Source organism: Providencia sp. PROV119 (assembly GCF_028482435.1).
In the GTDB taxonomy this organism is placed as follows: Bacteria; Pseudomonadota; Gammaproteobacteria; order Enterobacterales; family Enterobacteriaceae; genus Providencia; species Providencia stuartii.
Window position 1 is genome coordinate 1 of record NZ_JAMPQL010000029.1, and the last position, 54954, is coordinate 54954.

Genomic DNA, 54954 nt, shown 5'->3' on the forward strand with positions numbered 1-54954 from the left:
TTGATATGGAAATTTTATTAGCGTGGCCGTTTGAATACCAAGCCGTCAAAAATTTCCGTGCCCGCCATGATTTGACAACACCCATCATTGATCATCCGCTATTAAAAACCCCCATGGCAATAGACCACCGCCCAGATATGGTAGGCTGGAAGCAAAATATGCCCGCTATTTATCACCAAATGATTGATGACTTGATTTCGATTAATCCCGAGCTTCAAGTGATTCACAAGTTATTTTAATCACGATTAATAGGCAGTAATTTACTGACTGTGAATATAGATAATGTCATGACGCTGACGGCAAAAAGCAAAAAAATTATTCAAAGTAGCGAACGTCAAGCGTTTTTTTATTTGGAAAATGAATATCAACCGGTATTAGCACACTATAAGATTAAACGAATAATATTCTTTAATTTGCTAAAGAGAAACTGCTTGCAATATTAAGCAGTAGCCGAATTACCTGAGAATATTATTCCGCATGATTGAAATTTCTCTAACATTTAAATTTATTGATTTCGGTGATCGTTTGAACGACCACCTTTTATAAATAGGTAAATATATAGAATTATTTACAGGGCCTAGAACTCATCGCCCCAGCACTCTTCGATAGATATTTAAATACGCCTCCGCCGACTTTTGCCAACTCACATCTTTTGCCATTGCATTTTTTTGGACCTGTTGCCATTGTGCTGGAGAATCCCACAAAGCTAACGCGCGGTCGATTGCGGATTTAAGATCGGCGGCATGACTCTCATTAAACACAAAGCCTGTTGCCTCTTTGCGTTTTATCGCCTCCAATGAACAATCTGTCACGGTATCGGCTAGGCCACCAGTGTTGCGCACGAGTGGTAACGTGCCATAACGTAGCGCGTAGAGCTGTGTCAGGCCACATGGCTCAAAACGACTTGGCACCATTAATACGTCTGCACCTGCAATGACTTGGTGGGATAATGGCTCATCATAACCAATAATCGCGCGTACCTGATCTGGATATTGTGATTGAGCATGGCGATAGGCATTTTCGAGGTCGTGATCGCCGCTGCCAAGTAAAACAAACTGACTACCAGAACTCAGTAGATCCGGTAAGATTTCTAAGATCAGATCCAAACCTTTTTGGCGGGTCATTCGGCTAACAACAGCAAAGAGCGGTTTATCCGTTTGTTGCGCAAGGCCGAGGGATTGTTGCAAAGCCAGTTTGTTTTTTACCTTATTTTTTACACTACGCTCACTGTATTTTTGCGCAATTAAGGCATCACTTGAAGGTGACCAGACTTCAGTATCTATGCCATTTAAAATACCACTTAAGCGCTGCTCGTGGTTGAGCAGATTTAAAAGCCCATCGAGGCCATAAGCATAATGCGGATTTAAGATCTCTTTGGCATAGGTCGGGCTAACGGCGTTAGTATGATCGGCGTAAAATAGCCCTGCTTTCATAAATGAGAGTTGACCAAAAAACTCCATTCCATCAACGTTGTAAAACTCAGGGGGCAACCACAGTTCATGAATATGATGGGGTGAAAATAGCCCTTGGTAAGCGATATTATGGATGGTGAACATACAGCGGGCAGGGTAGCCATAGGCTGCAAGGTAGGCACAGGCTAGGGCAGCATGCCAATCATGAGCATGTACAATGTCGGCTTGCCATAGTGGGTCACAGCCTCTGGCGAGTTCAGCGGCGATAAAACCTAATAATCCAAAGCGGCGATAGTTATCTTGATAGGCATTGTTATAACCATCGTGATAGGGGCTACCTTCTCGTTGGTAAAGGTGCGGTGCTTCAATAAGATATAATGGCGTATCGTTATATAGACAATAAAATAAGGTCACTTCCCCTGCGAATGTGTTAAGGGTCGTGACTTTTTGTTTATCAGCAAGTTGATTGATAATAGCAGGAAAACCCGGCACTAAGACTCTCGCATCTGCACCATGTTGCCGCTGAGCGGGCGGGAGTGCCGCAACAACGTCAGCCAGTCCACCTGTTTTTAATAAAGGAAAAAACTCGGCACAAACATGTAATACTTTCATTTTTTACTCCTTATTTTTCTTTGTGGCTGGCTTTATGGTCAGATATAGCGTTGATAACGGTGGCAGCGTCAATGCAATAGAATACTGGCAACCATGTGCCTTGATTGGCTGGCTGGAAATAGGAGCAACAGGATGCTTATCGCTGCCCCCATAGCGTGAATCATTTGTGTTTAATAAGACTTGATATTGACCGTGTAGCCTGACACCAATGCGGTAATCTGCTCGCGTTACTGGAGTGAAATGGCTGATTACAAGCAGCGGGTCGCCATTTTCGGCGTAGCGAATAAATGCAAAAACCGAATTATCGTGATCGTCGACGATCACCCATTCAAAACTACTTTCATTGTGATCGTTATCGTACAGGGCGGGTGTACTGCGATAAGTAACGTTGAGATCTCTGATCAGACGTTGAACACCAGCATGCGGGCTGGTAGGAATATCCACCAGATGCCAATCTAACTCCCCATCATGATCCCATTCACGCCATTGTGCGATTTCTCCCCCCATAAACAGCAGCTTTTTACCTGGGTGCGCCCACATAAACCCATAATAGGCACGTAGCGTGGCAAATTTTTGGTCAGGTGAGCCTGACATTTTGCGCAATAAGGAACCTTTACCGTGAACAACTTCATCGTGAGATAGAGGCAATATGTAGTTTTCACTCCACGCATACATCACGCTGAATGTCATTTTATTATGGTGGTATTTACGGGCGATAGGGTCTAGCTGTAAATAGCTTAACGTGTCATGCATCCACCCCATATTCCATTTGTAGTTAAATCCAAGTCCGCCAAGGGATGGTGGCAATGTCACCCCAGAGAAGTCTGTCGACTCTTCTGCGGCCATTAATACATTAGGCTGGATACGGTGAAGTAATTCGTTGGTATGCTGTAAGAAACTGACGGCCTCAAGGTTAATATTGCCACCATACTCGTTTGCAATCCATTCGCCGTCAGGGCGGCTATAATCGCGATAAATCATCGATGCAACAGCATCAACGCGTAAGCCATCGAAGCCAAATCGATCTACCCAATAGACGGCATTATCGGATAAAAACTGGCGTACCTCGTGACTGCGGTAGTCGTAGATCAGAGTATCCCAGTCGCGGTGCTTACCTTCTTTTGGGTCAGCATACTCATAGAGTGGCGTACCATCAAAATTGGCTAACCCACTATTATCCGAAGGAAAATGGCCGGGCACCCAATCTAGGATCACATTAATACCTAATCGATGTGCTTCATCAACAAAGTCAATCAAATCTTGCGGCGACCCAAAACGGCTGGTAGGGGAGTAGATACCTAATGGCTGATAGCCCCATGAGCCATCAAAAGGGTGTTCGCTAATAGGCAATATTTCTAAATGGGTGAACCCTATCTCTTTAACATAGGGAAGTAATGTTTCTGCCAGTTCTCGGTAAGTGAGCCAACTATGGTTATTGGCTGAGCGCCGCCATGAACCAAGGTGAACCTCATAAATAGAGATAGGGGCATTGCGTTGGTTCGATTGGATTTGCTGTGCTGTGGGGTGGCGCTGTTTTGGAAGCAGGGAAACAATTGATGTCGTATCTGGTCGTAATTGGCTGCGAAAGGCATAAGGATCGGATTTTAATTGTATTTCGCCTTTTGCATCTAATATTTCATATTGATAGTGAGTACCTGCCTGAATCGCGGGAAGAAAGATTTCCCAAAGGCCATTTTCGGGATGATGGCGCATTGGGTATCGGCGACCGTCCCAAAAGTTAAAAGCGCCCACGACAGAGACTCGTTGGGCATTCGGTGCCCAAACACAAAAATGCGTACCTGTAATATCACCCACTTGGCGTACATGCGCACCGAGTGTTTCAAATGAGAAAGTACGCTGGAGGCCTTTGGTATCTGCATCGTGTAGTAATGTGCCGAAACGGTACGGATCTTCAATAACCTGTTGTGAATTGCCCCAGTTAACCTGCAAAATATAAGTGAAATTAGCGTCTAAGTCTGTTGCATCGCCTGAAAAAAAGCCGCGTTCATCAAGGCGTGATAGTTGCACAACGGGGGCTGCGGTCAACCTATCCAGTACGGTGACCTCTTGAGCATTTGGGAGTAAGACTCGAAAATAGGTGACTTTTCCTTGTTGATGCATACCAAGGAAAGCAAAAGGGTCACGATAATGTCCGGCAAATAATTGATCGATGATCAGTTGTTGCTCTGATGGTTTTTCTCTCTCTTTCATCACCTCTCCTGAATGAAATCAGTCGCAGCTAGCCGCCTTATATTATCGTTTTCATGATTAACTTTTAGATGCTAAAGGTAGCGTTAAAACGAGCGCTATTTGTTATTATTTATCTTTTCAATGATACAAAATAATAGTCCACAATTTCATTTGATAAAAATATTGAGATAAGTCAATAACTATCAAATTAGGAATGTTTTATATTTTAATATAGCGATAAAACAATAAAGCTGCTTGGTGTTGAAGTAAAGTCATCAAAAATAGATGAATTGGAAATGGTTTTGTTTCTTATGATAATAAGTCTAGGTGCTAAAAAGTCAACATCTATAACTAGTTGAATCTATGCGTTTAAATGCTTTTCAATTTCGGATGCTCTTGATTAAATATTACTGTCATTTATTGATGTGAAATATAAAACATTAATTAATGACAAAACTAAAAATTAATATTGTTAAATGGAATTCTCTATTGCTTTATTAGCATTAGTCCGTAAATATAAGGGTAGTGATTAATAAAGTGTGAGACCCAGAGAGTTATTATGGATCAACCAACGAGTTCAACCGAAACTAATCAAAAAACGAAGAATGAAAAACGTAGAAAAGTCTGGATGGTAATTGCTTCAATTATTATTGTTCTACTGTTTGTTGCTTATGGTGCTTATTGGTTTTTGGTATTACGTTTTCAAGAATATACTGATGATGCTTATGTCTCCGGTGTGCAAGTACCTATTGTTGCGCAGACTACAGGTAATGTGACTCAGGTTAATTTTGAAAATACCGATTTGGTTAAAGCGGGTGATGTGCTGGTGGTTCTGGATAAAACCAATGCACGGCTAGCCTACGAGCAGGCAAAACATGACCTCGCAACCACGGTGCGCAAAACCAAAGAGCTGTACATTAATGGTGATGAATACCAAGCGCAAATCCAAAAAAATCGTATCTCACTTGCGCAAGCACAGAAAGATTATCAACGCCGCGCCGCTTTAGGACGAAGTGGGACTATCTCTAAAGAAGATTTACAACACTCCCAAGAAGCGGTGCAGTTGGCGCAAGCGGCCTTAGATATTTCCATTCAGCAATATAATGCGAACCAAGCACTATTGCGCAATACCGAGTTGAGAAAACAACCGGCAATCCAACAAGCCGCAGATAATGTGCGCAACGCATGGATTACTTTGCAACGTACAGAGGTGAAAAGCCCTATCACAGGTTATGTTTCGCGTCGTAATGTGCAAGTCGGTTCACAAGTCGGTCCGCAAGGCTCTTTGATGGCTATTGTGCCAGCTCAACCCGTTTGGGTGGATGCGAACTTTAAGGAAACACAATTAGAAAAGGTGCGCATAGGGCAGCCAGTAACACTCACCAGTGATTTTTATGGTGATGATATTGTGTATACCGGTAAGGTGGCTGGTTTGGATATGGGAACGGGGAGTGCTTTCTCTTTATTACCTGCACAGAATGCAACAGGTAACTGGATTAAAGTGGTACAACGTTTGCCTGTCCGTGTAGAGCTAGACCCTGAACAGGTTGCCAAATATCCGTTGCGTATTGGGTTATCAATGAATGCAACGATTGATATTAAAGATCAAAATGGCCCTGTGTTAGCAGAGGTTCAGCGTGACACGCCAGCATTTGAAAGTGATGTGCTGGTGTTAAAGCTGGCGGATGTCGATTCGGTGATCGACACGATTATTAACGAAAACGCGGATTAGCCCGAAAGGAGTGGCTGTGGCAGATATTCAACCACTAAAGGGCTCAAAGCTGGTATGGGCAACGATTGCATTGTCACTTGCAACCTTTATGCAGGTGCTGGATTCGACAATCGCTAACGTTGCCATCCCAACCATTGCTGGTGATCTCGGTGTTTCAATGTCACAAGGAACATGGGTGATTACCTCATTTGGTGTTTCTAATGCCATTTCCATTGCGATCTCTGGGTTCCTTGCTAAACGGTTTGGTGAAGTCCGTGTTTTTATATGGGCAACCGCTTTATTTACCATCTTTTCATTACTTTGTGGCTTCTCTGATAGCCTTGGCATGTTAATTTTATTTCGTGTTTTACAAGGTGCTGTTGCGGGGCCGGTGATCCCCCTTTCACAAAGTCTGATCATGCGTTGCTACCCCCCTAAAATGCAAAATATGGCATTGGCATTTTGGTCAATGACGATCATTTTAGCCCCGGTGTTTGGCCCTATTTTTGGTGGTTATATTAGTGATAACTTCCATTGGGGGTGGATCTTCTTTATGAACGTTCCACTGGGTATTTTTGTGGTTATTGTGGGCTCTATTATCCTTAAAGGAATGGAATCGAAAGTAGTCAATGTCCCGTTTAATTTGATTGGCTTGGCATTATTGTCAGTGGGTGTTGGTTGCCTTCAGGTCCTGTTGGATAAGGGGAAAGAGTTAGGATGGTTAGCCTCTGATGAAATTGTCACATTAGCGGTAATTTCAGCGATAGCATTGGTTTTTTTGGTTATTTGGGAACTAACAGACAAAAACCCAGTTGTTGAGCTTGCACTATTTAAATCACGTAACTTCACGATAGGCACGATTTCCGTTAGCTTAGCCTATATGGCCTACTTTGGTGCTATCGTTCTTTTGCCCCAGTTATTGCAGGAGGTCTATGGGTATACGGCAACATGGGCGGGGTTAGCCCTTGCGCCGATAGGGTTATTGCCCGTCTTGTTCTCTGCCCCCGTCGCGAAATTGTCAGACTTCCTTGATATTCGCTGGATAGTGACATTTAGTTTTGTATTCTATGCGATTTGTTTCTTCTGGCGGGCATATACCTTTGAACCAAGTATGGGCTTTTCTGCCGTAGTTTGGCCTCAGTTAGTGCAAGGGATGGCTGTGGCTTGCTTCTTTATGCCACTGACGACGTTAACACTGTCAGGTTTACCCCCTGAAAAATTGGCGTCGGCGTCAAGTCTTGCAAACTTCTTCCGTACTCTTGCAGGCTCGATAGGAACATCAATCACAACCACGATGTGGAGTGATAGAGAGTCGCTCCATCATAGCCAGTTAACGGAATACATCACTGACTATAACCCTGAATCGCTAGAGATGTATAAAGAGATGGCGGCACATGGCTTAAGTCATGAGCAGACATCGGGCTTTATTGCGCAGGAGATCACTAGCCAAGGATTAATCATTGCGGCCAATGAAATCTTTTGGTTATGTGGATGGGTGTTTATTGGACTGATTATCACCGTCTGGTTTGCAAAACCGCCTTTTGGTAGTAAAGCGTAAGTTAAATACAATAAGAGCGCTAACGATTAGCGCTCTTATCTTTTGAAGCTTACGGGTAGACAATATTGAGTGTCGCCGTAGTTTTGAGGGTGCCTTGTGTTGCTCGCTGAGGATCCCATGCATAATAGTAAACAGCCATTGGAATACTAAAGTGCGGTTCCAGTTGGCCTCCTGCATTTACGTAAAACAGCGACGTTGCATTACCTCGGGAGTTTGGATTTTGTGAAATCACCACAGGGGTATTTGGCGCATTAGTTTTAACTAAGCGTAGCCCGATACCTTGTGCGGCATTGGCTGTTTTATCAATCAAGACCGTATTATCTGAGCTAAGCAGATTATTGCTAGATAAAAAGACATCGATCGCTCTTTCTGCCGTATTATTTGCGCCCCCAAGGTTCTCACAACGCATATTCAATGAAAACGGTGTATAGCCAGCTTGGTTTCCATTAATGACTTGATGGCGGCTTAATGTTGGTAATGTGACAACAAGCCCCGCATTTTGGAAAGCGCAGGTAGTTAATTTTGGTGCATATTTTAATATTAGTGGCTGACCGAACATATCACGGTCATCATAGGGCCAGTTAAAACCGTTAAATAACCATTGTAGGATTTTCAGAAGTTGTTTAACGGGCCATAGCACAATATCAAAAATTGACATTCCGCTTAAATCTGTGACGAAGAGAATATCATGTAAATGGACGGTATCACCGGCAATGAGCGTGCCTTGTTTTGGTTCAAGCGTAAATTTAATCGTCACTGGTGTATTTAACTCAGAAGCAGAGTGACGACCTGATTTATTCAGTTTCTTATTCGGAATATCATTAATGATTTGTGCCCTGACATGATATTTCCCATTCATAAAACTCAAAATGGTTGCATATTGGTTGTCAGTATTCAGGATTTTGGTATAACCAAATTCGCTTTGGCGGGTGGAACAATTAAAGCTACCTGAGTACTGTGTCGATATGGTCGTTGTCCACTCGGGGGTGGCGGGGGTGAGTTTATCCGACAAATCAATGCTAATTGGCGAAGCATAGCTTATGCCACTTTCATGGCAAATTGCCTGACTATAGCCGCTAAAGAGAATTAGGATTAAAAAAAGATAGGATCGCATCATGACATTCATCTCGTTATTGGCAAACGCCAGTGGGGCCGTCAAGGTTGTCTGGTAAGTTATGAATGGTGCAGTGACCCTCATTTAACCGAATAATGACCGACTTAGGAAAAGCTTCTGCTTTTAAATACAGCACACTGGCTTGCCCTACATAGCCAATCGCTTCTCCTTGAAGGTCAGTTACTTCTGCGCCGAAAGGTAATGCACTGCCATCTTGTCGTAATGCACGACTGAGCCAAGAGGTGCGCGTATCGGTTTTGAATTTCACTAAATTCACTGAACCTTCGATTGGTGCGCTATTTGCCATATTGCCGATAACTTCAGCGCCTTGTGTATTTTCTGTATTTGAAAGCATAATCGTATTTTTACGATATGGCGTTGCATAAGGTACTAATGCCAGTCCTTCTTTATTGGTCACGATACTTTGGTCGCCATTCACCATTAAGCCTTGTGCATGGGGCGCTTTGACGATGGTCATTGTATTGCCGATTTCGTTAGATGCGAGTATATCCCAAGGTATAGCGACTAAGCTGCCGCGTGCACTCAGCCCAGTTTGATGGTAGTCATTAGATTCACTGAGTGAACTACCAATAGTGGAAACATTTGAGCGATAAGCCACATTGGCGCTTGCCATGTTTTGGCCACCTTGCTGATTACTGCCGGAAAGTGAATAACTCAATCGGTTTGCTTCCAGAGCCGTACCACTTAAAGAAACGGTACTTTGTTGATAGTGAGAATCGGTAGCAGTAAGGCCTGTGCTGACCCATATATCATTATCAAATACAGACAGAGGTAAACTGATTGAAATATAGTAGCGATTTTCTTCTTCGCCTTTACCATCCCGTACTCGGCTAGCGGACAGGGAATAGCTGATATCTGAATACGCATTCGAGTAGCCTAGTTGGTACTCGCGGGTTGTTGGGGTAGTCGACCAATAGTCACGTTGGGAGCCGGAAACGTAGAAGGTTCCCCAGTTTTCAGGTAAGCGCTGATTTAAATTGATCGTGAAGGTATTTTTTGGACGAACCCCACGCATAGAATCCCACGTATTTATATCGAAAGCAGGTAATTCACGATGAGGTAGTGTCTCTGTGGCCTGTTTTTCTAAAGTTTCCTGATATAAACGATAACCTTCATGGGCATGAATCGAATCACTGAAACTATAATAGCCTTTGGTCGAATAGCGATAGGCGGCTAAGGTGAAGTTGGTAGCTGTCGTATTGAGAAACTTACTGTATGACACTCGCATACTTTGGCCTTTCTGCGTGTCATTAGGTAGTTGAGTATTGGCATGTGTGATATCGAGAGAAACAGCACCAATAGGTAAGTTCCAACCAGAGCCGACCAGATAAGCTTGATAATCTTCACTTGCAATCACCCCCGTGTAGCCAGTGATTAGGTTATTAAAACCATATTCGAAGGTGCCTTGGAGAAATTTGGGCTGATAGTGACCATTTTCTTGGTTCACCTTACCAGCGAGCAGGGCATAATTACTTACCCCCTCTTTTAACATCCCCGGTACGGCAGAAAATGGAACCGTAAAGGATTGTTCTTGCCCGTTGGCTTCTTTTACGATCACTAACAAATCGCCAGCCGACCCCGTTGGCTGAATATTATCGATGGTAAATTGCCCTGGTGGCACGTTTTCTTGGTAAATAATACTGCCGTTTTGTATGACTTTGACAAGGGCGTTAGTTTGAGCGACACCTCTAACAATCGGGGCAAAGCCTTGTTGTGAAGTGGGGCGCATATTAATGTCTGAGGCGAGAGAAACGCCACGAACTCGCACTGAATCAAATAGTGTTCCCTGGGAGTAAAAATCACCTGCAATAAAATTGGATTGATATAATGGTAAAGCTTTGCGTAGATAGCGTGTATTATTTTCCCATTTTAAGCTATCACCTGAATGTTTTCGGAGTGAGCTGCTATCGCGAAATTGCCAAGAGCTAAAATTGAGCCCCGATTCAAAACCCGCGTAGAGATCATCACTCGATGATTTATCACCATTTTTATTCTTTGTTTTATAGTAAGTCGCGTTATATGAAAGCATGGCTGCGGGGATACCCTCTTCCCAAAATTCGGGAGGAACATAGCCCACTTCGTTGCGCAAAAGAAAGCTTTGTGGAATAGACATTTTGATGCTTAATGTACTGATATCGACATTAAAGCTACCACCTTGCACCAATTGTTCTAATGTATATTCCTGCTCTTCATCCGATGTTTCAGGTAATTTGATCCCTAAAAGTCCAGCTTCGCGTTTGCTAAGAAAAATACGGTTGTGAGAGTCTGTAAATATAAAAGGATAACGGCCTTTCCAATCGCCATTAATAAAGACATCCATCTCTTGTGTACCCGCTGGCATGCTTTGCTCTTCATAAAAGCGAGACAGATCGGATTTCGCGGAATCACCAGCGAGTAAAGAGGTATCAAAACTCACCCCCCAGCTTTTTGATGTTCCAAGAATTAGGCAAACTGCTAATAGGCTCCTATGGCGGCCATGCAACTTCATTATTACAAGCTCTCTTATATTTTATTTTGCAATCACATCTTTATTTTTATAGGCGCCGAGATCATCGACATAGAGCAAACTGTATTTTTGACCAGCACTGACAGCGGTTTTAGTTGGTGCTAAAGCATGTGAAAACGGCGCTACCATGAGTGAATCGGTCAATATTTTTTTACCTTTTTTATCATCAACATTCGCAAGAGTGACGTAATAAGGACTATTGTTAGTGATACGGAATTGTTTGTTTTCCGCTTTCACTTCAATCTGTTCGAGTGCTTGTTCAACACCGGCTTGTAAGTGGTTCGGACGATAGAACAGTTTAATACGTGTTTTAATCGCCAACTGCATCGTGTTTTTCCCTTGCAGATGTTCTGGTGTTGGTGGGATATCTAATATATTTAAATAAAAAACAGATTCGCGATCGGTTGGCAGCGATGCGGGGAGTTTTTTAATGCGTAATTGTTGCCCATCATTCCCTGATACCTTAACAACAGGGGGAGAAAGCAAAAAAGGAACATTGGCTGTTTCTGGTGTTGAATTGATATCACCATCGTCAATCCATGATTGGACTAAGGCTGGATCATTTCCATTATTAATAAGTTGTACGATGGTTTCGTTATTTTTTTCTGGATAAATAACGCGTGTTCCATTAACAACAATATTAGCAAAGGCAGTATTAATACTAGCGAGTAAGGAAAATAAAATAAGTAGGCGCATAATAATAAACTCAGAAATAGCCAAGCTAATAAAATAGCCTGGCTATTTGGGTAAATAATTACAGATATGAAATGGTATAAGTGACGTTAGAGCTTAAGCTACCAACTCTTGCTGGCAGAGCATTCGTTTTATAGTAATAGATATCTAATGCTAAGGTTTCAGTGTTAGAGTCGTTGCCTTTGATATCAGTAACGAATGGTTGGTTTAATAACAGAGGAATTTGGTCTGTTGTTTTAGTAATGGCGAAACCAACGTTACGAGAAACGCTCGTGTCATTTTCATTAACTGTGGTATTTTGCAGATACTTACCATCAGTAGAAATATTATTTGCAGATGAGAAATAAATTTTCAGAGGGGTATCAGCAGCGCCGCTTGCAGAAGTACAGTTAGAGAAAGTGAGTGATACTGTTTTTTTATTTTTAGTAATAATGCCTTGAGTCGTGCCTGCATCTTCAACAGTGATTGGATTTAATGCAACAGTGAAATCTGCACTTTTACCGCCATTGATAGTACAAGTTGTATCAGTAATTGCGCCACTAAAGTTAATTACACCACCAGCTGCTTTTTCAGCAGCAAGTGCTGGTGTAGCAGAAAGAATTAATGCCGTTGCAACTGATAATGCAAATTTGTTATTCATTTTCTTCTCCGAGAAAAGCTGTATATATGTTAATAAAAGAGGAATGGCAAAGTTTGCGCCTTCTGTTATTTATAGAAATAGAAAGCCATCCTCAGCCAGTTTAAAAAAATTTATTAATTACGTTGAATTTAAAAAACAGAAATACGAAACGGCACTTTTTAACAAAGGCGCTTTATATTTCAGCCTCATTTAAATTTGAGGGTAATTTGATTTATATCAAATTTTATAGGGCGCTATTATACGTGTAATCATTTGTTTAAAAAGAGGGGGATTATTACTCATATTAGATTTAAAAATTAAATATCGAATTAGGCTCGGAAAAGATTGCTGATTACGTGTTAAAGGGCGTATTTTGAAAAGAGGGTGGTGTTTTATTTTTTAATTTCAGTTAATTCAGAGCTATATGTATTTTTTGGCTGCAAAAGTAGAGTTAAAAACTTGTTACCAAACGTTTCATTTTGTGGATTTGTATTTCTTTATTGATTTTAAATCAATATGTTAAGTCAGGTACTCCTTTGGTAGTAGTTGATAAATAGTCAAAATACATAAATTTTTTTGATGAAAATCATTTTAATAATTTTATTTTATTCAAATTTTTAATCTTAATAAATAAGTTTAGTCAAAATAAATATTTATATAAAAATGAAACTATTCTTAATATGTATTATTGTTAATAAATATATTCACCATGTGAAATATTTTTTTGATATAAACAATGACGTATCGATGAGTAAATATTAATCAATTTTAGGTTTTAACTATCATATTAATAGCTAATATCTATAAAATAACCGTATTAATAATAAGGTTTATTTTATATTGGCTCACTTCGAAAAAGGTCTGCCAGTTAAACTTAATTTATCGAAAAATGATTTATTCATTTCTACAGGTTTCATTATCGGCAAAAAACAAATTAACTTTATTATTAATTTACCTTTTCTTTTGCACATAGAAGAAAAGGCGGTGAATTTTTCAACATGGGTGGTATTTTGCACGATAAATACCCATAACGAATTGTTATTCTTTGTTATTGTGGGTTGAAAAACAGCCACTGCTTATTTTATTTCTAAGGGATTGTATTAAACACGGCGATATAAGCGAATCAGAATAGTATCAATTTAATGATGATTTATTGCCAATAATCAGTGACTTTACTTAATTATGGGTATAAAAGCACTCGAAGTGGAGTGCTTATTATTTTATTTGTGGGGTAACTATAGGGCTGATTTCGGAATGACACCTTCAAATGTCAGTTTCGGGCGATCTGGCTCTTCTTGTGTGAGTGGGGTAACTTCTTTGAAGCTTTGTTGGCAGCGGATAACAAGGTCTTGATAGTCAGCCGTACCTCGGCTTTTCCAAGCTATTTCTTTTTCAGACAGTGTTCTTTGTGCTTTAGCAGGCGTTCCTACGATCAACGTATTATCTGCAAATACCGCTTCTGCTTTCACAAAGGAGCAAGCGCCAACAATAGAATTCTCGCCAATCACGGCGCCATCCATAATGACACTGTTCATTCCAACCAAGGCATTACGCTTAATATGGCAGCCGTGCAAAATCGCACCGTGACCAATATGACCATTTTCTTCAATGATGGTATCGTATTGCGGGAAACCATGCATAACACAGTTATCCTGAACATTAGCCCCTTCTTTAATGATCAAACGCCCGAAGTCTCCACGTAAGCTCGCATTAGGACCAATATAAACATTTTTTCCGATAATCACGTCGCCAATGATCACAGCGGTTGGATGCACAAAACTTTCTGGACTAACAACTGGCGTGATGCCATCTATCTGATAAAAAGGCATATTGAGTTCCCCTTCTGTTTAAGTTACATCGGTATTTAAGAAGATTTATGCCGCGATCTCTTTTAATACACCGCCAAAACGTCGGAAATAGGTTGTAGTCGGTTGCGGCAGTTCCCCTACAGTTGTTTCGCATATTTCGCTGACGTAGCGTGTTGCTGCTACTTCAACACGCTGGTAAATATTGATACACAGATTCCTGGCTATTTGCCCCTCCCATTGTGCGGGAAGTAACTCATCGGGTAGCAGCGGATCTTTTAATACCACTCGGCGATAAAAGTGGATCAGTAATAAGCGTAGTTGAAAGCATTGCTCAGGTATTATTTGCTCATCCGATAACTCTTTTAATAAGAGTGCGAGTGGGCGAAATAACACGATAAATTGGTGATAATGTTCAGCCACCTGTTGTAACGACCAACTGTCTGACACCAACTCTTTTAGGTGCTTTTCGGAGCGGTTATAGGGGTAATCTGCTCGAAAGTAGATCACCTCTTCACTTGCATTAAGTTCATTAAGTAATGACGGAATATCGCTTTGAGCGCTACTTGGTGCTGCCATCAGTGAGGTGCTAAATTGACCAAATCCTAACCAGCTTAACTCTTTTTTGAGCCTTGCTTTTTCATCTTTGTCAGCGGCTTCAAGTAACAATAAATCCCACTTGCCATCCCAATTGGGTTGCTCACTTTGATAGATTTTACTTTCAGCGTGACGAAATTGGTTTTGACCACGTTCAGATATTCGGTAATAGCTACGACGACCGATTTTTTCAGCATCTAGCCAGCCTTCTTTTTGTAAGCGAAATACGGAAGTACGGACAAAGCGGTCGGTAAAGCCCATTGGTTCAAGTAAATTGGTTAAGCTACCAAGCCATACTTCACCCCCGCGGTGGTGTAGCGCATCGCCATAAAGAGAGATAATGAGTGATGTTCCACTAATTGGCTGGCTGGTTAGCGCATGCTGTATAAATTGGTTAAGTTTAGTTTCCATTTTGTCATTATCCGATGAATATCTGTATCAAAAATATGAATGAATAGTAGACAAAAACATCTTGCTTGTCTTCTATTTGCTACACAGGGCATTGTTATATTAGGAAACTAAAATTAAAGGCACCCCAACATTTATCCATTGTGAGGTACCTCGTAGAGAAGATTTATATGGCGATCCTTGTATCAATAACACGAGCCGCTTTGCCTTGTGAACGAGGGATATCACCGCAATTAACGATACTGATCTGTGTGCTCACGCCTACCATTGACTTAATTCGATGCTTAAGGTTATGGCAGATATTACAACGCTCATCATAGGTCAGAAGATCGGGTTTTTTCAGCTCGACGCGAATAGCTAAGCTATCCATATTCCCTTTACGGCTAATTTCTAGCTGGTAATGAGGGGAAAGCTCTTTGAACTGCATGATTTGCTCTTCTATCTGCGATGGGAAAACGTTGACTCCACGAATGATCATCATGTCATCAGAGCGGCCGGTAATTTTACCGATACGGCGCATATTACGATTAATCCCCGGCATTAAGTGGGTTAAATCGCGAGTGCGATAGCGGATAACAGGCATAGCCTCTTTTGTTAGGGTAGTGAATACTAACTCACCTTTATCACCGGGCGAGAGTGTTTTTAGGGTATCAGGTGAGATAATCTCCGGATAAAAATGATCTTCCCAGATTGTAGGCCCACTTTCTCCGGCATCGGCACACTCCATGGCCACACCTGGCCCCATGACTTCTGACAGGCCGTAGATATCAAGCGCTTTGATGCCTAAGCGAGTTTCAATTTCTGTTCTTAATGCCTCAGTCCATGGCTCTGCACCAAATACGCCTAGTCTTAGTGAGCACTTACTTGCGTCTCCGCCCATGATTTTCTCTAGCTCATCAATGATGCTTAGACAGTAAGAGGGGGTTACCATGATGACGTCAGGTTTGAAATCAGCAATTAATTGAGCCTGTTTTTCTGTCTGACCACCAGACATAGGAATAACGGCTGCACCAAGACGCTCAGCACCATAATGAGCGCCTAAGCCACCGGTAAATAGGCCGTAGCCGTAGGCAACGTGGATTTTATCTCCTTTCGTGGCTCCCGCAGAGCGTAGGCTACGAGCGATTAAATCAGCCCAATTATCAATATCTTGTTGGGTATAGCCGACAACAGTGGGGCGACCCGTCGTGCCCGAAGAGGCATGAATACGGATGATTTTATCCATGGGCACTGCAAAGGTATTAAATGGGTAATTCTCGCGTAGATCTTGCTTTGTGGTATACGGGAATTTTTCGATATCACTCAGTTGCTTGAAATCGTCAGGATGAACGCCGGCCGCATCGAATTTTTTGCGATACATCGGCACATTTTCATAAGCGTGAGTGAGTGTCCACTTCAGTCTTGAGAACTGCAATGCCTCGATTTCATCTCTCGATGCAAACTCAATTGGATCAATAGTGTGTTGTAGAGTGCTCATAATTGCTAGTCCTTATAATTATTGATATCCGCATGCTTTAAGCCTTTTTTGCGATATATTGCCGAGTCAGGGCGGGTATATATGCAATGGCGAAAAGCGAGTGCAGTATTGGCCTGAGCAGGTGTAGGGTTTCAGGCATTTTTATTTTTTACCCATCATTCATCTCATTAGAACGGTGTGATTTTGGGTAGGTTAATCGGTCTAAACTCGTTCAATAATCATGGCTATGCCTTGGCCCACACCAATACACATGGTGCATAAGGCATAGCGCCCTTGGCGACGATGTAATTCGTTCACGGCGGTAATCGCCAACCTTGCCCCACTCATACCAAGAGGGTGGCCTAAGGAAATGGCACCACCATTTGGATTCACTTGTGGCGCGTCGTCAGGTAAACCTAATCCTCTTAGTACAGCGAGTGCTTGAGCAGCAAAAGCTTCGTTTAGCTCAATCACATCCATTTGTTCGATTGTTAGCCCCGTCATTTTGAGGACTTTTTGGGTGGCGGGTAATGGTCCTATCCCCATAAACCGTGGTTCAACACCACAGGTTGCTGTTGCGATAATTCGTGCTTTAGGGGTTAACCCCTGAGCTTTAGCCGTTTCTTGGGAAGCGATAATCAAGGCGGCTGCACCATCATTCACCCCAGAAGCATTACCTGCTGTCACTGAGCCATTTTCACGAAACGGTGTTTTTAACTTTTGTAATTGTTCCAAGGTTGTTTCAGGTCTTGGGTGTTCGTCTTCTGTAACAATCGTCTCCCCTTTGCGATGTTTAATGGTGACGGGGATGATCTCTTGTGCGAAAACGCCTTGTTGACGAGCCTGTTCGGTGCGTTGTTGGCTACGTAGAGCAAAGGCATCTTGGTCAGCTCGATGAATGCGATACTCTTCTGCAACGTTCTCCGCCGTTTCTGGCATCGAATGTGTTGAGAACTGCTTTTCCATCAGTGGATTGACAAATCGCCAACCAATTGTGGTATCAAATATTTGTGCTTGCCTTGAAAAGGCCGATTCTGACTTACCCATAACAAAGGGTGCGCGGCTCATTGATTCGACACCGCCTGCAATCATAAAATTCGCTTCCCCCGCTTTGATACTTCTAGCCGCAAGTGCAATTGCATCAAGGCCTGAACCACAAAGACGATTCACGGTAGTGCCCGATACGGATAATGGAAGACCCGCTAATAAACACGCCATTCGTGCGACATTACGGTTATCTTCACCAGCCTGATTTGCGCAACCTAGGATAATGTCATCAGTTATTGACCAATCTAATTGAGGATGCCTTTCCATTAGAGCCTTTAAAGGTAAAACGGCGAGGTCATCAGGGCGTACAGAGGACAGTGCGCCTCCGTAGCGGCCAATTGGGGTTCTGATACCATCACAGATAAAGGCATCTCTCATCACTCTTCTCCTGTTAAACGGTGACCTAGGCGATGCGCTCGCCCGTAGAACCAAGCTAAGGTTTTGCCTTGTTGGTTGACAATTTCTACTTCATATAAGCCAGTACGTTTGCCCTGATGCTTAACGTTTGCGACTGCGGTCAATGTATCCCCTTCATATGCAGGGCGGATAAAATCAATGGAGCAGCTTGAGGCAACAGCGGCGAGTCCATGGCTATTGCAAGCGTAAGCAAACGCGGTGTCAGCTAGGCTGAATAGTTGACCGCCATGGCAGGTTTTATGGCCATTAAGCATGTGCGAAGTGACGGTCATGGAGAGTTGAGCGGCTCCCTCAGAAACTTGCTCTATCACCATCCCCATCGCTTTTGCGCAAGCATCGTCACGGTACATGATGTCTGCGGATTGTTGAGCCAATGTTATTGTGGTTTGTGAACTCATTGCAGCTCCTTAGCAGGTAATGACCGCACCCCAGCAACCAATTGGCGCAACAGGGGATTCGCCCGGTAGCGCCCGTCGGCATAAAACTGCGATAACTGATCGAGTGTATTAAGGATATGTTGCCAGCCAATTTCGGCGCCCCAAGCGAGCGGCCCTTTAGGGTAGTTCACGCCATAACGCATTGCGTTATCAGTATCTTTTGGGCTAGCGACATCTTTATTGACAACATCTAAAGCTTCATTGCATAGCATGGCAACCGTCCGCATCGTCAATAGGCCGGGATAATCAGGTAATACAATCACGTCCTTGTTGAGCGATTGAAAAAAGGCAATGACACTCTGGTTTTCTTGGTGGCTGTTTTGGACTGCACAACTGATTGCAATTGCGTTTGCTTTGGCATAATCAGCGGATAAATCAAATTGCACCATGCTCTGATTGGCTTTTTGCGCTCGTACAGAAGTCAATTCACCATTCGTTAACATAACAATAACATTGTTAACTCGGAGTGTAGGCGATTCGTGGCTATCTATTTTAGATTCTTCGAGAGGGATCCCGTTTTGCCTTAATAATTGTGCAAACTCAGGTAAACTTTGCCAATCGCCTCGAGCCGTAACGGAGGGGGGATTGTTTAATATCACTTTTTCTGCCATTGTGGCTTTAGGCAGTGGTTTGTTGTCATCGTAATGATAAAAGCCGCGGCCAGTTTTTCGACCGAGATGTCCCGCTTGGACCAGCTCTAATTGTTCAAAGGAGGTTTGGAACCGAGGGTCGTAGCCAAATGCTTGAAAAACCGAATCCGTCACCGCGTAATTCACATCATGACCAATAAGGTCGGTCAGTTGTAAAGGGCCCATGGAAAACCCACCGGCATCACGTAGAACACTATCTAATGTTGCAGGGTTTGCGATTTGCTCTTCAAGTGCGCGTAATGTTTCAGCATAAAAAGGGCGAGCAACTCGATTAACGATAAAGCCAGGCGTTGAGCGGCAGATAACGGGAATTTTGCCCCATGCGACCGCCAAGTTTTTTAGCTGTTCAATAACAGCGCTTGCGGTTTCGCGCCCACGAATAACTTCAACCAACTTCATAATGGGAGCTGGGTTGAAAAAATGGAGGCCAGCAAAGCGCTCTGGGTGTTTAAGTTGGCTGGCGATGGCGGTAATCGATAACGAAGAGGTGTTACTTGCAAAGAGGGTGTTTTCTTTGCAAATGCCTTCAAGTTCGCTAAATATCGCTTGTTTTATAGTCAGTTTCTCAGCGACAGCCTCAATGACTAATTGAGCCGGTGCTAAGTCAGCCATCGTATGTACAAGTGTAATACGCGCAAGCAGTGCCTCTGTTGTTTGCGCATCCGCTTTGCCCTGCTGAACGCGCTTATTTAACCGTTCAGTTAAAGACTGTTTTGCTTTATTCAGTGCTTGTGTGTTGATGTCAAATAGCAGTACCGTATGTCCAGCGCTTGCTGCCACCTGTGCAATGCCGATACCCATTGTGCCAGCACCAATGACAGCGACGGTATTAAGAGTTAAAGTCATATTAGCGTCCTTTAAACTTAGGTTCGCGCTTATTCAAAAAGGCATCGACTCCTTCGCGATAGTCTTCGCTGCGTCCACCTAAGCGCTGTAAATCACGTTCTAGGTCTAGCTGCTCATCTAATGTGTTAGTTGCGGCACGATAGATAGCTTTTTTGATTAGTCCTAAGCCATAAGTTGGCTGTGTGGCGAGGTGCTGGGCTAATTGATTAACGGTGGTTGTCAGCTCATCATTTTCAGTGACTTGCCAAATCATGCCCCACTGTAGTGCTTGCTCAGCGCTAATTTTATCGCCAAGTAATGCCATCCCCATGGCTCTTGCATGGCCTGCTAATTGAGGTAAGAACCAGCTACCACCGGAGTCCGGTACTAAACCTAAGCGGCAAAAAGATTGAATAAAACTGGCGCTTTTAGCCGCAATAACGATATCACCCGCTAAGGCGATTGCCGCGCCTGCACCTGCGGCTACGCCATTAACGGCACAGATGATAGGCTTCGGTAGTGAAGTGAGTCGGCGGATCAGGGGGTTATAGAAAGTTTCGACGGAATAACCTAAATCCGGTGCCTGTTCGCTAACCGAAACATTGCGATCATTCAAATCTTGACCTGCACAAAAACCACGACCGGCTCCTGTAATCACTAAACAACGCACGGTATCATCACGTTCAGCAATTTTTAGTGCATCACTTAGTTGACGATGCATTTCATCGTTAAAGCTGTTTAACCGGTCAGGGCGGTTTAATGTAATGGTGAGTACGCCATTTTCCAGTGTTGTCAGTATCATTGCGCTGTTTGGCATCTTATTGTCCTGTAAATTTTGGCTGTCGCTTTTCAAAGAAAGCATTGATCCCTTCGCGGCGGTCATCAGTACCTGCCAAGGTGACAAAATATTGGCGCTCAAGCTGTAATCCCTCTGAAAGTGAGATTTCTTGAGCTGCATTAATGGATGCTTTAGCCGCTCTCACGGCAAGTGGGGCGTGTTCCGCCATGCGTTGGGCAAGTTTCTGTGCGTATTCAACAACTAACCCATCCACACAAATTTGACTCACTAATCCTGCTTGTAAGGCACGTTGTGCAGGAATCGCCTCCCCCGTGAGTACCATTTGCATCGCAAGGGATTTGCCAACCACGCGAACCAGACGTTGAGTTCCTCCCGCGCCAGGTATTAGCCCTAGGGTGATTTCAGGTAAGCCAAAACGCGCCGTTTCACCGGCAATGACCACATCACTTGCAAGTACTAATTCAAAGCCAGCACCCAATGCATAACCATTGACTGCGGTGATAATGGGTTTGGAAATTTGCGAAAAACGGCGCCAAACTTGAGGGCGCCTATCCGTGATCGCCGCCGCAACGGTTTGTTGCTGGAGCTCTTTAAGGTCAGCACCCGCCGCAAAAAAACGTGGGTTGCCGGCAATAACGATGGCGCCGATTTGTGGGTCTTTATCGGCTTGTTCAAGGTGATCGACAAGTAATTCGAGGCAATCAGTACTTAAGGCGTTACGCACATCAGGGCGATTCAACGTCAATGTTAGGACGCGATGTTCAATATGAGCTAGGATCCAATCAGTTTGCATATGAGCCTCCTACACATCGAAATCGAGTTCTACGCCATCGCCTTTCGGCCATGCTTGGCAGCTTAAAATATAACCATCCGCAATTTGGTCCGGCTCAAGGCTGTAGTTGACGCCCATTTCAACTTCGCCCGCTTTAAGCTTACATTTACATGTTGCGCAAACACCGCCTTTACAGGCATAGGGAAGGTCTGCGCCTTGGCGTAAGGCCGCATCCAGAATACTGTCGTCTTGGCTATCCATATTGATGGTCATTGTACGTCCATCAAGGTGAATGCTGACTTGGCGGTTATCCGTTGCTAATGTTGCAGATGGGCGGAATTTCGTGCCGGAAGTGTTAAAACGCTCACTATGAATACGCTCTGGCGCCATGCCACATTCAGCTAATGCAGATTGCACATCGTCCATCATCTCTTCAGGGCCGCACACAAAAGCATGGTCAAATTGCTTAAAATTGAGCAAGGTTTTACCCAATGCCATTAATTGTGGCTTATTCACGCGACCGCTAAGCAGTGCACTGTCTTGCTGCTCTTGGCTAAATAGATAGAGCACCTGAAAACGTTCTGCATACTGGTTTTTAAGGTCGGCAATGCTCTCTTTAAACATCACCGAACGGCTATTTTTGTTGCCATAAATTAAAGTGAAGCGGCTGTGTGGCTCAGTTTGTAGGGTGGCTTTAATAATGGAAAGTAAAGGTGTGATACCGGAGCCTGCCGCAACCGCAAGGTAACGACCTTCTGTTGTGACTTGAGGTTGATAACCAAATTTCCCTTGGGGGATCATCACATCAAGGCTATCGCCAACATGAAGTTGTTGGTTAATAAAATTTGAAAAACGTCCTTCGTGGATGGCTTTAACACCAATTTTTAGAACCCCGTCGTCAGGTGAACTGCAAATGGAATAACAGCGGCGTAAGTCTTCGCCATTGACTAAGGCTTTTAGGGTTAAATGTTGCCCAGGGCGGTAGCGATAGTGCTCGCGCAAATTATCAGGAACGCAGAAGGTCACAGCAACCGCATCAGGCGTGTCACGTTCAATTGCAGCAATACTTAAACGATGAAATACAGTCATGAGTGTGCCCTTAAATACATTTAAAATAATCAAATGGCTCAAAGCATTCGAGACAGCGATATAGTGCTTTGCAGGCGGTCGAGCCGAATTCGCTGATTTTCTCTGTGTGTTGACTGTCGCAACGTGGGCAACAGATTGGCCCCGATTTTTCGGGGTGTTCACAGGCTTTTCCTGCTGGCGGCGCAATACCAAATTCACGCAAGCGTTGTTTGGCGTCTTGGTTCATCCAATCTGTTGTCCATGCCGGCGTGAGAACGACCTCGATTTCCACATTGGGAAACCCGGCATGCTCTAAAACATTTTTGATTTCGTTAATTAAAAATTCAGTTGCTGGGCAACCGGAATAAGTGGGTGTAAACATCACTTTCCAGCCACGAGATGTGGCAAAAACATTGCGGATCATGCCAAGATCAGTAATGGAGAGTGCAGGTAACTCAGGATCGGGGATTTGATGTAGTTGCTGCCAGATCTGATGAATTTGAGGGGGTTGTAACCCGCTGTTTTGCAATCTCTGTTCCATAGCATCACCATTCACAATTTGGATAAGCGCGTTGGACAAACTGTAGCTCGGTTAAAATGAGGCCCAAGTGTTCAGTGTGGTTACCCTGTTTGCCACCTAAACGGTATGCATTTTGTTCAGGCATCGTCAGCGTGGCTTGCGCGAAAGTCTCTGTGATCGTTTCTAACCACTGTTCACGTAATGTTCGAGGGTCAACAGCGATACCTACCTCTGCGAGCGTAATCTCGACTTCATCGGCGTGGAATAATTCGCCTGTAAAGCGCCACAGTTGATCGACCGACTGCTGAATTCGCCGATGGCTTTCTTCGCTACCATCACCTAAGCGGATCATCCAGTTACGGCTAAAGCGTAAGTGGTAGAGCACCTCTTTGAGCGATTTTTCCGCGATGGCTGCCAATTGTTCATCTGCGCTGTGAATTAAGGCTTGATAAAGCGGAACATGGTAGGCATCCATAAAAAATTGGCGTACTAGCGTGTCGTTGAAGCCGCCGTTTGGTTGCTCTACCAGCAGTAAGTTGCAAAACTCACGTTCATCTCGGAGGAAGGCAATTTTATCTTCATCAAACTCTGTTCCTGATAGGGTTGCGGCATACGCTAAAAAGTTTCTTGCCTGACCGAGTAAGTCCAAACCGATGTTGGAGAGAGCAAGGTCGATTTCCAATTCTGGTGCATGACCACACCATTCACATAGCCGTTGAGCCAAGATCAATGCGCTATCGCCTTGCCTTAAAACATATTGTTTGAGTGCTTCATGCTGATTCATATCGTTGCCTCACATGTTTTTGATGCCATCGGGGATGGTATAAAAAGTTGGGTGGCGATAGACTTTGGTGTCAGCAGGGTCAAAGAAAGCGCTCTTATCTTCTGGTTGAGAGGCAATAATATGCGTCGCTTTGACCACCCAAACGGAGCATCCTTCACTACGACGAGTGTAAGCATCGCGTGCATTTTCTAGTGCCATCTGATCGTCAGCGGCATGCAGGCTACCGACATGACGATGCGCAAGCCCTTGTTTGCTCCGAACAAAAACTTCATATAATGGCCAATCTTGATTGCTCATGGTCTTTTCCTTTTATTCTGTGCTAGGCGGCGGATTTAACGGCTTTCTGTTTTCGGCTATGTGCCATGGCACCTTCGCGTACCCATGCTCCATCTTCCCAAGCTTTGCGTTTGGCATGCACGCGTTCGTAATTACAGATGCCTTCGCCTTTAATGACTTGATAAAACTCTTCCCAGTCGATTTCACCAAAGCGGTAGTGCCCTAGCTCCTCATCCCATTTCAGTTCTGGATCTGGAATAGTCATACCGAGGGCTTCCACTTGCGGTACTGTGTTATCAACAAATTTTTGGCGTAGCTCATCGTTACTAAATCTTTTAATTTTCCATGCCATACTTTGTGCACTGTGTGGGGAGTCACTGTCGTTCGGGCCGAACATCATCAGAACAGGCCACCAGAAACGGTTAATGGCATCTTGTAACATGGCTTTTTGTTCATCAGAGCCGTTCGCCAGTACAGTGACAGCTTCGTAACCTTGACGTTGATGAAAACTCTCTTCTTTACAGATTTTCACCATCGCTCGTGCATAGGGGCCATATGAGGCTCGGCAGAGGGCAACTTGGTTAACAATGGCGGCACCATCAACCAACCAGCCAATCACACCTACATCGGCCCAAGTTAGGGTGGGGTAGTTAAAAATAGACGAATATTTCATTTTGCCATCAAGCATCTTTTGATAGATGTCTTGGCGAGTGCATCCTAACGTTTCGGCTGCGCTATAAAGGTAGAGGCCATGACCTGCTTCATCTTGGATTTTTGCTAACAAGATAGCTTTACGTCTCAATGTGGGTGCGCGAGTTAACCAGTTTGCTTCTGGCAGCATGCCGATAACTTCCGAGTGTGCATGTTGTCCAACTTGGCGGATCAGGTTTTGCCTATAGGCATCGGGCATCCAATCTTTTGGCTCAATATTAATGTCGGCTTCGATTTTGGCCTCGAAGTTTGCCTGATTTTGCTCATTCATTGTTTTCTTCCAAATGATTCGTATTAAATTAAATAAAAATAAAAAATGAATCACAATATTTAACATTAATGCTAGGAATCGTTAACAATAAAATCAATCTCATTTATTCTTCTTTTGCGATTGGCTTCACAATCAATTTAAGTTTATTGATTTAAATCATAGAGTTAATTTTGTGTAAATTAGTGTGGTTTTTATTTGTTAGTAGCTAATGGATAAGTTTTGTTCTTAATTTGTTAAATTGAGGTTGGCATTCGCTGCCCATATTGTGATACATATTTATTTAATATTTGTGTTTGTTGTTTTTTATTTTGGAGAGATGCCATGCAGCAATTAACAAGTTATATAACGGGGAAGTGGTTATATGGTGAAGGTGAAGGCCGCAAAATTTATCATGCATTGACTGGGCAGGCGTTATATGAGGTTACCACTGCGGGTTTACCTCTGGTTGATTGTCTTGATTACGGTCGGAAAAAAGGCGGGGATGCTTTATCCGCCATGACTTTCCAGCAGCGCGGCCAAATGTTAAAAGCCGTCGCTAAATATTTGCTAGAGCATAAAGCGTCTCTTTATGAAATATCAGCACAAACAGGGGCGACTAAAGCAGATAGTTGGGTTGATATTGAAGGTGGGATCGCAACACTCTTCTCTTTTGCAGGGCTTGCAAATCGCGAGTTGCCAGATGATACGATTTGGCCCGAAGATGAGATGATCCCGCTATCGAAACAAGGCCAATTTATTGCTCGCCATATTTTAACTTCCCGCCATGGTGTGGCATTACATATCAACGCATTTAACTTCCCTTGTTGGGGAATGCTAGAAAAATTGGCACCAACGTGGCTAGCGGGGATGCCTGCGATTATTAAACCTGCGACGGCTTCCGCTCAAGTTACTCAAGCAATGGTGCGCCTGATCGTTGAAAGTGGGTTAGTGCCTGAAGGTGCTATTCAGCTAATCTGCGGGGGGATCGGTGATATGTTTGAATATCTCGATTTTGAGGATGTGGTGACCTTTACTGGCTCGGCAGCAACAGGGCAAAAATTAAAATCTCACCCTCGATTACGTGAAAAGTCGATCCCATTCACCATGGAAGCAGACTCCCTTAACTGCGCAATACTTGGGGTTGATGTTACTCCAGAACAACCTGAATTTTCTTTATTTATTAAAGAAGTGACCCGTGAAATGACGGTGAAAGCAGGGCAAAAATGTACAGCAATCCGTCGTATCATTGTGCCGAAGCCCCAGTTAGAAACAGTTAAACAGGCATTATTAAAACGCTTATCGGGTATCACTGTCGGTGACCCTGCCGTTGAAGGCGTGCGCATGGGGGCTTTAATCAATCAAGAGCAGCGTGATGATGTTCATGAAAAGGTTATGTATTTACAGCAAAACGGTTGTGAAATCCTGTGTGGAGGGGATCTTCAAGAGCTGAATGTGATGGGGGCCGATAGCCAAAAAGGGGCATTCTATCCGCCTACCTTGCTCTATTGCGCCGATCCTTATACTAATCAGGCCGTCCATGAAACGGAGGCATTTGGGCCGGTTGCAACATTGATTGGCTATGAGACGAGTGACCAAGCGGTTGAGTTGGCCATTATGGGAGGAGGGAGCCTTGCGGGTACATTAGTAACGGCAGACACCTCAGTAGCGCAAGATGTTATCCGTAGAAGTGCACGGGCACATGGTCGAATGTTGATTCTAAATGAAGCCTCAGCGACAGAATCAACGGGGCATGGCTCACCATTACCACTATTAGTGCATGGTGGCCCGGGTCGCGCGGGTGGTGGCGAGGAGCTAGGCGGATTGAGGGCAGTTAAACACTATATGCAGCGAACGGCTATTCAAGGTAGCCCTTCTATGCTGACTGCCGTCACCAAGCAGTGGATCCGTGGTGCAGATGTAGTGACGGATCAAGTGCATCCGTTTAGGAAGTATTTTGAGGATTTAGTCATTGGCGATACCTTATTGACGGCAAGACGCACGGTGTCGGAAGCAGACTTAGTCAACTTCGCTTGTTTAAGTGGTGACCATTTCTATGCACATATGGATAAAATTGGCGCTGCGCAATCATTATTTGGTGAGCGAGTGGCTCATGGCTACTTTGTTGTATCAGCAGCGGCTGGTTTATTTGTTGATGCGGCAGTCGGTCCTGTGATCGCCAACTATGGTATGGAAAACTTACGTTTTATTGAGCCTGTAAAAATTGGTGATACCATCCAAGTGCGTTTAACTTGCAAGAAAAAGATTAAAAAAGCACAAAAAACGGCAGAAGATAAGCCAAATGGCGTAGTTGAATGGGATGTTCAAGTCTTCAATCAAAATAATGTTGCCGTTGCCTTATACAGTATTCTGACGCTTGTTGAGCGCCGTGAAGGGGATTTTTAGCGGCTGAACGGATACGGGGATGATTCGCCCGTATTCAATAGCAGGTTGCGGTGAGGCTAGCCGCTGTCCAGCCTCTTATCAGCAGTCAGAAATTAATTGTGAATAAAGTGCGCTTGGTTCAGTTGGCTAAGCGCATGATTGACGGCAAAGATCTCCCCTCGGACTTCAGGAACACCAAAGGATTTTAGCCGCGCACTGTGCTTTTGTAAGTAAGCTTGAGCTTGCCCTTCTGACGCAAACAGGTAAATACCTCCAGCCTTTTGTGTCGATGGGTTCTCCGTCCAAATTTTCCAGATAAAGCCAGGTTCATCATTGATAGACTCGGCTAATGTTTTCATTGCATCAGCCATCTGCTCTCCCCAAGGGCCTTGATAAGGGAAATCGACCTGTAAAATCACCTGCATAACGACTCCGATTTTTGCTTGTTCTATGGATGAGTAGTAGACAGTATAATCCCTAACTGAAATTATTACTTTGATAATTAATGGTGTTTTACGCTATCGCTTTTTCCTGCTTCAAAAGCGGCTAATGTGGCTAAACGTGCTTGTTTATGGTCAACAATTGGTGCGGGATAATCTAAAGTAACGTGGTTAGCCTCTGCCCACTCATGCGGTGTGTGAATATATTTATCGGGTACGGATTGTAATTCTGGAAGCCACTGGCGAATAAATGCACCCTGAGGGTCAAATTTTTTACCCTGAGTGGTTGGATTAAAAATACGAAACCAAGGTTGTGCATCAGTACCTGTCGAAGCAGACCACTGCCAGCCTCCATTGTTTGCCGCGAGTGTGCCATCAATTAATTGCTGCATAAAATATTGTTCGCCGAGTCGCCAATCAATCAGTAAATCTTTCACTAAAAAACTCGCAGTGATCATTCTTAAGCGATTATGCATCCAACCTGTGGTATTGAGTTGTCGCATTGCAGCATCAACGATGGGGTATCCCGTTTGCCCAAGCTGCCACGCTTTAAAGTCAGCATCGGAGCTATTCCACTGAATGTGGTTGGTCCATTCAATAAAAGGCTGGTGGCGGCATAAGCGTGGAAAAGCGACGAGTAGATGATGGTAAAACTCTCGCCAAATTAATTCATTAAGCCATGTGAATGCCCCGCTATCTGGGGAATCAAAAAGCGGTGGATACTCAGCGAGCAGGCGATTTAAACATTGCCGTGGTGAGAGTACCCCAATTGCCAAATATGGGGATAACAGGCTAGTACCCTCAATTGAGGGAATATCGCGATGCTGTTGGTAATGCTGCACTTTTAGGCGACAAAATTGCCTGAGTTGTTGGCGTGCTGCTGATTCACCCGCTGGGAAATGTGGCGCAATATCGACGGCGTGATGCGCAAACAAGGGGAGTGATAGGTCATCGATAGCAAGTGCTTCCCCTCGTGGTTGAGGTGCTGGTAAGGAACGAAAATCGGTGGTCACTAATTGGCTAATAAAGGCTCGACGAAACGGAGTGTACACTTGGTACATTTCGCCTTTCTGATTTGTGACGGATTTTGGTGGTAATAGTAAGGCATCATCAAAAGCATGCACTCGGAAAGCGCGTTGTGGGTGATGAATCAACCATTCGTCTCGCCTATGCTCATTGAGTTCATATTGATGATTGAAATATAGGTGGTCAACTTGCTGCTGTTGAGCAAAATCCAGTACCCATTGTGCGGCACTTAAAAAATCGGGGGTTGTTTGGCAAAACAGAGGGATGCTTAATTTGGCCAGCGAGTCACGAAGCGCAATGAGATTTTGATGCAAAAAGGTGATTTGCCGAGAGGAGAGGTGATGTGCTCGCCATTGTTCTGGTGTAGCCGTAAACACGGCGAGCACTTTAGCATCAGGATCAGCACAAGCAGATGACAGCGCTTTATTATCGGTGACACGAAGGTCATTACGAAACCAGACTAGGTGACAAGCCTGTTTTTTCGCCATCTTCTGCTCCTTTGCCTTACATCAGGTTTAATCCAATTTAGGGTGCTGATTAATTAATGACTGACGCTTTTTCTCTAGCTCAGCGATCTGTTGTTCAATATCTTCAACTTTCTGTTCAATATTGTCATAGTGCTCGCTTAAGATCTCTTTCGCCTCTGCTCTATCAGATGCCGCAGGCGTTGCCCCTCTTAATGGTTTGTTTGCGGTCTCTGGCATAGTAATACCAGTATAGAGGCCAATTAAGGCGATAACCATTAAATAAAAGGCGGGCATATACAGATTATTGGTTGATTCAACTAACCATGCTGCTACTGTCGGTGTGGCACCGGCAATCAAAACTGAAATATTAAAGGCGATTGCGAGGGCGCTATAACGAATGTGCGTTGGGAAAATAGCCGGTAAAATTGATGCCATCACCCCTGTAAAACAGTTCAGTAGCACAGCTAAAATAAGCAAACCAACAAAAATCAAGCCAACAGAGCCGCTATCAATGAGCATAAAGGCAGGATAGGCTAACACTATCAGACCTAAACTCCCCGCAATAACGAATGGGCGGCGACCAATTTTATCGCTGGTTAAACCAATAATTGGTTGGACAAAGAGCATACCAATCATAATGGCAATGATGATCAGCACACCATGGTCAGCAGAATAGTTTAGGTTATGCGACAGGTAACTTGGCATATAAGTCAGCAACATGTAGTAAGTCACGTTTGTTGCGATAACTAAACCAACGCAGATCATCAAACTTTTCCAATATTTAGAAACGACCTCACGGAAAGAGACTTTCGGTGGATTTTGAATATTGGCTTTATCTTGTTTTTCGAGCGTTTCAATGTGTTGTTGGAATGCTGGGGTCTCTTCAAGTGCATGGCGTAAATACAGGCCAATGATACCTAAAGGCAGTGCAAGGAAGAAAGGGATCCTCCAGCCCCATTCGTGGAAGTTTTCTTCACCAACAATACTTGAAATGAGTACTACAACACCGGCACCTAGCACGAAACCTGCGATAGAGCCAAAGTCTAACCAACTTCCCATAAAACCACGTTTACGGTCAGGTGAGTATTCGGCAACAAAGATAGCTGCACCTGAATACTCTCCACCCACGGAGAAGCCTTGGGCGAGTTTTGCTAACAATAGTAGGATAGGCGCCCAGATACCAATAGTCTCATATGAAGGGATCAAACCGATACTGAAGGTACTGATCGACATAATGATAATGGTGACGGCTAAGACTTTTTGTCGGCCATACTTATCCCCTAGGATACCGAAGACGACACCGCCGAGCGGTCGAACTAAGAAAGGAACAGAGAAAGTGGCTAGAGCGGCGATCATCTGTACGCTCGGTGATGCGCCAGGGAAGAAAACTTGACCGAGTACATAGGCTAAGAAACCGTATACCCCAAAGTCAAACCACTCCATCGCATTACCCAGCGACGCCGCAGTGATGGCTTTTTTTAATTTTCCATCATCAATGATAGTAATATCATTAATATTTAAAGGCTTTTCTTTTTTCTTTTTGAACTTCATGGAACCATCCTTTTATCTGAATTTCGAAACGTAATGAATTGCATTCATGATCTGTGTGGTCCATATCTCTATATCTTGCTCGCGCCAGATAAAAACAGAGATCGTTATATTAGAATAGTCGTTATCTGTAGAATGCATCAATATTTTATTTATCACTGGCAAAGATCATCAATATGACGAGTGTTTCATATCGAATTTGCTAAGACGACTTGGGGAAAATCACCGCTAACAATTGCGCAGAGAAGAGCAGGGAATAGAGAAGTGTTGTGAGCTAGTTTGTTGTTGTGCATTTTGTAAAAAAAGCAAAATGAGAACCTTTATGTGACTTAAACAGGTCATCAATAATACAATAATATCGATTAAATGTAAAATGTCGGTTATTTATGCTGATTTTAGTGGCTTTATTAATTTTTTAACCTTGCTAAAAATACTTAATTGGTTTTTATACTTAGTGTGTTGTTTTTTAATAAAAAATTGCGATGTGTTTAATGCTTAATAATATGATGCTTATCTTAAATTTTTTACAAGAGGGGGAGTTATGCAGCAGCGCGCAAAAATATCGCGTTTGACCTATTGGTAAACCATACCATTTATCCGATGGAGGGTATGGAATTTGAGTTATGTATCGATAGCTATTTTTGAGTCTTATTTCTGGTTTGAATTTCGTGAATATTTCTATTTTGATGCCAGCTTCTTGCACTTCAATCACCAATTTAAATATTTTGGCACCTTAACCAATACAATTATTTATCTTATTTTTACTCCTCTAGGATAATCAACAAATTACTTATCATGATCGATATTATTTATTAAATACTCTTATTATGACTGGTTATTAAATAATTGTTAATATTATTGTTTTTTGATATTTCAGCGCACAATGAATATTTAATTTATGCTGTATCTAGATTCTTCTTTTGATATTAGTGGAGGATTGTTCTGTTCTTAATAGCTATTTGTTTTCCTCGGTAGGAACCGCAAATTTAATTCGTTACACTAAGTTTAAAGTGCGTAAATTGGTTTAATAATGATGATGTATTACAGAGAAAATAGATTTGATGCTCTGTGAATATTTTAACCTAATCTGACTGGAAAGAGTGCCATTATGAAAAAACAGACAGTTGCATCCTATGTCGCGAAAGTCCTAGATAATGCTGGTGTGAAGCGCATCTGGGGCGTTACGGGTGATTCACTCAATGGGCTGAGTGATAGCTTACGCCGTCTTGGCACAATCGAATGGTTAGGCACCCGTCACGAAGAAGTTGCAGCATTTGCCGCAGGTGCAGAAGCGCAAATGACGGGTAAGCTAGCCGTTTGCGCAGGCTCTTGTGGTCCGGGTAATATGCACCTAATCAATGGGTTGTATGATTGCCATCGTAATCGCGTGCCTGTATTAGCAATTGCTGCACATATCCCTTCTAGTGAAATCGGTAGTAACTACTTTCAAGAAACGCACCCAACAGAGCTATTTCGCGAATGTAGCCATTATTGCGAACTGATCTCTAACCCTGAGCAGCTTCCTCAAGTGCTTGGGATTGCGATGCGTAAAGCGATTCTAGAAAAAGGTGTCTCTGTCATTGTACTGCCAGGAGATATTGCGTTACGTGAAGCACCGGAAACAGCAAATGATACATGGTATCAGCCGCAAGCTCCGTTGATCATGCCTCAGCCTGCTGAAATTGCGAAGTTAGCGGACGCACTGAACCAAGCACAAAATATCACCCTATTTTGTGGGGCAGGCTGTGCTGGTGCACACGATGAAGTGATTAAGCTGGCGGAAACATTAAAAGCGCCAGTCGTGCATGCACTACGCGGTAAAGAGCACATTGAGTGGGATAACCCATATAGCGTTGGTATGACGGGGCTGATTGGTTTTTCATCCGGCTACCATGCAATGATGAATGCCGATACGGTGGTGTTACTGGGTACTCAGTTCCCATACCGCCCATTCTATCCTCAAGGGGCTAAGATTATTCAAATCGATATTAATGCAGGTAGCTTAGGCTCCCATTGCCATATCGATATGGGCATGATTGGTGACATTAAAGCCACTTTGACCGCATTGCAACCTCACTTAGACGTGAAACAAGATAGGCACCACTTAGATAGCGCATTGAAACATTATACCGAAGCGCGTGAAGGTCTTGATGATTTAGCGAAACCGGGTAAAGACGGTGTGATCCACCCTCAATATTTAGCAAGCCGGATCAGTGCATTGGCGAAGGATGACGCGGTATTTACCTGTGATGTGGGAACGCCAACGGTATGGGCGGCTCGTTACTTAAAAATGAATGGTAAACGCCGTTTGATTGGCTCGTTTAATCATGGGTCAATGGCAAATGCGATGCCGCAAGCGATGGGGATCCAATCTGTCGATAAACAACGCCAAGTTGTGACCATGAGTGGTGATGGCGGTTTTAGTATGTTGATGGGGGATCTGTTGTCACTGGCACAAATGAATTTACCTGTGAAAGTCATTGTTCTGAATAACGGCGTGTTAGGTTTTGTCGCTATGGAAATGAAAGTAGGTGGCTTCTTAACAGAAGGCACTGATCTCCATAACCCTAATTTTGCGGCAGTTGCCAATGCTGCTGGGATCAAAGGGATCCGCGTTGAGAAGAGTGAAGATGTGGATGCCGCATTGAAGGAAGCTTTCGCTCATGATGGCCCTGTTGTTGTTGATGTTGTCACAGCAAAACAAGAACTTTCTATGCCACCGACAATTAATTTGCAAGAAGCAAAAGGTTTTAGCCTATATATGCTCAAAGCCATTTTAAGTGGTCGTGGTGATGAAGTTGTTGAATTAGCGAAAACCAACTGGCTACGTTAATCGGTCATTTTGACTGATCTGCTTTGCCGAATTAGGCAATTTACGCAGCCAACCAATTAGGGTTGGCTGCTATCTGTATGAGGGAATTAATACCCCGCAGCCGATTGGCTACGCCATAAATGAGCGGCAACTAAGGCACGCCATGGCGAAAATGCCTCTAACCATTTTTCCGTCTCTTTTGCTGTAGGCTGGCTCTCTGCGCCAAGTAGAGACTGCAAATTGCGCCTCACGGCCACATCGCCATGTAACGAGCCATCGAGGTAGTTAAAACCGCGTAAAAGCGCATAATTTACCGTCCATGGGCCAATGCCTTTAAGGCTGACTAATTGGTTGGTCAATATTGTGACATTATGGTTGCTGATAGGTTGTGATAGGTCGATTTGCTGACTTAACAGTGCGTGACAAAGCGCTCGTATGGCGATGATTTTACCAGTAGAAAACCCAGCTTGGCGTAGTGATTCATCAGTCACTTTTGACACCTGCTGTGCATCTGGAAAACACCAAATGCCCGATGAGTGTTTTGAACCAGTGGCTTGAATAAAGCGACGACGTATTGCAATCGCGGCTGTTACGCTGATTTGTTGGCCAATAATCGCCCACACTAATGCTTCAAATGGGCTTGAAGATTGATATATTCGTAAACCTTGTTGTTGCTTAATCAGCTTACCGATAATGGGATGTGATAAATATTCCGCTTCAAACTGTTCGACGGCTTGCCGTAAACCGAGCATATGTTTCCCTAGTTCAACAACATCGTATTCGCTGGGCCGATTTTTAGCGTTATCAATATCAAGGGTAATGTGTGCCTTGTCTTTATCAATCTCAATAAGTAATTGAGCTGGAGAGTGCGCCCACAATATACCTTTGCGCAATAAATTACCTTCAACAATTTCGGCAATATTATGTTGATCTCTTAAATGAAAGGCGAAAAAGTCATTCGTCTGATAATGGGGAGGTAGAGACAGCTGGGCGGTTATTTTTGGCATAGAGTAGGCCTTATCGGGATTATTATTTTTATGGACAAAAAATATGAGGTTATTTTGATATTTTTCGTATTTTGGCTTTGATAATTTTTAATTCAAAGGTGATATTTTAATCGAAAAGCGTTAGATTTATATAAAATAAATTTTCCATTTAAGTTAACTATTTGCATTGAGGTTAAACTAAAAAGCAAGGAGCTAGCCATGAACCAATCTGAAGAACATCTCTCCTCAAGTAAAATTAATGAGGGTTCAGATCAAAAAACGGATTGCCCATCAGTAACGGTTGAAAATGAGCCTCTTTCTTCTGAACCCGTCGGTTTTGGGGGATGGCTACTAATCCCTATGTTAGGATTATTTCTTACGCTAATTATCACTCCTTATACTTTATTGAAAGACCTTCCAGAGCAGCTAGAAGGTTTGGAGAAGATGACTGACCCTACGTCATTATCATTTATTCCAATGGCTAGGGAGTTCATATATTTTAACTTACTCTCGAGTGCATTGATTTATGGTTTATTGTTATTCGTATGTTATCTCTTTATTTATAAGAAAAAATTGGTGATTAAAGTCATTATTCTCTTTTACGCGAGTGACTTCATACTATCCATAGCAAGTGTCGTTTTATTGAGTTCATTATTCTCAATATCAGCAGAGGATGAAGATATTGTAGATATTGTCGGTAGTGGGATACGCCTCTTTATTTGGGGCTTATATTTCTTAGTTTCTGTCAGGGTAAAAAATACGTTTGTTAATTAAGTAATAGCGATACTGAATATCGCAAATGTGAGGGTGCATGATTTACTGTAAAAGAGTCTATGATGCCGTTTCGTCTGAAGATGGATACCGTGTATTGGTTGATAGGTTATGGCCAAGAGGGATAAAAAAAGTCGCGCTCGATTATGATGAATGGAATAAAGACGTTGCGCCATCCAATGAGTTACGTAAATGGTTTCATCAACATCCTGACCAATTCGATAAATTTGTTGAAGACTATCATCAAGAATTAAGTCATCATTCAGCGGCTTGGATGCCTCTTGTAGAGAAAGCGAAGCTGGGCAATCTCACCTTGCTGTATAGTGCTAAAGATAAGGTGCATAATCAGGCACACGTATTGAAAGCATATTTAGAACGCTGTATTAAGTCACAAGAATAAGGTTATTAATCAGATGGATGTCAACACACCCGCAGTCTTAACGGGCCCTCAAAAAACACCACTACAAGGCATTAGAGGATGGCTTATTTTACCTATGCTGGGTCTGTTTTATATGCTTTATCAGACTATCATCATGATGTACTTAGATATCCTGCAAGTTAAATCAGCTTGGCACCTTGTGACGAATGAGCAATCTGATTTTTATGTCGATGGGTTTTCAAACGCTTTTTATATGCTACAAATGGCCCAAGGTATATTGATAGTCTTGTTGGCGTGGAACGTTATCGCAGCCTTCAAAGGCCTAAAAATCGCGAAACCTTTATTTATTATCTCGATGCTATTTTATACCGTGATGGTTGTTGTTTCGCGCTTTGTTTTCCCAAATATTTTTGGCATTGAAATTGAGTATAGCTACATTATTAATGTGGTAAATAGCTGTTTCTACTGCTTTATCTGGATCCCCTATGTTTTGATGTCAGATAGAGTCAAGCAGACGTTTATTCACTAGTCGCTCGTTGGCTGCCAGTAGGCAGCCAATGGCATAAAAAGGTTAATTTGCCAGCACTAATTCATTGGTCATCCCACATTGTTCGACAAAAGTCTCATCATGCGACACCAAAAAAAGCGTGCCTTTGTAGTCGCTGAGTAATCCTTCCAATAGTGTTTTTGAATCTAAATCAAGGTGGTTATCAGGTTCATCCAGTAACAATACCGCAGGGGGGGTTGGGCTATGGGTTAGCGCTAATAGCGTCGCTTTTAGTTGTTCACCACCGCTAAGTTGGCTAAGTGGTTGGAGTGACTTATCCCCTCGGATCCTGAGCATACCCAATTGGGTGCGCCATTGTTCAACGGTAAATGCAGGTTGATAGCGTTGTAGCGCTTCCGCGACGGGGAGTGTTTTATCCAATAAATTGAGATGTTGATCGAGATAACAAAATGCAGGGTTAATTCGGTATTCTCCGGATACCGCAGTAATCATCCCCGCAAGGGTTTTTAACAATGTTGATTTACCGCTGCCATTACGGCCTTTAATGTGCCAATGTTCTCCTGTATAGGCAGTGAAAGAAACAGGCTCCGTGTAGCCATAAGGCAGTTGTAGCTGAGAGGCAAAAATCGTGACCTGACGACCATCTGGCTGGTAATTTAACGTCATTTTCTGTTGTTTATTATGGATCTGTTTGTCTTGTACGTCCTGTAATTGGCCTTGTAAATCGTTCATAACACGCTGATGGCGTTCAGCCACGTTAGATTGTCTTTTTTGCGCACGATTGGTTTGCATATCCAGTAGCAATAAGGACTGAGAGCCACTATAACGAACTTTTTCGCCTTGTTTGCGTCGTTGCTCTGCTTTTTGCAACGTGGCGTGTTGTTGGCGTTTTTCTTGGCGGATTTGGTTGTCTAGCCGTTCGGTTTTGGCCTCAATGGCTGCCATAGCAAAATGTTTTTGTTCTTCATAAAGGGCATAGTTGCCGCCATATTCATGTAGCCCTTTATCGGTTAACTCAAAAATCATTTGCATATGAGCCAGTAAAGCTCGGTTATGAGTAATAACCAAAGAGCCTGCTTTATGTTCTGCCAATTTATTGCTTAGCCACTGGCGACCCTCATGGTCAAGGTGATTATCGGGTTCATCTAATAACAGAAAATGGTCTTTATGTAAGAAGGCTCGACATAATGCAAGACGAGTTCGCTCACCACCACTTAAGTGATTAATTGGAGCATCTATCATCACGGGTAATTTGGCTGAGTCCAATAAGCTCTGCCAAATGGCAGGTAAGTGCCATTTATCTTCCAATAGCTCTAAGTCCTCCATAGTCGCATTACCCGAATCGACTCTTGTAAATGCATCGACCAAGGGGCTAACACCTAAAGCGTCTGCGATGGTATCTCCTTCTAAGCGTGTGAGCTGGTCAACGTGCATAAAAGGCATCGCCCAACTAACGTAGCCTGAGGTTGGTTGCATTTGTTGAGCAAGTAGCCGCATTAATACAGACTTTCCTTTGCCATTGTTGCCAATTAACGCATTTTTTTGGCATATCAAGGAGCCATTTAAGGGGGGAAAAAGCGCTGTTTGGTGAAATTCGATATTAAGTTGTGAAAAATGACAAGCAACAGTCATGTGTACCTCCTGAGAGCAGGGGGCAGACAACAGCGTGCTATCTTTCAAGAAATGAGACGATTGATGACCATTGTCTGCCAAAAACAGAAAAAGAAATACCGTGTTGGGTATCTGTAAGCATTTTCTGGCAGATCTCAAATCATCGTCGGGGAATACCTTTAGCTAGGTGGAAGAAAGAGTGATTTGATTATTTAATCAAACTCTATGCGTTTAGGCAACTGATAAAGTAGTAGGTATTGTGCTCTATGGGTCAGTATAAATTCCAAAAGAAAAGCCAGTCGATGATAAACCGACTGGCTTTTGGTGCATTGCCAACGAGATTTTTACAACTAAACTGTGGCTGGTTGAGCGACGTTCACATGCTCTGCCAACCATTGTGCGATGCGCTGTTTTTCACTTTCGTTCAGCCACATGCCCAATTTGGTACGACGCCAGATAGCGTCATCTAATTCAGTAACCCACTCATGTTCGACTAAGTAACGTAGCTCTGCTTCATAGACGTTATGACCGAATGCTTCACCAAGATCGCTGAGTGAGTTAGCACCTTCGAGGATCAACTTGCTTTGACTGCCGTATGTTCTTGCAAAACGTAGAGCAAGGCCTTCTGGTAGCCAATTGTAACGTTGACGTAGTAAGCGTGCATAACCATCACGATCACAACCTTCAATGTCACCGCCAGGCAGCACACCATTTTTAGTCCATGCTGCACCTGCATTTGGGTAGTAAGGCGCAAGTTTACCGACAGCCGCTTCTGCGAGTTTACGATAAGTGGTTAATTTACCGCCGAAAACAGACAGCAGCGGTGCTTTGCCATTTTCATCGTGAATATCGAGTGTGTAGTCACGTGTAATGGCTTGTGGTGAATCAGACTCATCGTCACATAATGGACGAACCCCTGAGTAATCCCAAACAATATCCGCTTTGCTCAACTGTTTTTTGAAATGATCGTTATAGACTTTTAGTAAGTAGTTCACTTCATTGTCATCAATACGAACATTTTTTGGATCGCCTTTGTATTCGACATCGGTGGTGCCGATAATGGAAAATTCATCCATCCAAGGGATCACAAACACAATACGGTTGTCTTCATTTTGTAAAATATAAGCTTGTGGCTCATCATGAGCGCGAGGCACAACAATATGGCTACCTTTGATAAGACGAATGCCATAAGGTGATTTGAGTTTCAAACCATCGTCAAAGAACTCTTTTACCCATGGGCCAGTAGCGTTAACTAAACCTTTCGCCTTCCAAGTTTCTTTTTCACCAGTGCGCAGGTCTTCTGCTTCAACTACCCATAAGCCATCTTCACGATAGGCTCGAGTGACTTTTGTACGTGTGCGAACCTCACCATTTTTACGTACCACTTCTTGAGCGTTTAATACAACCAAACGCGCATCATCGACCCAACAGTCTGAATATTCGAAACCTTTGTTAAGTTCAGGCTTAAGGACGGAATTTTGACCAAATTTTAACCCTTTACTGCCGGGCAAGCTGGTACGTTTACCCAAGTGATCATACAGGAACAAGCCAATACGGATCATCCAAGCTGGGCGTAAGTGAGGTTGGTGCGGCAGACGGAAGCGCATTGGAAACGCAATGTGTGGCGCAAGTTTTAATAACACCTCGCGTTCAGCAAGTGCTTCACTCACAAGGCGAAATTCATAATGCTCAAGATAACGTAAACCACCGTGGATCAGTTTTGAACTCGCAGATGATGTCGCACTTGCTAAGTCTTGAGCTTCAAGCAGCAATACAGATAATCCACGGCCAGCGGCATCTGCCGCGATACCAGCGCCGTTTATACCGCCGCCGATTACAATCAAGTCTTTAGTTTCCATGCATCCCCCTGAGATGTTCGAAACGTTTTCTATAATGTTCGTTTTCGCTCATTTGATTGTAATCAAAATCGATTAATATGCCAACTGTTAACCAACAAAAAACAACAACTCGTGATAAAGGTAACAAATTATTTTCAATAACCACACATATACTGTGACTATTTTTACAAAGTGAAAATGTTCGAACATTAACGAAAGAATGTCATTGAGAGCGTTATCGGGAGGGTTAACGAAAAGGTTAAGTTTGGCAGGAAAGGAAAGATGGTAGCCGATACTACCATCTAGATTAAAGTATTAGCACAGCTCGAGTTGTACATTGTGCTGTTCAATCACTTTTTGAATGCTTTCAGGTGGTAGCTTGTCGGTAAATAAATGATCGATCAGATTCATATTGCCGAGGTTGACCATGGCATTACGACCAAATTTTGAGTGGTCAGTGACTAGCATCACACAACGTGAGTTTTCGATAATTGCGCGTTTGGTGCGCACTTCGTGATAATCAAACTCAAGTAGTGAACCATCCATATCAATGCCGCTGATCCCTAAGATACCGTAATCCAGCCTAAATTGTGAGATAAAATCCAGAGTTGCCTCACCAACAATGCCGCCATCGCGTGAGCGTACTTCGCCACCCGCGAGGATCAAGCGGAAGTCTTCTTTTGGCATTAGCAGTGTGGCGACGTTTAGGTTGTTGGTCACGACCCGTAGATTTTTATGATTCACCAGTGCATGAGCCACGGCTTCAGGGGTTGTACCGATATCGATAAATAAGGTTGCACCATCAGGGATCTGGCTGGCAACGCGTTGAGCAATGCGAGCTTTTTCATTTGACCACATGATTTTACGGTCGTGATAGGCCGCATTAACCGAGCTAGAAGGCAGGGCTGCACCACCATGGTGGCGCTGGATCCTATTTTGTTCTGCGAGGTCGTTGAGGTCACGACGGATCGTCTGAGGGCTAACCTCGAAATGCTCAACAAGCTCTTCAGTGCTCACATAGCCCTGAAGGCGAACGAGTTCGATGATTGCATCATGTCTCTGGGTCTGTTTCACGGTGTTAGCCTCTAACTAAATATGTATGTTCTATCTGGAGCGATGGGATGTAAAAGTATGTCGATTATCCCATATTCCCATCAATAATCCGATAATTAACCCCGATATATGTGAGGCATTTGCGATATCAGGACCTAAAATTTCTAAGTTACCTAACACGAGCCAAACAACAACTAGAATGATTAACCCTCTCGGAGCACTGACCTCTTTTTCGGGTTGACGTTCACCCATTAGCCAAACGTAGCTGATCAGCGCGTAGACAACCCCAGATAGTCCACCAAAATTAGATGCACTATACAGCGATTGCCCCCAATTACAGAATAAGGCAGATACTAAAAAGATCGTTAGTAATTTACCGGAACCTAGCCTACGTTCAACTTGGCTAGCTAAATACCACCACAAAACGAGGTTAAAAATGAGCTGAGATAGGGAAAATTGAACGAATGCAGGGCTAAACCACCGCCAAAGTTCAAATTGCTGCCCTTCCCGTGGCCATGCAAGATAACGTAGCACATCAAGGTGCTGGGTTATGGCTAACCAAAAATAAACGCCAGCACAGATCAGTATGACGGCGATGGTTAAAGGACCTGATTGTGCTTTGAGATTAGCCAAGGTCAAAGTGTTGCGATATTTAAACGCGGTTTGGGTGTTACCTATTTTCCAGCTTGCTTCGGTATAACGGGGGTTTGATGGATCTTGCAAAAAAAGGTTAAGCTCTTGCTGTACTTTTGCGAGATATTGCTCATCTTGAAGCCAAAGCTCTATTTGCTGCTGCTCTGGAACAGGATGGACTTTTAATTCGATATGTTGGCTTGCCATATAATCGACAAAAGCCTGGGCCATTCTGGGATTTGTGAATGAAACAACATGGATCATGAATGGATTTTCTCGCTTAGAGAGCCGTAACGGCTTGTGGATATTCCCTCAACCAAGCCTCAAAACCACCATTGATACTGTAGACGGATTCGAAGCCAATATTAATTAAGTACTGTGCAGCTCCTTGGCTGCTATGACCGTGATAACACATCACCATGATGGTCTGCTCATAGTCTGTTTGTGCTAAAAATGCGCTCAGTGTTTCATTGGTCAAATGATAGGCGCCACTTGCGTGCCCCGCACGGAAGCTTTGTGGGTCACGAACATCCACTAATATCGCGGTGCCATCAACCCAATGTTGGTATGCCTGTGCAGGCGTTAGCGTCTCAAATTGTTCCATAAAATACCGAATTATAAAGGTGATGAAATAATAAAAGACACCCGCAATAAGATACGGGCGCCGTCAGATTAGCAAGTTTAGGTGAACAATTAGTAGAACGAATGCTCACCACGTTGGTGCTCAGTAAGATCTTTAACACCTTTTAGCTCGCCTTCAAACATTTTGAGAAGTTCTTTTTCAATCCCTTCTTTTAATGTGACATCGACCATTGAACAGCCGTTACAACCGCCACCAAACTGTAAAATAGCAAAGCCGTCATCAGTGATCTCCATCAGTGAGACACGACCGCCATGGCTTGCAAGTTGTGGGTTAATTTGTGATTGTAAAACATACTCAACACGTTCGATAAGAGGTGCGTCATCAGAGACTTTGCGCATTTTTGCGTTAGGCGCTTTGAGCGTCAGTTGTGAACCCAACTGATCTGTCACGAAATCAATTTCTGCGTCTTCTAAGAATGGTGCGCTGATCTCATCAACATAAGCGGATAGGCGCTCAAATTTCAATTCTTGGTCTGTTGCTTCAACAGCGTCCGGTGGGCAGTAGGAAACGCCACATTCAGCAGAAGGTGTGCCTGGGTTGATGACAAACACGCGAATTTGGGTGCCTGGCTCTTGGTTTTCCAGTAATTTGGCAAAATGAGCCTGTGCTGCTTCAGTAATATTAATCATAATCATTTGCTCAATAATAGTTGACCGCTTTAGTTGGTTATAATACGCCCATTTGCCCCATTCCTACAAGGTGCGACAGAGTGACCAAGCCTGTACTGTCTCTACACCCGCACAAATCAGCAATTGTGCCGCGGCTTGCATCGTCGCGCCTGTCGTCAGCACATCATCAAAAATAGCGACGTGCTGCCCTATGACAGGGGTTGTTAGGGTAAATGCGCCATTAAGATTGCTGTGGCGGTGTTTACGTTTTAATGTTATCTGAGCCAGTGTATCACGAGTGCGCAATAATGAATTTCGTGAATAGGCAATATTTAACCACTTGGCTAAATATTCACCGATAAAAGCAATGTGGTCAAATTCACGTAACCATAGCCGCTTAGGGTGTGAAGGGATTGTCAAAAGCCTATCAGGCTTAGGCCAAAGCTGCTGGCGATAACCATTAAGCCAATGTAATGCGTACACTTTAGCAAGCGTGAAAGCTAATTGAGGCTGTGGGTTAAACTTATAACGATGGATTAATTTACGTAAAGGGGCTTGATAGGGGCTAACAGCGATTAACCGATGCCACGCAGGCGGCTGAATTAAGCAGCGACCACATAGGATGTGGCCTTGTTCGGCTGGTAGTGCGCACCGATGGCAGACATTTGACATGGTTGGGATGCGCTTTATGCAGAACGCACAAATCCCGTGATCCACTAATTTTAATGGCTGCTGGCATAGCCAACAGGCACCTTGCATTGTTAGCATAAGCATATTCCTGTGAAAAAAGAGAGTGTAACCATGACGCAGTTGTACTGGGAGACAATCGGTGAAGGTTCTCAAGATCTTGTGTTGCTGCACGGATGGGGGCTGAATGCCGAAGTGTGGCGTTCCATTATTCCGCGAATCTCACCGCATTTTCGTTTGCATTTAGTTGACATGCCTGGCTATGGTCGTAGCCAAGGGTTTGATGCGATGAATTTAGCCGCGATGGCTGATACTTTATGGCAGCAGGCGCCTAAAGAGGCTATTTGGCTCGGGTGGTCACTGGGGGGATTAATCGCCAGTCATATTGCACTTAGCCATCCTCAGCAGGTAAAAGGATTGATTACGGTTGCTTCATCACCTTGTTTTCAAGCCCATGAGGGGAGCTGGCCGGGGATAAAATCAACGGTGCTACTTGGGTTTGAACAGCAACTATCGACAGATTTTCAGCGCACAGTCGAACGTTTTTTAGCATTGCAGACGTTAGGCACTGAAAGCGCTCGTCAAGATGCTAAATTGCTAAAATCTGTGGTGCTCGAGCAGCCTATGCCAAAAGTGGAAATTCTAAATGCAGGGCTAGAAATTTTACGTATTACAGATTTACGTGAGGAGCTTAAAGCTCTCACCGTGCCATTTTTACGTCTTTATGGTTACTTAGATGGTTTGGTGCCACGTAAAGTCGCGACATTACTTGATGAACGTTATCCTAATTCACCTTCTGTTGTGATGCGCCATAGCGCCCATGCACCCTTCATTTCCCATCCAGATGAATTTTGTGAATATTTACTGGACTTTCTGGCACGATTGGAAGAGTGACCTATTAGCTCAGTGGCAATAAGCCACTGAGTAAAATGATAAAACTAACGTTGCTGGGTAGGCGAAAATAGGGCATAAGGGGGAGCTGGTGCGTTGTGCTGCCCAGAAAGATGTGCGTCATGGAGCGCTAAAGGGGATTTATCCCCTAGAAATAGTTCGCCATAAGATGGAGGAACGGCAGAGCTGGTAGAGTCAACCGTGTCTTCTGCCATCAACGCCTCGGGTGGGGCGGAAGGCTCAAAAGGGAGTGGTGGCGCGGACGGCGCCAAAAGGTTTGCACGATGGGTTGCCGTTTGTTCTTGGTCGGCGGTGGGTGGTCGGTGGTAATAAAACTTTTTGTATTTCAATGTTTTGTCAGAATAGCCATTTTCAAGGTTATAAGCCGTAGCTTTGCTAATCAGCGTCGTAAGAAAGGCGTCAATACTATAGAATTTTTCAACACCGACATTAGGGTCAAAGAGGGTGAAAGTTGTGACATCATCCGCTGGATTTTTACGGATATAGGCCGCTAATGTATCTTTACCGGCAAAAATTTGTATCCCTGTCTCTTTATTGCCTGTTTCAGCCTGCCGGGCGTCTTCACGTAACCCTAGTTTAATTTCAACAGGCGTTTTTATTTGAAAAAAATAGCTAAGCTCAGTTTCACTCGCTGTGATAAATCCATTTTTTGCCATAAATTGGTCATATTGCTTTAACTTGGGGCAACGCATTTGTTCCGCAGCGGTATTAAAGCAGGCCTCTATTAGGCTTTTATCGGATTTGGTAATGAGTTTTGATAAATTATTGGGGTATCTGCTGAGTAATTTTTTAAATAAAACCTTATTTAATGAGGGGTCGAGCTCATCAACGTTTTTAAGTGCTTTATTTTTCAGTGCATTAAAATATTGTTCAGCTAATTGATGAACGCTGTCACTATATTTTTTGAAATGTTGGCTGCTTTCAACATCTGCTTTTTGGTGGGTTGCGAGTGATTGTTTGACGCCTAAACCTCGGCGATCAATTTTGCTAGAGCTGGCATGATAGTCTTGATAGCGTTTAATCACATCTAAGGGTTTTTGGATATCAAGTACTTTTTTGATACTTGTTGTGAGTAATTCATGGGAGATATCGGTTTTATTTGAAGTTAAGTGAGTACGATTAAGATAATCTTGCGCTCGCGATAACAAGCTGATGTAACTGTTACCACTATTTTTCACTGAGGTAACGAGGAAATAAGCGGTAAGGCCTTTGGTTAAATTATATTTCACTTCTGATGGGATTGCTTGATAGCCGAATTGACGAAGGTAATTAAGCGTATTATTTAAAAATAGGCTTTTATCAAATCTTGTCATACATACTTCCTCTTTTAACCTGAATGAAGTCATGTATTTTAGTGAGTAATTTGATTAAAACTTTAAAAAAGAGACATTGTCGAGGTCGCGTAAGTCACTCACAGAGCGGGGGTGACTTTATTTTATATAAAGGGTGTGAGCAATTACTGCTTTCGGGGCATCCTTTACAGCTTGTTCCGGTTAAACAGGCTGTTATATCGACTTTTTCGATTTTGTTCATTGCGACTAATTTATCGAGCATCGCTTGGATAAGTGATTTAGGGGCATGGAGTCGTTGGCTGAGTAAGTCGAGGTCAGCTTGCCCATACAGTGCAATGAAATCCCTGATTTGTAACAAGCTGACCATCGTTATTCCCCGTTAGTGGCAGGCTTTGCCTGAGCAGTCGGAACAGGATTTGGCGGTTTGATTTGCCAGATTCAGTGTTACTCTGCTCCGTGCTCGGCGCAATAAGGTAAACAGCACAAGATTAAATATGATAACTGCAACAATAATAATTAAGCTGCTTTGCGGGTGCTGGCTAAAAGTTGCAGCTTGGTAGAACAGAGCCGCAAGGCTATAAGCCACATTCAGCCCCCATAAAATGGAGAATGCCATCCAGCTTTTATTGGTTTCACGAGCGATAGCCCCCATGACCGAAACACAAGGGACATACAGCAAGACAAAAATAAGGTAGCTGTATGCGGCAATATCGGAACCAAATTTGGCTGCCATGGTGCCCATGGATCCAGAAGCCATTTCACCATCGCCTTTACTTGCCTCGATTGGATTAGAAAGTGCACTTAGGGTAAAGGTCTCTTTCAAACTATCCCAAGTTTCTGCGACTGCATCCCCCAACTCATCGAGTAAATCAAAGGATTGGGCATCGAATGGCTCGGCTGTGATATTTTCCGCGGTGTAGAGGGTGTTTAATGTTCCTACAACAACTTCTTTTGCCATCGCACCAGTAATCAAACCAACAGTGGCTTGCCAGTTATCGGTATGCACTCCGATAGGCTGTAAAACAGGGGTAATCACTTTACTGACGGAAGCAAGAGCGGAGTCATTAATATTATCGACAGGTTTTCCTGAAAGGGAAAAACTATTTAAAGCGCCGATAAACATACTGGCAACCACGATAACTTTACCAGCACGGATCACAAAGCCTTTTAGGCGCTGCCAAGTTTGGATCAACAGTGTTTTTAGGTGGGGCACATGATACACCGGGAGTTCCATCACAAAGGGAGAAGCTTCACCACGCATTAAGGTATGTTTCAGTAGCAAACCCGTTAAGATAGCGACAACAATTCCGAGGATATAGAGTGAAAAAACAATACTTGCGCCACTTTTCCCAAAAAACGCGGAGGCGAATACCGCGAAGATAGCGAGCCGTGCACCACAAGACATAAATGGAGCCATTAATACGGTAATGAGGCGCTCACGAGGTGCATCCAACGTACGTGCGCCCATAATGGCGGGAACATTGCAACCAAAACCCACAATTAATGGCACGAAGGATTTACCCGGTAAGCCCAAGGCCTGCATTAATCTATCCATCACAAAGGCGGCTCGTGCCATATAGCCCGAGTCTTCTAAGACAGATAAAAACAGGTACATCATACCAATTTGCGGTACGAGAGGGAGTACGGTATTGATACCGCCACCAATACCTTGTGCAAGGAAGACGGTGAGCCAATCAGGGAAACTGAAATACGCCCCTACCCACTGAATACCATGGATAAAGATGGCTTCTGAGGCACCTTCAAAGAACGGCTGCAAAGCGCCACCAATATTAATTGCCAAGACGAACATTAAGTACATGACAAATAAAAAAATCGGAACGCCAAGCCAGCGGTTAAGGATGAGTCTATCAAGGGATTGCGTTAATTTGTTGGGTTCCGCGGCACTGTTATTGATGGATTTCTCACAAATCGCAGCAATGGATTGGTAGCGGGCATCGGCAATTAACAGTTCAGGCTCTTCATTTAAGCTAGCTTTTAAGTGCTGTTGAGTGGCCTGCAATTGCGCTTCTGTAATATTCGCGCGCTGGCGGCTATAAATATCGCCTTCGAGTATCTGCAATGCTAACCAACGACGTTGTTGCTGACTAAATTGCTGCGCCGAGATCTGCTCAGAGAGTGAATCCACCTCTTGTAATAAGGCCGCCGGATATTCAACCAGCGCTGTCATATTGTTCTGAGGGTGTTTATCAATCGCTTGTTTGAGTTTATCAATCCCTGTAGCACGGGTTGAAACCAACGGAATGACAGGGCAACCCAACTGCTGTTGCAGTTTTTCAACATCAATCTCAATGTGTTGGCTTTGTGCAATATCCAACATGTTAAGTGCGATGATGCAAGGCACCCCCAACTCCACTAATTGCAAAGTGAGGTAGAGGTTGCGCTCTAAATTAGAGGCATCGACGACGTTAATCAGCATATCGGCTTCGCCGCTTAAAATAAAATAGCAGGCGATTTGCTCATCGAGAGATGTCTGTTCTGAAATGGTGGTTAGCGAATAAGTACCGGGCAAGTCAACTAATTCAATATGATGCTCAGCCGTATTAAAACGCCCAACTTTCCTTTCGACGGTGACACCAGCCCAGTTACCAACCCGTTGGCGAGAGCCAGTTAATTGGTTAAATAGCGTTGTCTTACCTGCATTTGGATTGCCAATGAGGCCGATGGTTAATGGTTTCATAGTGTTTACCGATAATAAAAATACAAAATAGTAACGTGGTATAACAACACCTGATATTAAGTCGGCGTGGCTTCATCAAGGTTGAGTAAGGCGAGATCTTTTTTTCGTAGTACAAGACTAACTCGATGCGTTTCGATTTGTATTGGGTCTCCTAAAGGAGCAAAACGTACTACTTTAAAAATGGAACCCGGTAATAAACCAAGCGAGAGCAGTTTTTGTCGGTAAGCGGGGCTTATCTGCGGTGAAAAACCGAGTATTTTGTAGCTGTGTTGAGGAAGTAGTGACATATCGCCTTCCATTAGTCATAGGTAATAATACTGATGATTGTTATTAAGAGAGATACAAGTAAAAAGTCAGCATAAACAGAAAAAAATCTAATCAATAATGATAATAATAATCATCAACTATTCGTTATATTTAGCCTCTTTTTTCGTCAAATTTAATTGATGTGGATCAACTAAGCATTGAGTTTGCCGCGCACCAAGGCGAAACCCAATAAATTTATAGAGTAAATTAAAATCGATTAATGTATTTGTTTTGTTAATTATTCACGGGGCGAAATAGCTTGGGCGTGAGTAAAAACCTCTACAATCAAAGAGAAATCGGATTGTAGAGGTTGAGGGATTAGCGTTTTTTACCGAATGCGGCAGCGAGGGCATCACTCATCGCACTGTTTCCAGTGGCGGCTTGGTTTTTCCGTGACATGTCACGTTGTGCAGATTGCGGTTTACGTGAGTTTCTCTCTTGCTGGTCATTATGGCGGCGTGGGGCGCTATTGGTATCGCCGGGTTGTTCATCAAGGCGCATCGATAAGGCGATACGTTTGCGAGGGATATCAACATCCATCACTTTTACTTTAACGATATCACCTGCTTTAACCACTTTATGTGGGTCTTCAACATAGCTGTTAGACAGCGATGAAATATGCACTAAGCCATCTTGATGCACACCAATATCAACGAAAGCGCCGAAATTAGTGACGTTAGTCACCGAACCTTCCAAAATCATGCCTGCGACTAAGTCATTCATGGTTTCAATGCCTTCGGCAAAGGTCGCCGTTTTAAACTCAGGGCGTGGGTCGCGGCCCGGTTTGTCCAGCTCTTTGATAATATCGGTAACAGTAGGAACCCCAAACTGCTCTGTTGTGAAGTCGCGAGGGCTTAAGCTATTTAAAACAGAGGAGTTGCCCATAATCTCTTTAAGGGGCTGGCGAACAGTTTCGAGGATCTTTTCAACAACGGGATAAGCCTCTGGGTGAACGCCAGAAGCATCAAGTGGGTTATCGCCGTTGGTGATCCGTAAGAAGCCCGCACACTGTTCAAAGGCTTTTGGCCCTAAGCGAGTGACTTTTAGAAGCTGTTTTCTATCTGCAAAACGGCCATTCTCATCGCGCCAATTTACCACGTTTTGCGCGATCATTTTGCTTAGACCTGCAACGCGGGTTAGCAAGGCAACAGAAGCGGTATTCAAGTCAACGCCGACAGAGTTTACACAGTCCTCGACCACGGCATCGAGTTTACGAGCCAATTGAGTTTGGCTCACATCGTGTTGATATTGACCAACACCAATCGATTTCGGGTCGATTTTCACTAATTCGGCGAGGGGGTCTTGTAAGCGGCGTGCGATAGACACGGCTCCGCGCAGTGACACATCAAGATCAGGGAATTCTTGAGCGGCCAGCTCTGATGCCGAGTAAACGGAGGCCCCCGCTTCACTCACAATCACTTTCTGTGCTGTGACTTCGGGGTACTGTTTTTGCACGTCAGCAAAGAAGCGCTCAGTCTCTCTTGAAGCCGTTCCGTTACCGATAGCGACTAACTCGACTTGGTGTTTTTGACATAAGGCCGCAACGCTAGCCGCCGCTTTAGCCGCTTGACCTGTGTGTGGATAGATAGTATCCGTTGCGATAAGTTTACCTGTCGCATCCACCACCGCGACTTTCACCCCTGTCCGTAGACCCGGATCTAACCCCATAGTCGCTCGCATACCGGCTGGTGCCGCCATCAATAAGTCACTGAGATTACGCGCAAACACATTGATTGCTTCTTCTTCTGCTTTTTCGCGCAGTGAGCTCATAATCTCAGTTTCGAGATGTAGCAATACTTTGACGCGCCATGTCCAGCTAATAACCGCTTTACGCCATTGGTCTGCTGGTGCATTATTCAATCGAACATCAAGGTGACGAGTAATGATCTCTTCACAGTAACTTTCTTTTGGTGGCTCTTCAAATTGCGGGTCACAGTTTAGTGATAACTGTAAAATACCTTCATTACGACCACGGAACATGGCTAATGCGCGATGCGACGGAACGGAAGAAACAGGTTCTTGGTGATCAAAGTAGTCACTAAATTTAGCGCCTTCGGTTTGTTTGCCATCGATAACTTTGGAAACCAAATGGGCATTTTTCAGTAAATAGTCGCGAACTTTAGCTAATAATGCTGCATCTTCGGCGAAACGCTCCATTAAGATATAACGAGCGCCATCGAGAGCCGCTTTCGTATCTGCCACGCCATTTTCGGCATTGACAAAGGATTGAGCGACATCATCGGGGGATTGAGTGGGGTCATTCCACAATGTGTCTGCTAACGGCTCTAGGCCTGCTTCGATAGCAATTTGCCCACGAGTGCGGCGTTTGGGCTTAAAGGGCAAGTAGAGGTCTTCAAGCTCGGTTTTATTTAAGGTGTTATTGATAGCAGCGGCGAGTTCGGGAGTGAGTTTGTCTTGTTCTTCGATTGACTTGAGGATGGTTTGCTTGCGTTCATTTAACTCTCGTAAATAGCCTAAACGGTTCTCTAATTGGCGAAGCTGAGTATCATCAAGGCCTCCTGTGACTTCCTTACGATAACGAGCAATAAAAGGAACCGTATTCCCTTCATCTAACAAGGTGATAGCAGAAAATACCTGTTTCGGTTGAACTTGTAGCTCTCCCGCGATTATTTGGCTTAGAGTTTCATTCATGTCGCTTTTTAATACCTAGTCAAAGAATGGTTAAAAAATTTATGGCACTGTTATACTTGCACAGAAGCAGAATTTCTAGGGTGAACTTTGCTAAAGTTAAAGATTAATTCTGTATATAATTTATAATTATCTAACTTGCTTACTGATTTATGAAGGTTATGAATAAGAGTCTCTTAATCACACGCGAAGGTTGGGATGCGCTAGACAAAGAACTTAAATATCTTTGGAAAGAGGAGCGCCCAAGAGTCACTCAGTCGGTTTCTGAAGCTGCGGCTCAAGGTGATCGTTCAGAAAATGCGGAATATATTTATGGTAAAAAGCGTTTGCGAGAGATTGATCGTCGAGTACGCTTTTTATCTAAAAGATTGGATCAACTAAGAATTGTCGAACCAGACCCACGGCAAGAAGGGCGAGTCTTTTTTGGCGCATGGGTGAAATTAGAAGACGATAATGAAAATATCAGAATATTCCGATTGGTCGGTGCCGATGAGTTTAATCCATCCAAAAATTGGATTTCTATTGATTCTCCAGTTGCTCGCGCGCTAGTTGGTAAGCAGGTTGATGATGAAATTACGGTGAATACACCTGGGGGGCGGGTAACCTATACAGTGTTAGAAATTAGTTATAAACCGCTAGTCCTATAAGGCGTAAAATTATTCATTAAATTTCAAGTTGATGGTAAATTAGGACGTTAACTATCTTATATTTTACTTATACACAAAATAATTCAGGTGATATGCCGTTATTAAGCGCAAGTAAAACTTTATCGTCATGACTATTTTTGTGATTTAGATAGCAGCGCTTTGTAACACCCATACAGCTTGGAGCATGGTGGGTATATTCTTATTTTAAAAATAATTTCGATAGATTGCACATCTTGAGGGCTACAAAATGCAAGAAAGCTATAAAGTTCTTGTCGTCGATGATGATATGCGTTTGCGTGCCTTGCTTGAACGCTACCTCACAGAGCAAGGATTTCAGGTACGTAGTGCCGCGAATGCTGAACAAATGGATAGGATCCTAACGAGGGAGTCGATTCATCTAATCGTTTTAGATTTGATGTTGCCAGGTGAAGATGGTCTGTCAATTTGTCGTCGTTTACGCAGCCAAAACAATCCAATACCGATTATTATGGTAACGGCTAAAGGTGAAGAGGTTGACCGTATTGTTGGTTTAGAGATTGGCGCCGACGATTACATTCCTAAACCTTTTAACCCGCGTGAATTACTTGCACGTATTCGTGCTGTATTACGTCGCCAAGCAAATGAATTGCCAGGCGCACCATCTCAGGATGATGCGATTATTACCTTCGGTAAGTTTAAACTGAACCTAGGCACCCGTGAAATGTTCCAAGGCGAAGAAAATATGCCTTTGACGAGCGGTGAGTTTGCTGTACTTAAAGTATTGGTTTCGCACCCAAGGGAACCATTATCTCGTGATAAGCTGATGAGCTTAGCGAGAGGCCGTGAATACAGTGCGATGGAACGTTCAATTGACGTTCAAATTTCACGTTTACGTCGTATGGTTGAAGAAGATCCAGCTCACCCTCGCTACATTCAGACAGTCTGGGGCTTGGGCTATGTATTTGTGCCGGACGGTAGTAAAGCATGAAGCGACTGAGGTTCTCTCGCCGTAGTACATTTTCGCGTTCGTTATTTTTGTTTGTTGCATTACTGTTTGCCAGCCTTGTCACCAGCTATATGGTGGTGCTGAATTTTGTTGTTATGCCAAGTTTGCAGCAATTCAACAAAGTGTTGGCTTATGAAGTGCGAACATTAATGACGGAGCGGATGGTGCTGCAAGATGGAACCACAGTACGGGTCTCTCCCGCATTACGTAAAAAAATCTACAATGAGTTGGGGATCACCTTTTATGCTCAATCAGCCGCGATGGAAGAAGGCTTAAATTGGGCGAAAGAATACGATTTTCTCAGCGAAAACATGTCGGAATATATTGGTGGCGAAGCCCAAGTGCGTCTTGAGCTTGGCCGCGAATATCCTATTCTTTGGTTGACCTCCTATCTTGCGCCTGATATCTGGGTGCGTGTGCCATTAACTGAAATTGGGCAAAACCAATTTTCGTTAGTATTCCGTTATACTTTAGCTATTTTCCTGTCTATTTTTGCAGGGGTCTGGCTCTATATTCGTTACCAAAACAAGCCATTACTTGAACTTGAATACCATGCAGGGCAAGTGGGGAAAGGGGTCATATTACCCGCCATGCAAGAAAAAGGGGCAACTGAGGTAAGAGCCGCGATCCGCTCCTTTAATCATATGGCTGCGGGCATAAAGACGCTTGAAAATGATCGGACAATTTTAATGGCGGGGGTCAGTCATGACTTACGTACCCCACTGACACGGATCCGATTGGCGACGGAAATGATGAGCCCTGAAGATGGCTACCTAGCAGAATCCATCAATAAGGATATTGAAGAGTGTGATGCGATTATTGGTCAGTTTATGGACTACCTGAAAACGGGTCAGGAAATGAATATGGAGTTTTGTGACCTAAATAGCATCCTCAATGAGGCAGTTACCGCTGAAACGAGCGTGACTGGTGAAATTGAAACGGCACTGGAGCCGGGTAGTCTGATCGTGAATGCGAATCCATTAGCCATTAAACGCGCCATCACCAATATGATTGTTAACGCTTATCGCTATGGTAACGGCTGGATCAAAGTGAGCAGTGGCAAAAATGAGGATTCGGTTTGGTTCCAAGTGGAAGATGATGGTGCAGGTATCAAAGAAGAAGATATTCAACGCCTCTTCCAACCTTTTGTGCAAGGTGAAAAAGCCCGTAGCAATAAGGGAACAGGGCTAGGATTGGCAATTATCCGCCGTATTGTCGATGCCCATGAAGGTAGTATCGAAATCCATAAAAGTGAACGCGGCGGTTTCGCCATTCGTGCACTCCTGCCATTGAAAGAAAAAGAAGAGTAACCATTGTCGGTAGTGGGTCGTATAAAACGACCTACCTTCTATTTTATTTCGGTATTAACGCCTATCTTACGCGCCAGTCATCATATAAAAAATAACTTACTCTATAAGTAATACCATCGTTATATAAAAGATCTGATAGTTATTTTATTTAGATAATAAACATAAATAAAATAACTCAGGTGAATTTATGCATATCAATTTTTCTAAACCTATTTGCTGTTTTCAGAGTAAAGCGGCATTAGCTTTCGCTGGAATAGAGGGAAAGCAAAAGCAGTCTACACTCTCCACGGGAATAATTAATATCAAAAACACAGTCGTAGGGCTATTTCAAGAACCCAAAAAGGCCTTTAAGCAGGTGAAATGGAGCAAACAACTGGCAACCGTTATACAACTACCTCCAAATCAACCCTTAGCATCGAAAGGGGCATTATCTATTCCTATGCCACCCCCTATGCCAAAGCCTGATATTAAGCCCGCTCAAACAGGAGATGGCGGAAAAACAGGG

The 54954-nt window shown here is 43.5% G+C and carries 47 protein-coding genes and 1 pseudogene; 13 read left to right on the forward strand and 35 right to left on the reverse strand.

Annotated elements, in window-relative coordinates:
- A pseudogene (locus PSF11_RS18830) lies at positions 1–239 on the forward strand (hypothetical protein); the annotation flags it as partial.
- Positions 240–584: 345 nt separating this feature from the next.
- Here the strand turns inward: PSF11_RS18830 and glgA are convergent.
- The gene (gene glgA / locus PSF11_RS18835) at positions 585–2024 is read right to left on the reverse strand and encodes a glycogen synthase GlgA (protein WP_072502606.1); all 1440 of its coding nucleotides are present in this window, start codon (positions 2022–2024) and stop codon (positions 585–587) included.
- 3 nt (positions 2025–2027) lie between these two features.
- Positions 2028–4235 (reverse strand): 1,4-alpha-glucan branching protein GlgB, encoded by a 2208-nt coding sequence (gene glgB / locus PSF11_RS18840; RefSeq protein ID WP_072502605.1) that lies wholly within the window; start codon positions 4233–4235, stop codon positions 2028–2030.
- 538 nt (positions 4236–4773) lie between these two features.
- Between glgB and emrA the strand changes: the two genes are divergently transcribed.
- Together emrA and PSF11_RS18850 are read left to right on the forward strand one after the other, a co-directional pair.
- Complete coding sequence (gene emrA, locus PSF11_RS18845; protein WP_004923418.1) at positions 4774–5946, forward strand: multidrug efflux MFS transporter periplasmic adaptor subunit EmrA; 1173 nt, start codon at positions 4774–4776, stop codon at positions 5944–5946.
- 16 nt (positions 5947–5962) lie between these two features.
- Positions 5963–7483: a DHA2 family efflux MFS transporter permease subunit gene (locus tag PSF11_RS18850; protein WP_014657040.1), complete on the forward strand. Its 1521-nt coding sequence runs from the start codon at positions 5963–5965 to the stop codon at positions 7481–7483.
- Between the two features lie 49 nt (positions 7484–7532).
- Here PSF11_RS18850 and PSF11_RS18855 read toward each other — a convergent pair whose 3' ends face one another.
- The 17 genes from PSF11_RS18855 to paaA all read right to left on the reverse strand — a co-directional run bounded on the left by PSF11_RS18855 (position 7533) and on the right by paaA (position 25279).
- Positions 7533–8600 (reverse strand): fimbrial protein, encoded by a 1068-nt coding sequence (locus tag PSF11_RS18855; RefSeq protein WP_040132675.1) that lies wholly within the window; start codon positions 8598–8600, stop codon positions 7533–7535.
- 13 nt (positions 8601–8613) lie between these two features.
- Positions 8614–11106 (reverse strand): fimbria/pilus outer membrane usher protein, encoded by a 2493-nt coding sequence (locus PSF11_RS18860; RefSeq protein WP_060561289.1) that lies wholly within the window; start codon positions 11104–11106, stop codon positions 8614–8616.
- 21 nt (positions 11107–11127) lie between these two features.
- The gene (locus PSF11_RS18865; RefSeq protein WP_072503009.1) at positions 11128–11823 is read right to left on the reverse strand and encodes a fimbrial biogenesis chaperone; all 696 of its coding nucleotides are present in this window, start codon (positions 11821–11823) and stop codon (positions 11128–11130) included.
- Between the two features lie 55 nt (positions 11824–11878).
- Positions 11879–12457, reverse strand: a complete 579-nt coding sequence (locus PSF11_RS18870) for a fimbrial protein (RefSeq protein WP_004923436.1) — start codon at positions 12455–12457, stop codon at positions 11879–11881.
- A 1214-nt stretch (positions 12458–13671) separates the two neighbouring features.
- Positions 13672–14265, reverse strand: a complete 594-nt coding sequence (gene paaY, locus PSF11_RS18875; protein WP_004923444.1) for a phenylacetic acid degradation protein PaaY — start codon at positions 14263–14265, stop codon at positions 13672–13674.
- A gap of 45 nt (positions 14266–14310) precedes the next feature.
- Positions 14311–15249, reverse strand: coding sequence for a phenylacetic acid degradation operon negative regulatory protein PaaX (gene paaX / locus PSF11_RS18880; RefSeq protein ID WP_072502604.1), 939 nt, complete (start codon positions 15247–15249; stop codon positions 14311–14313).
- 163 nt (positions 15250–15412) lie between these two features.
- Positions 15413–16723 (reverse strand): phenylacetate--CoA ligase PaaK, encoded by a 1311-nt coding sequence (gene paaK, locus PSF11_RS18885; RefSeq protein WP_014657036.1) that lies wholly within the window; start codon positions 16721–16723, stop codon positions 15413–15415.
- 201 nt (positions 16724–16924) lie between these two features.
- The gene (gene pcaF / locus PSF11_RS18890) at positions 16925–18127 is read right to left on the reverse strand and encodes a 3-oxoadipyl-CoA thiolase (protein WP_053110258.1); all 1203 of its coding nucleotides are present in this window, start codon (positions 18125–18127) and stop codon (positions 16925–16927) included.
- Positions 18127–18564, reverse strand: coding sequence for a hydroxyphenylacetyl-CoA thioesterase PaaI (gene paaI / locus PSF11_RS18895; protein ID WP_004923454.1), 438 nt, complete (start codon positions 18562–18564; stop codon positions 18127–18129). The genes pcaF and paaI overlap by 1 nt, the downstream gene beginning before the upstream one ends.
- Positions 18561–20099 carry a 3-hydroxyacyl-CoA dehydrogenase gene (locus tag PSF11_RS18900; RefSeq protein WP_072502603.1) on the reverse strand — a complete coding sequence of 513 codons (1539 nt, stop codon included), beginning with the start codon at positions 20097–20099 and terminating at the stop codon, positions 18561–18563. The genes paaI and PSF11_RS18900 overlap by 4 nt, the downstream gene beginning before the upstream one ends.
- 1 nt (position 20100) lies before the next feature.
- Entirely contained in the window at positions 20101–20895 is a 795-nt protein-coding gene (gene paaG, locus PSF11_RS18905; RefSeq protein ID WP_014657034.1) for a 2-(1,2-epoxy-1,2-dihydrophenyl)acetyl-CoA isomerase PaaG, read from the reverse strand.
- Between the two features lies 1 nt (position 20896).
- Entirely contained in the window at positions 20897–21670 is a 774-nt protein-coding gene (gene paaF, locus PSF11_RS18910; protein WP_072502602.1) for a 2,3-dehydroadipyl-CoA hydratase PaaF, read from the reverse strand.
- Between the two features lie 9 nt (positions 21671–21679).
- Entirely contained in the window at positions 21680–22738 is a 1059-nt protein-coding gene (gene paaE, locus PSF11_RS18915; protein WP_014657033.1) for a 1,2-phenylacetyl-CoA epoxidase subunit PaaE, read from the reverse strand.
- Between the two features lie 10 nt (positions 22739–22748).
- Positions 22749–23258: a 1,2-phenylacetyl-CoA epoxidase subunit PaaD gene (gene paaD, locus PSF11_RS18920; protein ID WP_014657032.1), complete on the reverse strand. Its 510-nt coding sequence runs from the start codon at positions 23256–23258 to the stop codon at positions 22749–22751.
- Positions 23259–23262: 4 nt separating this feature from the next.
- On the reverse strand, positions 23263–24021 hold the full coding sequence (gene paaC, locus PSF11_RS18925) for a 1,2-phenylacetyl-CoA epoxidase subunit PaaC (protein WP_004923476.1): 759 nt from the start codon (positions 24019–24021) through the stop codon (positions 23263–23265).
- Positions 24022–24030: 9 nt separating this feature from the next.
- Positions 24031–24318 (reverse strand): 1,2-phenylacetyl-CoA epoxidase subunit PaaB, encoded by a 288-nt coding sequence (gene paaB, locus PSF11_RS18930; protein WP_004923482.1) that lies wholly within the window; start codon positions 24316–24318, stop codon positions 24031–24033.
- Positions 24319–24340: 22 nt separating this feature from the next.
- Entirely contained in the window at positions 24341–25279 is a 939-nt protein-coding gene (paaA, locus tag PSF11_RS18935; RefSeq protein WP_036944051.1) for a 1,2-phenylacetyl-CoA epoxidase subunit PaaA, read from the reverse strand.
- A 321-nt stretch (positions 25280–25600) separates the two neighbouring features.
- On the opposite strand from paaA, the gene paaZ reads away from it, so the two are divergent.
- Complete coding sequence (gene paaZ / locus PSF11_RS18940) at positions 25601–27661, forward strand: phenylacetic acid degradation bifunctional protein PaaZ (RefSeq protein ID WP_040132680.1); 2061 nt, start codon at positions 25601–25603, stop codon at positions 27659–27661.
- Between the two features lie 92 nt (positions 27662–27753).
- On the opposite strand, the gene PSF11_RS18945 is transcribed toward paaZ, so the two are convergent.
- The 3 genes from PSF11_RS18945 to proP form a co-directional block, all read right to left on the reverse strand.
- A complete protein-coding gene (locus PSF11_RS18945) occupies positions 27754–28065 on the reverse strand; it encodes a monooxygenase (protein ID WP_036942261.1) in 312 nt (103 codons plus the stop codon).
- Positions 28066–28142: 77 nt separating this feature from the next.
- Entirely contained in the window at positions 28143–29594 is a 1452-nt protein-coding gene (gene phrB, locus PSF11_RS18950) for a deoxyribodipyrimidine photo-lyase (protein WP_014657027.1), read from the reverse strand.
- A gap of 27 nt (positions 29595–29621) precedes the next feature.
- Positions 29622–31124 (reverse strand): glycine betaine/L-proline transporter ProP, encoded by a 1503-nt coding sequence (proP, locus tag PSF11_RS18955; RefSeq protein ID WP_004923504.1) that lies wholly within the window; start codon positions 31122–31124, stop codon positions 29622–29624.
- A 1105-nt stretch (positions 31125–32229) separates the two neighbouring features.
- Between proP and poxB the strand changes: the two genes are divergently transcribed.
- Complete coding sequence (gene poxB, locus PSF11_RS18960; RefSeq protein ID WP_072502601.1) at positions 32230–33954, forward strand: ubiquinone-dependent pyruvate dehydrogenase; 1725 nt, start codon at positions 32230–32232, stop codon at positions 33952–33954.
- An 86-nt stretch (positions 33955–34040) separates the two neighbouring features.
- Here poxB and PSF11_RS18965 read toward each other — a convergent pair whose 3' ends face one another.
- On the reverse strand, positions 34041–34940 hold the full coding sequence (locus PSF11_RS18965; protein ID WP_072502600.1) for a DNA-3-methyladenine glycosylase family protein: 900 nt from the start codon (positions 34938–34940) through the stop codon (positions 34041–34043).
- Positions 34941–35138: 198 nt separating this feature from the next.
- Between PSF11_RS18965 and PSF11_RS18970 the strand changes: the two genes are divergently transcribed.
- From PSF11_RS18970 to PSF11_RS18980, 3 genes are read left to right on the forward strand one after another with little or no spacing between them, the layout of a single operon-like run.
- Positions 35139–35693 (forward strand): DUF2569 family protein, encoded by a 555-nt coding sequence (locus PSF11_RS18970; protein WP_053110254.1) that lies wholly within the window; start codon positions 35139–35141, stop codon positions 35691–35693.
- A 37-nt stretch (positions 35694–35730) separates the two neighbouring features.
- The gene (locus PSF11_RS18975) at positions 35731–36090 is read left to right on the forward strand and encodes a DUF488 domain-containing protein (RefSeq protein ID WP_004923526.1); all 360 of its coding nucleotides are present in this window, start codon (positions 35731–35733) and stop codon (positions 36088–36090) included.
- 13 nt (positions 36091–36103) lie between these two features.
- Positions 36104–36598 (forward strand): DUF2569 family protein, encoded by a 495-nt coding sequence (locus tag PSF11_RS18980; RefSeq protein ID WP_014657024.1) that lies wholly within the window; start codon positions 36104–36106, stop codon positions 36596–36598.
- A gap of 42 nt (positions 36599–36640) precedes the next feature.
- On the opposite strand, the gene PSF11_RS18985 is transcribed toward PSF11_RS18980, so the two are convergent.
- The 7 genes from PSF11_RS18985 to PSF11_RS19015 all read right to left on the reverse strand — a co-directional run bounded on the left by PSF11_RS18985 (position 36641) and on the right by PSF11_RS19015 (position 43731).
- Positions 36641–38209, reverse strand: a complete 1569-nt coding sequence (locus tag PSF11_RS18985) for an ATP-binding cassette domain-containing protein (RefSeq protein WP_040132684.1) — start codon at positions 38207–38209, stop codon at positions 36641–36643.
- Between the two features lie 329 nt (positions 38210–38538).
- Positions 38539–40047, reverse strand: a complete 1509-nt coding sequence (gene glpD / locus PSF11_RS18990) for a glycerol-3-phosphate dehydrogenase (protein ID WP_004923536.1) — start codon at positions 40045–40047, stop codon at positions 38539–38541.
- A gap of 294 nt (positions 40048–40341) precedes the next feature.
- Positions 40342–41100, reverse strand: a complete 759-nt coding sequence (locus PSF11_RS18995; RefSeq protein WP_004923543.1) for a DeoR/GlpR family transcriptional regulator — start codon at positions 41098–41100, stop codon at positions 40342–40344.
- A 30-nt stretch (positions 41101–41130) separates the two neighbouring features.
- The gene (glpG, locus tag PSF11_RS19000; RefSeq protein WP_014657022.1) at positions 41131–41976 is read right to left on the reverse strand and encodes a rhomboid family intramembrane serine protease GlpG; all 846 of its coding nucleotides are present in this window, start codon (positions 41974–41976) and stop codon (positions 41131–41133) included.
- A 16-nt stretch (positions 41977–41992) separates the two neighbouring features.
- The gene (gene glpE, locus PSF11_RS19005) at positions 41993–42316 is read right to left on the reverse strand and encodes a thiosulfate sulfurtransferase GlpE (RefSeq protein ID WP_004923549.1); all 324 of its coding nucleotides are present in this window, start codon (positions 42314–42316) and stop codon (positions 41993–41995) included.
- 89 nt (positions 42317–42405) lie between these two features.
- Complete coding sequence (nfuA, locus tag PSF11_RS19010; RefSeq protein WP_014657021.1) at positions 42406–42984, reverse strand: Fe-S biogenesis protein NfuA; 579 nt, start codon at positions 42982–42984, stop codon at positions 42406–42408.
- A gap of 63 nt (positions 42985–43047) precedes the next feature.
- Entirely contained in the window at positions 43048–43731 is a 684-nt protein-coding gene (locus PSF11_RS19015; RefSeq protein WP_014657020.1) for a hypothetical protein, read from the reverse strand.
- Between the two features lie 33 nt (positions 43732–43764).
- Between PSF11_RS19015 and bioH the strand changes: the two genes are divergently transcribed.
- On the forward strand, positions 43765–44544 hold the full coding sequence (gene bioH, locus PSF11_RS19020; protein ID WP_004923560.1) for a pimeloyl-ACP methyl ester esterase BioH: 780 nt from the start codon (positions 43765–43767) through the stop codon (positions 44542–44544).
- Between the two features lie 44 nt (positions 44545–44588).
- Here bioH and PSF11_RS19025 read toward each other — a convergent pair whose 3' ends face one another.
- The 5 genes from PSF11_RS19025 to PSF11_RS19045 all read right to left on the reverse strand — a co-directional run bounded on the left by PSF11_RS19025 (position 44589) and on the right by PSF11_RS19045 (position 51510).
- A complete protein-coding gene (locus PSF11_RS19025) occupies positions 44589–45875 on the reverse strand; it encodes a hypothetical protein (protein ID WP_072502599.1) in 1287 nt (428 codons plus the stop codon).
- Positions 45876–45969: 94 nt separating this feature from the next.
- On the reverse strand, positions 45970–46221 hold the full coding sequence (locus PSF11_RS19030; RefSeq protein ID WP_040132687.1) for a FeoC-like transcriptional regulator: 252 nt from the start codon (positions 46219–46221) through the stop codon (positions 45970–45972).
- A 12-nt stretch (positions 46222–46233) separates the two neighbouring features.
- Positions 46234–48552 (reverse strand): Fe(2+) transporter permease subunit FeoB, encoded by a 2319-nt coding sequence (gene feoB, locus PSF11_RS19035; RefSeq protein ID WP_014657016.1) that lies wholly within the window; start codon positions 48550–48552, stop codon positions 46234–46236.
- A gap of 56 nt (positions 48553–48608) precedes the next feature.
- Positions 48609–48839, reverse strand: a complete 231-nt coding sequence (gene feoA, locus PSF11_RS19040) for a ferrous iron transporter A (RefSeq protein WP_036942241.1) — start codon at positions 48837–48839, stop codon at positions 48609–48611.
- A 337-nt stretch (positions 48840–49176) separates the two neighbouring features.
- Positions 49177–51510, reverse strand: coding sequence for a Tex family protein (locus tag PSF11_RS19045; RefSeq protein WP_014657014.1), 2334 nt, complete (start codon positions 51508–51510; stop codon positions 49177–49179).
- Between the two features lie 158 nt (positions 51511–51668).
- Between PSF11_RS19045 and greB the strand changes: the two genes are divergently transcribed.
- The 4 genes from greB to PSF11_RS19065 all read left to right on the forward strand — a co-directional run.
- The gene (gene greB / locus PSF11_RS19050; protein WP_014657013.1) at positions 51669–52154 is read left to right on the forward strand and encodes a transcription elongation factor GreB; all 486 of its coding nucleotides are present in this window, start codon (positions 51669–51671) and stop codon (positions 52152–52154) included.
- Between the two features lie 247 nt (positions 52155–52401).
- Entirely contained in the window at positions 52402–53121 is a 720-nt protein-coding gene (gene ompR / locus PSF11_RS19055; RefSeq protein ID WP_004923581.1) for an osmolarity response regulator transcription factor OmpR, read from the forward strand.
- Positions 53118–54449, forward strand: a complete 1332-nt coding sequence (envZ, locus tag PSF11_RS19060; RefSeq protein WP_071599669.1) for a two-component system sensor histidine kinase EnvZ — start codon at positions 53118–53120, stop codon at positions 54447–54449. Before ompR ends, envZ begins: the two co-directional genes overlap by 4 nt.
- A gap of 187 nt (positions 54450–54636) precedes the next feature.
- The coding region (locus tag PSF11_RS19065; RefSeq protein ID WP_272682871.1) for a hypothetical protein at positions 54637–54954 on the forward strand (318 nt) is incomplete at its 3' end.

Bases quoted from the DNA above. Each gene is read 5' to 3' on its own strand.
- glgA (WP_072502606.1), bottom strand. From the start codon at position 2,024: ATGAAAGTATTACATGTTTGTGCCGAGTTTTTTCCTTTATTAAAAACA.
- glgB (WP_072502605.1), bottom strand. From the start codon at position 4,235: ATGAAAGAGAGAGAAAAACCATCAGAGCAACAACTGATCATCGATCAA.
- emrA (WP_004923418.1), top strand. From the start codon at position 4,774: ATGGATCAACCAACGAGTTCAACCGAAACTAATCAAAAAACGAAGAAT.
- PSF11_RS18855 (WP_040132675.1), bottom strand. From the start codon at position 8,600: ATGATGCGATCCTATCTTTTTTTAATCCTAATTCTCTTTAGCGGCTAT.
- PSF11_RS18860 (WP_060561289.1), bottom strand. From the start codon at position 11,106: ATGAAGTTGCATGGCCGCCATAGGAGCCTATTAGCAGTTTGCCTAATT.
- PSF11_RS18870 (WP_004923436.1), bottom strand. From the start codon at position 12,457: ATGAATAACAAATTTGCATTATCAGTTGCAACGGCATTAATTCTTTCT.
- paaY (WP_004923444.1), bottom strand. From the start codon at position 14,265: ATGCCTTTTTATCAGATAGATGGCATCACGCCAGTTGTTAGTCCAGAA.
- paaX (WP_072502604.1), bottom strand. From the start codon at position 15,249: ATGGAAACTAAACTTAACCAATTTATACAGCATGCGCTAACCAGCCAG.
- paaK (WP_014657036.1), bottom strand. From the start codon at position 16,723: ATGAGCACTCTACAACACACTATTGATCCAATTGAGTTTGCATCGAGA.
- pcaF (WP_053110258.1), bottom strand. From the start codon at position 18,127: ATGAGAGATGCCTTTATCTGTGATGGTATCAGAACCCCAATTGGCCGC.
- paaI (WP_004923454.1), bottom strand. From the start codon at position 18,564: ATGAGTTCACAAACCACAATAACATTGGCTCAACAATCCGCAGACATC.
- PSF11_RS18900 (WP_072502603.1), bottom strand. From the start codon at position 20,099: ATGACTTTAACTCTTAATACCGTCGCTGTCATTGGTGCTGGCACAATG.
- paaG (WP_014657034.1), bottom strand. From the start codon at position 20,895: ATGCCAAACAGCGCAATGATACTGACAACACTGGAAAATGGCGTACTC.
- paaF (WP_072502602.1), bottom strand. From the start codon at position 21,670: ATGCAAACTGATTGGATCCTAGCTCATATTGAACATCGCGTCCTAACA.
- paaE (WP_014657033.1), bottom strand. From the start codon at position 22,738: ATGACTGTATTTCATCGTTTAAGTATTGCTGCAATTGAACGTGACACG.
- paaD (WP_014657032.1), bottom strand. From the start codon at position 23,258: ATGGAACAGAGATTGCAAAACAGCGGGTTACAACCCCCTCAAATTCAT.
- paaC (WP_004923476.1), bottom strand. From the start codon at position 24,021: ATGAATCAGCATGAAGCACTCAAACAATATGTTTTAAGGCAAGGCGAT.
- paaB (WP_004923482.1), bottom strand. From the start codon at position 24,318: ATGAGCAATCAAGATTGGCCATTATATGAAGTTTTTGTTCGGAGCAAA.
- paaA (WP_036944051.1), bottom strand. From the start codon at position 25,279: ATGAATGAGCAAAATCAGGCAAACTTCGAGGCCAAAATCGAAGCCGAC.
- paaZ (WP_040132680.1), top strand. From the start codon at position 25,601: ATGCAGCAATTAACAAGTTATATAACGGGGAAGTGGTTATATGGTGAA.
- PSF11_RS18945 (WP_036942261.1), bottom strand. From the start codon at position 28,065: ATGCAGGTGATTTTACAGGTCGATTTCCCTTATCAAGGCCCTTGGGGA.
- phrB (WP_014657027.1), bottom strand. From the start codon at position 29,594: ATGGCGAAAAAACAGGCTTGTCACCTAGTCTGGTTTCGTAATGACCTT.
- proP (WP_004923504.1), bottom strand. From the start codon at position 31,124: ATGAAGTTCAAAAAGAAAAAAGAAAAGCCTTTAAATATTAATGATATT.
- poxB (WP_072502601.1), top strand. From the start codon at position 32,230: ATGAAAAAACAGACAGTTGCATCCTATGTCGCGAAAGTCCTAGATAAT.
- PSF11_RS18965 (WP_072502600.1), bottom strand. From the start codon at position 34,940: ATGCCAAAAATAACCGCCCAGCTGTCTCTACCTCCCCATTATCAGACG.
- PSF11_RS18970 (WP_053110254.1), top strand. From the start codon at position 35,139: ATGAACCAATCTGAAGAACATCTCTCCTCAAGTAAAATTAATGAGGGT.
- PSF11_RS18975 (WP_004923526.1), top strand. From the start codon at position 35,731: ATGATTTACTGTAAAAGAGTCTATGATGCCGTTTCGTCTGAAGATGGA.
- PSF11_RS18980 (WP_014657024.1), top strand. From the start codon at position 36,104: ATGGATGTCAACACACCCGCAGTCTTAACGGGCCCTCAAAAAACACCA.
- PSF11_RS18985 (WP_040132684.1), bottom strand. From the start codon at position 38,209: ATGACTGTTGCTTGTCATTTTTCACAACTTAATATCGAATTTCACCAA.
- glpD (WP_004923536.1), bottom strand. From the start codon at position 40,047: ATGGAAACTAAAGACTTGATTGTAATCGGCGGCGGTATAAACGGCGCT.
- glpG (WP_014657022.1), bottom strand. From the start codon at position 41,976: ATGATCCATGTTGTTTCATTCACAAATCCCAGAATGGCCCAGGCTTTT.
- glpE (WP_004923549.1), bottom strand. From the start codon at position 42,316: ATGGAACAATTTGAGACGCTAACGCCTGCACAGGCATACCAACATTGG.
- nfuA (WP_014657021.1), bottom strand. From the start codon at position 42,984: ATGATTAATATTACTGAAGCAGCACAGGCTCATTTTGCCAAATTACTG.
- PSF11_RS19015 (WP_014657020.1), bottom strand. From the start codon at position 43,731: ATGCTAACAATGCAAGGTGCCTGTTGGCTATGCCAGCAGCCATTAAAA.
- bioH (WP_004923560.1), top strand. From the start codon at position 43,765: ATGACGCAGTTGTACTGGGAGACAATCGGTGAAGGTTCTCAAGATCTT.
- PSF11_RS19025 (WP_072502599.1), bottom strand. From the start codon at position 45,875: ATGACAAGATTTGATAAAAGCCTATTTTTAAATAATACGCTTAATTAC.
- PSF11_RS19030 (WP_040132687.1), bottom strand. From the start codon at position 46,221: ATGGTCAGCTTGTTACAAATCAGGGATTTCATTGCACTGTATGGGCAA.
- feoB (WP_014657016.1), bottom strand. From the start codon at position 48,552: ATGAAACCATTAACCATCGGCCTCATTGGCAATCCAAATGCAGGTAAG.
- feoA (WP_036942241.1), bottom strand. From the start codon at position 48,839: ATGTCACTACTTCCTCAACACAGCTACAAAATACTCGGTTTTTCACCG.
- PSF11_RS19045 (WP_014657014.1), bottom strand. From the start codon at position 51,510: ATGAATGAAACTCTAAGCCAAATAATCGCGGGAGAGCTACAAGTTCAA.
- greB (WP_014657013.1), top strand. From the start codon at position 51,669: ATGAATAAGAGTCTCTTAATCACACGCGAAGGTTGGGATGCGCTAGAC.
- ompR (WP_004923581.1), top strand. From the start codon at position 52,402: ATGCAAGAAAGCTATAAAGTTCTTGTCGTCGATGATGATATGCGTTTG.
- envZ (WP_071599669.1), top strand. From the start codon at position 53,118: ATGAAGCGACTGAGGTTCTCTCGCCGTAGTACATTTTCGCGTTCGTTA.